At 53.5% G+C, this 57,671-nt stretch carries 42 protein-coding genes and 1 pseudogene (2 of these 43 cut by a window edge); 31 read left to right on the top strand and 12 right to left on the bottom strand.

Annotated features, from left to right (window positions below; all coding sequences use genetic code 11):
* On the bottom strand, window positions 1-1,242 hold the beginning of the coding sequence (locus MKY12_RS21585) for an ATP-binding protein (protein ID WP_339310704.1). Its footprint begins 1,881 nt before the window's first position; only the first 1,242 of its 3,123 coding nucleotides appear in the window; its start codon is at window positions 1,240-1,242; its stop codon lies beyond the left edge, outside the window.
* Between the two features lie 434 nt (window positions 1,243-1,676).
* Here MKY12_RS21585 and rfbH point away from each other — a divergent pair, with 434 nt between their 5' ends.
* The 5 genes from rfbH (at window position 1,677) to MKY12_RS21560 (ending at window position 6,544) form a co-directional block, all read left to right on the top strand.
* Entirely contained in the window at window positions 1,677-3,005 is a 1,329-nt protein-coding gene (gene rfbH, locus MKY12_RS21580; protein WP_339310703.1) for a lipopolysaccharide biosynthesis protein RfbH, read from the top strand.
* Window positions 3,002-3,778 (top strand): glucose-1-phosphate cytidylyltransferase, encoded by a 777-nt coding sequence (gene rfbF / locus MKY12_RS21575; RefSeq protein ID WP_339249945.1) that lies wholly within the window; start codon window positions 3,002-3,004, stop codon window positions 3,776-3,778. The genes rfbH and rfbF overlap by 4 nt, the downstream gene beginning before the upstream one ends.
* Window positions 3,760-4,860, top strand: coding sequence for a CDP-glucose 4,6-dehydratase (rfbG, locus tag MKY12_RS21570; RefSeq protein WP_339249943.1), 1,101 nt, complete (start codon window positions 3,760-3,762; stop codon window positions 4,858-4,860). Before rfbF ends, rfbG begins: the two co-directional genes overlap by 19 nt.
* Before the next feature lie 10 nt (window positions 4,861-4,870).
* Window positions 4,871-5,968: a glycosyltransferase family 2 protein gene (locus MKY12_RS21565; RefSeq protein ID WP_339249941.1), complete on the top strand. Its 1,098-nt coding sequence runs from the start codon at window positions 4,871-4,873 to the stop codon at window positions 5,966-5,968.
* Between the two features lie 177 nt (window positions 5,969-6,145).
* Window positions 6,146-6,544, top strand: a complete 399-nt coding sequence (locus MKY12_RS21560; RefSeq protein ID WP_339249939.1) for a MerR family transcriptional regulator — start codon at window positions 6,146-6,148, stop codon at window positions 6,542-6,544.
* A 91-nt stretch (window positions 6,545-6,635) separates the two neighbouring features.
* On the opposite strand, the gene MKY12_RS21555 is transcribed toward MKY12_RS21560, so the two are convergent.
* Window positions 6,636-6,992 carry a hypothetical protein gene (locus MKY12_RS21555; RefSeq protein ID WP_339249937.1) on the bottom strand — a complete coding sequence of 119 codons (357 nt, stop codon included), beginning with the start codon at window positions 6,990-6,992 and terminating at the stop codon, window positions 6,636-6,638.
* 208 nt (window positions 6,993-7,200) lie between these two features.
* Between MKY12_RS21555 and MKY12_RS21550 the strand changes: the two genes are divergently transcribed.
* Together MKY12_RS21550 and MKY12_RS21545 are read left to right on the top strand one after the other, a co-directional pair.
* The gene (locus MKY12_RS21550) at window positions 7,201-7,479 is read left to right on the top strand and encodes a hypothetical protein (protein WP_036724000.1); all 279 of its coding nucleotides are present in this window, start codon (window positions 7,201-7,203) and stop codon (window positions 7,477-7,479) included.
* Window positions 7,469-8,167: a hypothetical protein gene (locus tag MKY12_RS21545; protein ID WP_036723999.1), complete on the top strand. Its 699-nt coding sequence runs from the start codon at window positions 7,469-7,471 to the stop codon at window positions 8,165-8,167. The genes MKY12_RS21550 and MKY12_RS21545 overlap by 11 nt, the downstream gene beginning before the upstream one ends.
* 25 nt (window positions 8,168-8,192) lie before the next feature.
* Here MKY12_RS21545 and MKY12_RS21540 read toward each other — a convergent pair whose 3' ends face one another.
* From MKY12_RS21540 to MKY12_RS21530, 3 genes are all read right to left on the bottom strand, one after another.
* Window positions 8,193-8,753, bottom strand: a complete 561-nt coding sequence (locus MKY12_RS21540) for an acyltransferase (protein WP_339310700.1) — start codon at window positions 8,751-8,753, stop codon at window positions 8,193-8,195.
* A gap of 68 nt (window positions 8,754-8,821) precedes the next feature.
* Entirely contained in the window at window positions 8,822-10,969 is a 2,148-nt protein-coding gene (locus MKY12_RS21535) for a glycosyltransferase (RefSeq protein WP_339310698.1), read from the bottom strand.
* 158 nt (window positions 10,970-11,127) lie between these two features.
* Window positions 11,128-12,324, bottom strand: coding sequence for a glycosyltransferase (locus MKY12_RS21530; RefSeq protein WP_339310696.1), 1,197 nt, complete (start codon window positions 12,322-12,324; stop codon window positions 11,128-11,130).
* 178 nt (window positions 12,325-12,502) lie between these two features.
* Between MKY12_RS21530 and MKY12_RS21525 the strand changes: the two genes are divergently transcribed.
* From MKY12_RS21525 to MKY12_RS21500, 6 genes and pseudogenes are all read left to right on the top strand, one after another.
* The gene (locus MKY12_RS21525; RefSeq protein WP_200869524.1) at window positions 12,503-13,627 is read left to right on the top strand and encodes a glycosyltransferase family 2 protein; all 1,125 of its coding nucleotides are present in this window, start codon (window positions 12,503-12,505) and stop codon (window positions 13,625-13,627) included.
* Window positions 13,624-14,871 carry a glycosyltransferase family 2 protein gene (locus MKY12_RS21520; protein WP_051477914.1) on the top strand — a complete coding sequence of 416 codons (1,248 nt, stop codon included), beginning with the start codon at window positions 13,624-13,626 and terminating at the stop codon, window positions 14,869-14,871. The genes MKY12_RS21525 and MKY12_RS21520 overlap by 4 nt, the downstream gene beginning before the upstream one ends.
* Before the next feature lie 41 nt (window positions 14,872-14,912).
* A complete protein-coding gene (locus tag MKY12_RS21515) occupies window positions 14,913-15,686 on the top strand; it encodes a glycosyltransferase family 2 protein (protein ID WP_051477913.1) in 774 nt (257 codons plus the stop codon).
* A gap of 18 nt (window positions 15,687-15,704) precedes the next feature.
* Window positions 15,705-16,754, top strand: a complete 1,050-nt coding sequence (locus tag MKY12_RS21510) for a sugar phosphate nucleotidyltransferase (protein ID WP_051477912.1) — start codon at window positions 15,705-15,707, stop codon at window positions 16,752-16,754.
* Between the two features lie 218 nt (window positions 16,755-16,972).
* Window positions 16,973-18,700, top strand: a complete 1,728-nt coding sequence (locus MKY12_RS21505; protein ID WP_051477911.1) for a glycosyltransferase — start codon at window positions 16,973-16,975, stop codon at window positions 18,698-18,700.
* A gap of 22 nt (window positions 18,701-18,722) precedes the next feature.
* Window positions 18,723-19,303, top strand: a pseudogene (locus MKY12_RS21500) (hypothetical protein); the annotation flags it as partial.
* A gap of 664 nt (window positions 19,304-19,967) precedes the next feature.
* Here MKY12_RS21500 and MKY12_RS21495 read toward each other — a convergent pair.
* A complete protein-coding gene (locus MKY12_RS21495) occupies window positions 19,968-20,546 on the bottom strand; it encodes a DUF4573 domain-containing protein (RefSeq protein ID WP_339257572.1) in 579 nt (192 codons plus the stop codon).
* Window positions 20,547-25,145: 4,599 nt separating this feature from the next.
* Here MKY12_RS21495 and MKY12_RS21490 point away from each other — a divergent pair.
* From MKY12_RS21490 to MKY12_RS21435, 12 genes are all read left to right on the top strand, one after another.
* Complete coding sequence (locus MKY12_RS21490; RefSeq protein ID WP_339310693.1) at window positions 25,146-28,712, top strand: collagen-like protein; 3,567 nt, start codon at window positions 25,146-25,148, stop codon at window positions 28,710-28,712.
* Between the two features lie 189 nt (window positions 28,713-28,901).
* The gene (locus MKY12_RS21485) at window positions 28,902-30,089 is read left to right on the top strand and encodes a hypothetical protein (RefSeq protein ID WP_339249915.1); all 1,188 of its coding nucleotides are present in this window, start codon (window positions 28,902-28,904) and stop codon (window positions 30,087-30,089) included.
* A gap of 27 nt (window positions 30,090-30,116) precedes the next feature.
* Window positions 30,117-31,295, top strand: coding sequence for a collagen-like protein (locus tag MKY12_RS21480; RefSeq protein ID WP_051478527.1), 1,179 nt, complete (start codon window positions 30,117-30,119; stop codon window positions 31,293-31,295).
* Window positions 31,296-31,596: 301 nt separating this feature from the next.
* Window positions 31,597-32,829 carry a hypothetical protein gene (locus MKY12_RS21475; RefSeq protein WP_339249912.1) on the top strand — a complete coding sequence of 411 codons (1,233 nt, stop codon included), beginning with the start codon at window positions 31,597-31,599 and terminating at the stop codon, window positions 32,827-32,829.
* A gap of 23 nt (window positions 32,830-32,852) precedes the next feature.
* Window positions 32,853-34,058 (top strand): hypothetical protein, encoded by a 1,206-nt coding sequence (locus MKY12_RS21470; RefSeq protein ID WP_339249910.1) that lies wholly within the window; start codon window positions 32,853-32,855, stop codon window positions 34,056-34,058.
* A gap of 31 nt (window positions 34,059-34,089) precedes the next feature.
* On the top strand, window positions 34,090-36,417 hold the full coding sequence (locus MKY12_RS21465) for a hypothetical protein (protein ID WP_339249908.1): 2,328 nt from the start codon (window positions 34,090-34,092) through the stop codon (window positions 36,415-36,417).
* A gap of 130 nt (window positions 36,418-36,547) precedes the next feature.
* Window positions 36,548-37,780 carry a hypothetical protein gene (locus MKY12_RS21460; RefSeq protein WP_339249906.1) on the top strand — a complete coding sequence of 411 codons (1,233 nt, stop codon included), beginning with the start codon at window positions 36,548-36,550 and terminating at the stop codon, window positions 37,778-37,780.
* 61 nt (window positions 37,781-37,841) lie between these two features.
* A complete protein-coding gene (locus tag MKY12_RS21455; RefSeq protein ID WP_051478535.1) occupies window positions 37,842-39,050 on the top strand; it encodes a hypothetical protein in 1,209 nt (402 codons plus the stop codon).
* Window positions 39,051-39,081: 31 nt separating this feature from the next.
* The gene (locus MKY12_RS21450) at window positions 39,082-41,433 is read left to right on the top strand and encodes a hypothetical protein (protein WP_339310691.1); all 2,352 of its coding nucleotides are present in this window, start codon (window positions 39,082-39,084) and stop codon (window positions 41,431-41,433) included.
* A gap of 128 nt (window positions 41,434-41,561) precedes the next feature.
* Window positions 41,562-42,446: a glucose-1-phosphate thymidylyltransferase RfbA gene (gene rfbA / locus MKY12_RS21445; protein ID WP_339249902.1), complete on the top strand. Its 885-nt coding sequence runs from the start codon at window positions 41,562-41,564 to the stop codon at window positions 42,444-42,446.
* A gap of 274 nt (window positions 42,447-42,720) precedes the next feature.
* Window positions 42,721-44,037 carry a YVTN family beta-propeller repeat-containing protein gene (locus MKY12_RS21440; RefSeq protein ID WP_339249900.1) on the top strand — a complete coding sequence of 439 codons (1,317 nt, stop codon included), beginning with the start codon at window positions 42,721-42,723 and terminating at the stop codon, window positions 44,035-44,037.
* A gap of 108 nt (window positions 44,038-44,145) precedes the next feature.
* Window positions 44,146-45,279 carry a glycosyltransferase family 2 protein gene (locus MKY12_RS21435; protein WP_036731498.1) on the top strand — a complete coding sequence of 378 codons (1,134 nt, stop codon included), beginning with the start codon at window positions 44,146-44,148 and terminating at the stop codon, window positions 45,277-45,279.
* Between the two features lie 56 nt (window positions 45,280-45,335).
* Here the strand turns inward: MKY12_RS21435 and dmpG are convergent, their stop codons facing one another.
* From dmpG to MKY12_RS21420, 3 genes are read right to left on the bottom strand one after another with little or no spacing between them, the layout of a single operon-like run.
* The gene (gene dmpG / locus MKY12_RS21430) at window positions 45,336-46,343 is read right to left on the bottom strand and encodes a 4-hydroxy-2-oxovalerate aldolase (RefSeq protein WP_339310689.1); all 1,008 of its coding nucleotides are present in this window, start codon (window positions 46,341-46,343) and stop codon (window positions 45,336-45,338) included.
* Between the two features lie 2 nt (window positions 46,344-46,345).
* On the bottom strand, window positions 46,346-47,236 hold the full coding sequence (locus tag MKY12_RS21425; protein WP_339249897.1) for an acetaldehyde dehydrogenase (acetylating): 891 nt from the start codon (window positions 47,234-47,236) through the stop codon (window positions 46,346-46,348).
* 5 nt (window positions 47,237-47,241) lie between these two features.
* Window positions 47,242-49,011 carry a thiamine pyrophosphate-binding protein gene (locus MKY12_RS21420; protein WP_339310688.1) on the bottom strand — a complete coding sequence of 590 codons (1,770 nt, stop codon included), beginning with the start codon at window positions 49,009-49,011 and terminating at the stop codon, window positions 47,242-47,244.
* 217 nt (window positions 49,012-49,228) lie between these two features.
* On the opposite strand from MKY12_RS21420, the gene MKY12_RS21415 reads away from it, so the two are divergent.
* The 3 genes from MKY12_RS21415 (at window position 49,229) to MKY12_RS21405 (ending at window position 53,137) form a co-directional block, all read left to right on the top strand.
* A complete protein-coding gene (locus MKY12_RS21415; RefSeq protein ID WP_339310686.1) occupies window positions 49,229-50,674 on the top strand; it encodes a glycosyltransferase in 1,446 nt (481 codons plus the stop codon).
* On the top strand, window positions 50,671-51,615 hold the full coding sequence (locus tag MKY12_RS21410) for an NAD(P)-dependent oxidoreductase (protein WP_339310685.1): 945 nt from the start codon (window positions 50,671-50,673) through the stop codon (window positions 51,613-51,615). Before MKY12_RS21415 ends, MKY12_RS21410 begins: the two co-directional genes overlap by 4 nt.
* A 79-nt stretch (window positions 51,616-51,694) precedes the next feature.
* Window positions 51,695-53,137 (top strand): amino acid permease, encoded by a 1,443-nt coding sequence (locus MKY12_RS21405; protein WP_339310684.1) that lies wholly within the window; start codon window positions 51,695-51,697, stop codon window positions 53,135-53,137.
* Here MKY12_RS21405 and MKY12_RS21400 read toward each other — a convergent pair.
* Together MKY12_RS21400 and MKY12_RS21395 are read right to left on the bottom strand one after the other, a co-directional pair.
* Complete coding sequence (locus MKY12_RS21400; RefSeq protein ID WP_235192055.1) at window positions 53,134-53,745, bottom strand: LysE family transporter; 612 nt, start codon at window positions 53,743-53,745, stop codon at window positions 53,134-53,136. The genes MKY12_RS21405 and MKY12_RS21400 overlap by 4 nt on opposite strands.
* Before the next feature lie 143 nt (window positions 53,746-53,888).
* Entirely contained in the window at window positions 53,889-54,410 is a 522-nt protein-coding gene (locus tag MKY12_RS21395) for a DUF3231 family protein (protein WP_036731512.1), read from the bottom strand.
* 160 nt (window positions 54,411-54,570) lie between these two features.
* Here MKY12_RS21395 and MKY12_RS21390 point away from each other — a divergent pair, with 160 nt between their 5' ends.
* The 3 genes from MKY12_RS21390 (at window position 54,571) to MKY12_RS21380 (ending at window position 57,286) form a co-directional block, all read left to right on the top strand.
* Window positions 54,571-55,020: a CBO0543 family protein gene (locus MKY12_RS21390; RefSeq protein WP_036731514.1), complete on the top strand. Its 450-nt coding sequence runs from the start codon at window positions 54,571-54,573 to the stop codon at window positions 55,018-55,020.
* 58 nt (window positions 55,021-55,078) lie between these two features.
* The gene (locus MKY12_RS21385) at window positions 55,079-56,386 is read left to right on the top strand and encodes an MFS transporter (RefSeq protein ID WP_339310682.1); all 1,308 of its coding nucleotides are present in this window, start codon (window positions 55,079-55,081) and stop codon (window positions 56,384-56,386) included.
* Window positions 56,387-56,629: 243 nt separating this feature from the next.
* Window positions 56,630-57,286 carry a class I SAM-dependent methyltransferase gene (locus tag MKY12_RS21380; protein WP_339310681.1) on the top strand — a complete coding sequence of 219 codons (657 nt, stop codon included), beginning with the start codon at window positions 56,630-56,632 and terminating at the stop codon, window positions 57,284-57,286.
* 8 nt (window positions 57,287-57,294) lie between these two features.
* On the opposite strand, the gene MKY12_RS21375 is transcribed toward MKY12_RS21380, so the two are convergent.
* Window positions 57,295-57,671, bottom strand: the end of a protein-coding gene (locus tag MKY12_RS21375; protein WP_339249882.1) for an alpha/beta hydrolase. 646 nt of this gene lie beyond the right edge of the window; only the last 377 of its 1,023 coding nucleotides appear in the window; its start codon lies off the right edge, out of view — the gene reads right to left on this strand; the stop codon is at window positions 57,295-57,297.

The following is a 57,671-nucleotide window of genomic DNA, read 5'->3' as shown; positions in this document are numbered from 1 at the left end:
ATACTGTTTCAGGGCATAGGCAGAGAATCCAGCGATAGCAGCCAGAATATCTATGGAGTAGAACGGCAGATTCTTCCGGTAACTATTCACCGTGGTTCCCCAGATCACCCCGGATACAATCGAAGAGCCGATGAAGGTAAGGAACCCGACGTCTTTTTTTTGCTTATAGACCATAATTCCGAATAGCACAAACATCCAGCAGGGGGGGATCATATACAGGAGGCTGAAATAAATAGTGGCATTGGACAGAACGATATGAATCGGAAGGAAGCAAAGGCAAAGTGTATAGAGCAGAAGAAGCAAGCTGTACACCTTGAAGGCCCGGCTGACTGCCTGGGCACTGTAGAATTTGTAGGTAAGCAGCAGCATGAAAAAGACCATCCATACATAAGACAGCAGCTTGACCTTGATTCCCCAAGTATAGTTCAGCGGCAGCACAAGGAACAGCAGGACGTCATTATCCGCTGCGATGGAGACGGCTATGATGATCAGCATAAGCGCAAATAAGAGCAGAGACGGGTGTTCTTTGTCAAGCAGGTACAGAATACAGACATACAGCGCGTGCAGAAGAAGGATGATGATCGTAGCTAACTGAAAAGAGGTAGAGTACCAGCGCTCCTTCTGAACCATAGACTGGGCGCCGAAACGGATGGAATAGGAAATGCCTGCCTTCTCCCCATGCTCATAATTGGCAGTCTGGATCAGGACAAGCATGTCCTTCGTCCCTTCCGGGGGGAGGTAGTGAACGGCATAGGGAACGGCCATGGGATAGTACAGCTCCTTGCGCGCTGCGGATTGACCCATAGCCTGAAGGGGGCGGCCGTTAATCTCGATCCGGGAAGAAGCCTGGATCTGCTGGACCCAGAAGCTGTAGGGCTCATCCAGCGGCTGATCGACCAGAATATGCAGGGCATAGGTACCATAGCCCAGGGAGGAACCGGACATGGCCCCCTTCCAGTTGCCGGGTACCTGAACAGGGACAGCATCTCCGGCAGTGCCGGAGCGGATATCACTTTCGCTTACCAGACGGTTAGGATAGAAGTCCCATGTCCCGTCAAGGGCAAGCGAATGGGCATGCTTGAAGGTCCAGCCCCGTAAATCAAGTACGCCCGCCGCCGCGCCGGGCTGCTCCGGCAACGCAAAGATCTGCTGCCATGCCCGTTGCATACCCAATAGCAGAGTCATATATATCACGATTAATGTCAGATGCTTCATGTAATATTTGGAATTTTTATTCATCATTCAGTAAGAATTCGACAAACCAGAGTCAGAACCTCTAAAAAAATTAAATAAATTCTGTGACGATTCGAAGGGACTTCTGTGAATGATCCTGGCGGCTAGTGTCAGAATCAGACTCGTTCTTTTGTCCTGCTTTCCAGGCGGGCCAATAGTGCTGTTTGCACAGCCCTTTCGCATAGTGTCTTCTGTTGCAGTTGTCCATAGTGCATTTTCTTTCATTGATGGCTCTGAGTCTTCCCATGTATGCATCCCTCCATAACGGTTCGTTTCAAGTCAAGCCCCATTATAGTGAACCCCCATAGACAAGAACTGAACAAAAATGGAATTTAAATTCCATTGAATTCTTAATCGTATTTAACCTCCGGTCTGCATATAAATGATGTACCAAGTCCGACAAAACCACTAAATGAAAACCATTAGTTAAAGGAGGGGAGCTTTTGCCCACAGAAGCTGCAACCTTACGTGAGCAAATTCTGAAGCTGACAGGAGAATATTACGACATTCGTTGGCCCGGCCGGTCCTTCGTACCTGGACGCGATTACGTGCCGGTAAGCGGCAAGGTGTTCGATGGCGAAGAATTGATGAGTCTGGTGGATGCTTCACTTGATTTCCACCTGACAGCGGGCAGATATACTGGCGAGTTCGAGCGCAGGTTCTCCCAGATTATGGAGAGAAAGCATACCCTGCTGGTTAACTCGGGTTCGAGTGCGAATCTGCTTGCTGTCGCAGCACTTACCTCGCCGCTGCTCGGCGAACGCCGGCTGCGTCCGGGCGATGAGGTGATCACCGTTGCCGCCGGATTTCCGACCACGGTCAATCCGCTGATACAGCATGGACTTATTCCAGTATTCGTCGATGTGGAGCTGCCCACCTACAATATAAATACAGCTCAGCTGGACGCCGCGCTCAGCCCCCGTACCAAAGCGGTCATGCTGGCGCACACACTGGGCAATCCCTTCGATCTGGCCAGTGTTAAGGCATTCACGGACCGGCATGGACTGTGGCTGATTGAGGATACCTGCGATGCTGTCGGATCACTGTATGAAGGCCGGCCGGCAGGTTCCTTCGGCGATCTGGCCACGGTCAGCTTCTTCCCTGCCCATCATTTGACCATGGGCGAGGGCGGTGCGGTACTCACCTCCGGTGCCAGGCTCAAAAAAATTGTCGAATCGCTCCGTGACTGGGGCAGGGACTGCTGGTGCCAGCCGGGAACCGACAATACCTGCGGCAAGCGGTTTGACTGGACTAAGGGAGACCTGCCAGCCGGATACGACCACAAATATACGTATAGCCACATTGGCTACAATCTGAAGGCTACCGATATGCAGGCTGCCATCGGAGTCTCCCAACTGGAGAAGCTCGAAGGGTTCCATGCTGCACGCAGACGTAACTTTGACTATCTGAAGGCGGCGCTGGAGCCTGCGGAGGAATGGCTTATTCTTCCACAGGCGACGCCGCGCAGTGATCCGAGCTGGTTCGGATTCCCGCTGACCGTGAGGGAGGATGCGCCCCTCACGCGCAATGAAATCGTGCGCAGGCTGGAGAAGGCGCGGGTTGGCACCCGGCTCTTGTTCGCCGGGAATCTGCTCAAGCAGCCTGCCTACTCCGGTGTGGCGCACCGTGTCGCCGCGCCGCTCATTCAGACGGACAGGATCATGAACGATACGTTCTGGGTGGGAATCTATCCGGGACTTTCGACAGAGATGCTGGATTATACTGCCGAGGTATTGCTGGGCTTGCTGAAAGGTAAGGAGGTAACAAGATGAAGGTAGTCATTCTGGCCGGGGGCTACGGGACCCGGATCAGTGAAGAGACCGATGTGAAGCCCAAGCCGATGATTGAGATCGGCGACAAGCCGCTGCTGGTGCATATTATGGAGAATTATGCTGCTTACGGCTTCGATGATTTTGTCATTTGCCTGGGATATTTGGGGCATGTCATTAAACAATATTTCTCCGACTTCTATCTCCAGAGCTCGGATATTTCTTTCGATTTCGGTAATGGCAACCAGATCACCCGCCATAACCGTCAGCTGCGAAACTGGAAGGTAACGCTCGCGGACACAGGCAAAGAAGCGATGACTGGCGGAAGAATCCGGCAAGTCCAGAAATACATCGGAAATGAACCGTTCATGCTGACCTATGGGGATGGTGTTGCGGATATTAATATACAGCAGTTACTGGATTTCCATCGCTCTCACGGGAAGTTGGCGACTGTGACTGCTGTTCAGCCGTCGGGGCGTTTCGGTGCGCTGGACCTAGCAGAGGATACCAAGGTAACCGGATTCGTAGAGAAGCCCAAAGGGGACGAAGGCTGGGTGAACGGCGGCTTCTTCGTACTAGAGCCCGAGGTATTCTCTCTAATCGAAAGTGACAGCACCGTCTGGGAGCAGGAGCCGCTCCGGGAGCTGGCAGCGCGGGATGAGCTAAGGGCTTACAAGCATAATGGGTTCTGGCAGCCGATGGATACACTCCGCGACAAGCGTTATCTGGAGGAGCTGTGGCGGGAGGGAGGACTCCCGTGGATGAGAACGAACTGACAGCGGCGAGATTCTGGAAGGGGCGGCGTGTCTTCGTAACCGGACACACCGGCTTCAAGGGAAGCTGGCTCACCCGGTGGCTGACGATGCTGGGCGCAAGCGTCAGCGGTTATGCCTGGGACCGGGATGAGTATAAGCTCTTCCCGCTGATCGGAGCTGCGCCTGAGGTCCATACGGTCTGGGGGGATGTTCGGAACCGGCAGCGCCTGGATGCAGCGCTGCGGGAAGCGGCCCCGGAGGTGGTATTCCATCTGGCTGCCCAGCCGCTGGTCCGCACCTCTTACCAGTTCCCGGCCGATACCTTCGAGGTGAATGTGATGGGAACAGTGAATCTGCTGGAGGCGGTCGCAAGCTCGGTTGATTCCGGGATCCCTGTCAAAGCAGTCGTTAACGTTACGACGGATAAGTGCTATGACAACCGTGAATGGATCTGGGGTTACCGCGAGACCGATCCGCTGGGCGGCTATGACCCTTACTCTTCCAGCAAGGCGTGTTCCGAGCTGGTGACGCAGGCTTATCGCAACAGCTACTTCCAACCGGCGCGTTATGCCGAGCATGGCGTGGCTGTCGCTACCGCCAGGGCGGGGAATGTCATCGGGGGCGGCGATGATTCCCAGGACCGGCTGGTGCCGGACTGCCTGCGGTCATTCGCCGCTGGCTTGAGGCCGCTGTTGCGCAGCCCGGCGGCGACGCGACCCTGGCAGCATGTGCTTGAGCCGCTTAGCGGCTATTTGCTGCTGGCTGAGAAGCTGGTGCAGGAGGGGGCGGAGTATGCTGCCGCCTGGAATTTCGGCCCTGAGGAGCAGAGCGTTCACAGTGTCGAGAAGGTGGCCGTCCGGCTCGCAGCGCTCTGGGGAGAGGGAGCGGGTATTGATATCGCCGGTATCTCCGGGCTGCATGAGGCTGGTGAACTGCAGCTTGACAGCACCAAGGCCCGCCGCCTGCTGGGCTGGCGCTCCCGCTGGAGTGTTGAGCAGGCTCTGCAGAAGACGGTGGAATGGCAGAGAGCGCTGGATGCAGGGCAGGATATGCGGAACATCAGCGAGCAGCAGATTCGCGAATATATGACACAGAACCTATAGGAGGGCACTAATGATTACTATCAGTCTATGTATGATTGTGCGCGATGAAGAGAACGGCCTGGGCCGGTGCCTGGATGGTGTGAAGGATATTGCGGACGAAATCGTCATTGTCGACACAGGCTCCACGGACCGGACTAAGGAGATTGCTGCGGAATATGGTGCAGTGATTTATGATTTTGAATGGATTGACGATTTCGCGGCAGCACGCAACGAAGCCTTCAGCAAGGCGACTAAGGAATATATTCTGTGGCTGGATGCAGATGATACCATTGAGGAAATTGACCGGGTGCGCTTCAAAAAGCTGAAGGAGACATTATCTCCTCAGTACCAGTCTGTGACTATGCCCTACAATCTGGCCTTCGACAGCGAGGGCAAAGTAACCTCAAGCCTGAGACGCAACCGGCTGGTCCGCCGGGACTGCGGCTTCCAGTGGATCGGACCGGTGCATGAGTATTTGGCGGTTGCCGGCAATACCATAGATAGCGATGTCTGTATTACTCATAAGAAGGATAAGGTTCATACGGACCGCAACCTGCGAATCTACCGCGGGCGTCTGGCCAAGGGCGAGGAGTTCTCGCCGCGTGATCTCTACTACTTCGCGAACGAGCTCCGAGATCATGCGATCCATGAAGAAGCGCTGGAATATTACGAGAAGTTCCTGCAGACCGGCCAGGGCTGGGTTGAGGATAACTATCAGGCCTGCCTGAAGATGGCGGAATGCCACGGGCATCTGAACAACAAGTCCGGGAAAATGAGCGCGTTGTATCGTACCCTGAACTATGATATCCCCCGTTCCGAATTCTGCTGCCGCCTGGGAAGTGAATTCGTAGAAGCTGGAGAGTTCGGGCGGGCGATCTACTGGTTCGAACAGGCGATTACGCTGCCGCGAAGATCTACCCTGGGACTTCAGGATATGACCTCTACCACCTGGGTGCCACATCTGCAATTGTGCGTATGCTATGACCGCCTGGGTCAATACATGAAGGCTAATTATCATAATGAGACAGCACTATTCTATTATCCTACACACCCAAGTATGCTGCATAACCGGAAATATTATAAAGAACTCCTGGGTGATTCCTTCAGCGAATTATTTAAAGTCTCTTAAGCAGGTAATCTGCTGCTTCCAAGGCAGCATAATAGACAGGCAACGTTCTCCGGAGCGGGCCTGTCTATTTATTTTGCGGGACGATAATTAGATAAATAGGTATTTTTACACATTTATTGCGAGGCACATGAATACCATTAAAGTAAATAAGTCCACCTAAAATAAAGGAGTGAGGTTATGGTACGCCATTACACCCAACTGGAAATCATTAATTTATCGAAATTGCCTCCGACCACAGTGAAGAGATGGCTGGAATATTTCTCTTACTTCGTACCGGGGACCCGGCAAGGAGATCAGACACTCTATCCCTATGAAACTTTGAAACTGCTAAAAAGGATCAGTGAGCTGCGCATGGAACGCTACCATCTAAGCACCATTGTGCGCCTGCTGATCGAGGAGGGATTCCCGATGTACAGCAAAAGTGAACAAGAGCTTCCCGTACCAGAGCGAACGGAAAACCGTATGACCGAGGCCCCGGAGCCGGACAGACAGCAGCAGCTTGTGGCCTCGCTCTCCTCCCTGGCCAATGAGCTGATCCGGATTGCGGATCATCTCAATCACTGGAAGGTGCAATAGGCTGCACAAACTTGGGAGAATTCTGCGAGCGGCTCCTTTCATGATCAGGGCTTGTCCATTTCTAGCCGCGAGAAAGAATGACGGTTGCCCGCTATTCTTCATCTTCCTCAATTTCAGTAGTTAGTTCTTCTTCCAGCAATCGCTCCGACAAGGCACCAGAGTCACTCAGCAAACGCAGAATCCGGTCCATCTTGCTGAGACTAAGCCACTGGCCCTTGGTAATCTCTTCGAGCAATCTGGCGGTTGTATTATTCAACTGGATCATGTTGACAAAGTTCATATTTCCGGGATTAGACAGCACGAAGGCCTGCATCGCTTCTGCTTCTGCGTTGATAATGTGAGACAAAGACATCTCGTTGATTGCGATAGAGGTGAGCAGGAGAGAGATGCTTTCCTCCCGCGTAAGCGAGATATCGGGAGTTATATTGGGGATGTGGGGCATTGACATGCAGATCTCCTCCAAAACGTGAAAGGTTGCTTTGCGCTTAATTATCTAGTCATAGCTATGTATACTTCAGGCACAGATTGTCCTATTCCTGTTATTCTCTGAAATCCGCCAAATCCGATATACCTGGGACAAATGGTGATAGGGACAAGTCAAAAGCACATATATATAACAGTAACTAATCAAAGCAGGCAGCGGGGGGGATGAAGCGATGCTACAGCGGGAACGGTTGATCAAAGCGATTATTCTGGCTGCGGCGCTGGAGGAAGAAGCGGTCTCGGCTCTGATTGCAGTTGAAATCCGCAAGCTGGAATATATGTATGATGATGAATACGGCTGGGAAGAAGAATTAGAGATGGGGGGGCTTGACGCCCTGCAGGAGGCGGTGGCCAGAATCATCACGGCCCTGGCCCAGCATCAGGCCATGATCTGCCGGACGCTGGAAACCAGCAGACGGCTGGTGCGAGAGGTAAATGGGTATGAAGGCTGAAGCCCGGAAATCGGAGGATGAGCTATTGGTAGAGGCGATTCATAAAACAATGGGACAGATGGAGCAGCTGAAGCAGGCTTGTCTGCGGCTCTCGGTCAATGCGGATGACGAGCTGGCGCTGTTCATGCGCGAGACAGAACGGCTGCTTGAACGAGCTCAGTCCACAGGCCGGGAGGCTGAGAGGCAAGAACCGGAGCATCGGGAGCAGGTATCCACCGTTATCAAGCAGACAATCCGTCCTGCAGATGCCTATGTATCCGGGGGCAAATATCTCTATAATACGGGTAAGTCCGTCCGGTTCATCCAGCGGCGCTCCGCGCAGGCCACGCGCAAGCGGACGTCCCATAAGAAGCGAGGACGGACAGTAGGAGTGCGCGCAGCCAGCGAACGCAAGCGGCAGCAGCGGCAACAGCTGAAGCCTGCTATCCAGCCGCAGCAGCCAAAGAGGGTAGTGGAGCCGCAGCAGCCGAAGAAGGCAGCGGAGTGGCAGCAGCCAAAGAAGGCAGCGGAGTGGCAGCAGCCGAAGAAAGCGTCGGAGCGGCAGCAGCCGAAGAAGACGGCGGAACGGCAGCAGCCGAAGAAGTCGGTGGAACGGCAGCAGCCGAAGAGTACGCAATCTATGAATAGCCAGCCGTCCGTTGACTATCAGGGGATCAGAATCTCGTCCAACCTGAAGTACTCCCTATAAGGTGCTTTTTATTCTACGATCAACATCAGCCCTCGCCGGGCAGCTGCCATACTCCCGCTTCGGGATCATAGGCATTCACCACTCTGGCGGGATTGCCCGCCGCGATGCAGTAATCCGGCAAATCCCGGGTTACCACACTGTTAGGTGTAACCCGGCAGCCCTTGCCAATCGTTACGTTACCCACAACGACGCAGTGGGCACCAAGCTCGCTGCCTGCACCGATCCTCACCTGATGGCTGGCAGTGGTGATCCACTGGTCGCGAATGGGAATGCCGATCTGGCGGTACTGATGGTTAGTGTCGGCAATATAGACATCTGGCCCGACGATGACATTATCTTCCAGAGTCACGCTGTTCGCAGCGGTAATGATCAGATTGCGGCTGCAGCTGCAGCCGTCTCCGATCGAAATGGCCGGCGATTCTTCCTTACCGGGATGAACTACCGTGAACCAGCTATTCTCCTGAATAAGCACATTGCGACCGATAGCGACTTTCTCCGGACAGTTGATATCGGTCTTAAGCACAATCAGACTGCCGGGTCCGAAGGTACTGAAGCGTTGTTGAAATTCCGGGCTGATACCTTCCATGCACTGATGCCTCCTTATAATGGACCGGACAAGCCTGCTGCTGCGGCCTGCCCGGCGGCTATGTAGCCTCAGATATTTAGATGCTTAACCTGAATCTTGTGCAGCCGTTCATGCAGTTCTGGATAATAGGATTCATCCTGGTAAGCTGCAACAAAAATCTGCGGGAAATCTTCGGGCTGCAACTGCTGAAGATTCTTCTCCAGCATGTAGTTGTACCACCAGAGCAAGAAGGTATGGGAGATTTGCTTCTTCTCGGCTGCCAATACGGCTGCCTCCAATCCGTTATCCAGGAAGTAATGAAGAATCCCAAGGTATGATTGAATGAATGTCCGTGCGAAGCTGTAACCTCCTGCAATCTTGTCGCTGCTGGTCAGCAGCTTGCGGTGATACACACAATAATCTGGAGTAATCTCTAGAATAGAGAGCTCCAGATAGACCTGGATAAGATTCGAATCGATGAAAAGCTCAGGCGTGGCAATCTGTTCGAATTCCTTCCTGCGCATAATGATTCCCGACAGAAATGTACTATAGATCGAGACCTGCTCAACATACTTGCTGATCCCCGAGCCCCGGTTCATCACTCCGGTGTTACTAAGGATATCTAGAAAGAGCAGGCTACAGTTCCGGTTCTGTTCGATCAGGTTATACAAGGCTTCGACGGAGCCGGGGAGCCAGTAATCATCGCCGCCGTGAAGCTTGATGAATTCGCCCTTGGCATAGCCTGCACATTTCAGGGTATTGCGGTCAGTTCCTTCATTAAGTTCATTGCGGTAGTAGTGAAGGTTAGGATAGCTGGCCTGATACTTCCGCACCAGCTCTTCCGTGTGATCTGTGGAGCCATCATCTGATACGATGATTTCGAAATCTTCCTGTCTGGCATTCTGACTGTAAATACTCTTCAGGCAAAGGTCGAGCTCTTGTTCGCAGTTATAGGCAGGGATACAAATACTTATAAGCGGTTGCGGAACAGTCTCTATTGCGTGACGCTCAGCTTCCTCGCTGGGCAATCCGTTAGTCTTCAGCCACTTCCTGGAGTCGGGATCAAATTGCTTGATTACTCTGGCAGGTGTACCCGCAGCTACGCAGTAGTCAGGAATTACCGTGCCGGATACAACGACTGACCCCGCGCCTATGACACAGCCCTTACCGATGGATACCTCCCCGGCTATAACGGTGTTGGCGCCAATCCAGCTCCCAGCACCGATGGTTACGGTATGGCTCCAGGAAGTCACCCCCTGCTTCATGACGGGGAGATGAATATTCTCATAAGCAGGATTGTGATCGGATATATGCACATTAGGTGATATGGCGACCTGGGCGCCAATAATTAACCGGTTGACTGCCGACAGGCTGCACCGGCGTCCGATCTCGCTTCCTGCACCAATCTGGATACGCGGTTCGCTGACAATATTATTATAGGGGAGCGAAAGAGAACAATCTGCCTGCAGCTTGACTTCATTGCCCAGAGCAATTCCGGCCGTACCTGACAATTCGCAGGATGGATGAATGCTGCAGCCGCTGCCGAGCCGGTGGAACCGGTGCTGGCCATGGTGTTTGCCATAGCCGTAATATTCAAGGAAAATGTGCCGGGCCTTCTCCATAGCAGTGCTTCGGTCCGGGATACCGCAGTTATGCAGACACCAGGGCAGAAGCTGCTTGGGAACACCTACTTCATAGCCGCTGCTGATGAATTCCTGACTGTGTGAAGCGTCATAGAAGTGTGAGCCGGTGAACAAATCCTTGCGCCAGGGGAGGTCGTACTGTGTTGCCATCAGCAGTCCGCTGAGCGTCTCCACCGCTTCATATTCATCCACCGGCTGCATCAATTCAAGAGGCTGAAGTGCGCCTGTATAGCTATCAATCACTTTACCGAACTTCTGTGATGCGTCCTGCCATATACCGGAAGACGGAAGCGTCTTAGCGCCGACGGTTCCTAACATGCCGAGTGACGGATAACGGGAGAACAGCCGGACGATGTCTTCAAGAAATTGGGGATTCAGGATATGGACATCCTGATGAATATACACCTTATACTTGGCATCTGACTGGCGCATGGCCTGATCGTACCCCGCTGCCAGGCCGGAGGCATTCCTGACGATTTGCAGATCTACGGTGAATCCATCCGGTTTGAGTAATTGCTTAAGATTTTTCTGGCTGCGTTCCGCTAATTCCTCATTATTCACACACATGATAAAACAAATTTTACGTTCATCCATGTCGCTGACATCCTCTCCTTTGTCCTCAGTACCAGGCATCCCTGTCATTTACCGGACTTCATGGACCCGAAGTTTACGCCTTAAGATCTCTGCCTGTTCATTGTCTATATATATTCGGTTAATGGTCAAAGATCATTTTTTTTTGGCAATAGCCGTAATTACGGAGCTGATCCGATGTGCCGCCCGGCTTCGGTCATGGTATACCGGCACAGGCAGAACTGCGGATTCAATTGCAATAATGCATGTTGCCGGGATACCCATGGGTCCAGAAAATTTGTGGCTTGTACAGAATCGGCAGTACGCTCCCAATCCTTTCGGTTCAGAACAACAGGGAGAGGAGGGGACGAGGAGGACGCTGTAAGCCTGACAAATTCAGATAGTCCCTTCAGCTGTTCAGGCTGTGGAGTGCTGCGGATGAACACGGGCTGAATCAGGATGATCGCACAGTCAGGATGGGTATGCAGCACGTTCAGAAAAGGAAGAAGAGAGTTAGGCATGAAGGAGTCTCCCGGCTCATGCAGCATAATGAATTTCCCGTGCCCCCTATCCGCAGCCTGACTTGCAAGAGAACCTCCTGCTGCAAGATCTGGGTCGCTGTGATACCGGAAGCTGCGGTACAGTTGCCCATAGTGGTGCCCCACCTCTGCGGTCTCCTCGGACGAAGCGTCGTCCAGGACGCAGACCTCCATTAATCCATCATCATCCACCTGAGCATAAATTGACTCCAGACAGCGTCTTAGCTCTACAGCCTGTTTACGTACGGGTATGCAAATGGATAGCAGAGGTTCCCTGCTTCTGCGGTCCAATACCCTACGAGCCTCCGCCTCGCTATCTACCCTGATCCACTCTCCGCTAGACGGCTCATAGATGCGGCGGAATTCAGCAGGGTTGCCGGCAACAACACAGTAATCCGGCACATCCCGAAGAACTACGCTGCCTGCACCGACTACACAGCCTTTGCCAATCTTCACAGGGCCCAGAATAGAGGAGTGTGCTCCGATCCATGAGCCTTCACCGATTATTAACGTGTCAGAAGGGTTACCTCCCTTCTCCCAATCTTGCCTGGCGTCATTAATATACACATGCGGACCTGTGATCACATCGGCCTTCAATTCTACTCTACCTGTTGCCGTGATCGTCAGGAACCGGCTGCATTCACAACGGTCCCCGATCACGATACGGGGTGAGCCATTCTTGGCGGGAGAGGGGATATCCCAACGGTAACCCTCACGCACCAGCACACTAGTACCGATTGCCGTCTGTTCTGGTAACGATAACACACCGTCCGAGGCAATCCTGGAGCCTGTGCCGTAACGATATAAACGATAGTAGAGCGAGGGGGAAATCGTATGCATATGCTCCTCCTTCAATTGGGGTGAGAAGATCATTGCAGGGGTGTCTGTACTAGCTTATGAACCGGAATGGAATTCATGCAGGCAAATCCGGCCGAATGATCCGTCAGGGCCGGCATATACATATACGAGAAATCCGGTAAGTCCGGATATTCAGAATCTGCAAGAAGGAGGAGAAGACTTGCCGACGATCAGCTTGTGTATGATTGTACGCAATGAAGAGAAGAGCCTGGGACGATGCCTGTCATCGGTCGCGGATATTATGGATGAGATCGTCATCGTGGACACCGGCTCAACAGACCGTACCAAAGAGATTGCGGCCGTATATGGCGCCACAATCTATGATTTTGAGTGGATCGATGATTTCGCAGCCGCCCGCAATTATGCATTCGCCCAAGCGACCTGTGAGTATATCATGTGGCTGGATGCAGATGATGTCATTGAGGAGATCGACCGGGAGCGGTTCAAGACTCTGAAGGCTACAATGACTTCCGAATATCATGCGGTATCTATGTCTTATATTCTCATAACGGATGAACATGGGAAATCGCTCTACAGCTTCAGACGCAACCGTCTGATCAGACGCGATTGCGGGTTCAGGTGGACCGGGGCTGTTCATGAATATATTGAAGTCACCCCGCCTGTGCTTGAGAGCGACGTATGCGTTACGCATAAGAAAGACAAGGAATATACGCAGCGTAACCTTGATATCTTCCGCAAAATGATAGCCAAGGGCAAGCCGTTTACCGCCAGAGACCGGATCTATTACTCTAATGAGCTATACGATCATGGCTACTACCATGAGGCGCTGGAGAACTATGAGCGTTTCTTGTCAGAAGGTGAAGGCTGGGTCGAGGATAATATTCAGGCATGCTTGAGGTTGGCGGACAGCCATGCGGCGCTGGGGCAAAAACAGGAGCAACTGCTATCCATGTGCCGTACTTTCGACTATGATCTCCCGCGTCCGGAAACCTGCTGTAAGATAGGCTTTTATTTCATGGAATTACAACAATATGAACAGGCGGTGTACTGGTTCAAGATGGCAGCGTCCCTCCCTAAGGTCAGTGAACCGGGAACGGAGGCTTATTCCGCCGGTACATGGCTCCCGAATCTGCAGCTCTGTGTCTGCTACGATAAACTGGGAGACCACCAATACGCTGACTATTGCAATGAGGTTTCTTTCGCACACTATCCGTCAAATCCCAGTGCGATATACAACCGCGATTATTATACGAACCTGCTCGGAGGCAAGCATGTAGAGTTTAATTGCCCTGTACAAAAAGAACAAAAGGAGTTGTTCCAGTGAAGACGAGCATTATCATTCTTACCCTTAATCAGTTGTCTTTAACAGTTCAATGTCTGGAGAGCATCAAGCGAAATACTCCCGAAGAACATGAGATTATTATTGTTGACAATGGCTCAAGTGACGAAACCGTGCCATTCCTGAACAGTCATTATCCTGAACTGAAGCTGATTGAGAACAAGGAGAACCTGGGATTTGCCAAAGGCTGCAATCAAGGGGGAGAAGCGTCAGAAGGCGAAGCAGTTCTGTTCATTAACAATGATACTGTTGTTCCCCCAGGGTGGCTGGCTCCCATGCTCCATGCATTGAACAGTGACAGTGCGGTCGGCATGTCAGGACCTGTTACGAATTATATCAGCGGACATCAGCGTATTCCGGTGACTTACAGTGAACTTAAGGATATGGAGACATTCGCGGCAGAGTACTGTGAAGCAAAGCGTGGGCAGGTACAGGAGGTCCGCCGCCTGATCGGCTTCTGTCTGTTGGTCAAGCGCAGTGTTCTGGATGAGATTGGCTGGTTCGATGAACGATACGGTCTGGGGAATTACGAGGATGACGACCTGTGCCTGCGGGCGATCCAGCATGGGTATAAGCTCCTGATTGCGGAGGATTCATTCATCCACCATATCGGCCATGCCAGTATGGGGCAGACCTCTTCTTTCGATCTTCAAACGCTTTTGCAGCAGAACAAGAAGAAGGCTTTTCAGAAATGGGGTGCGGATATTCACAGCCTGATCTATAGTCCACCCGTGCGCGTATGCGTGGGAATTATTGCATCCGGCAATGAAGCCGCACTGGAAGAGACACTCGCTTCGTTTGCAGAGGTAACAGAACAAATAATTGTCGTGGACCCTTCCGGCAATGAACGCATCGCGCAAACCGCTGCCCGCTATACACGGCAGGTCTACACTGTGAAGGGGGAGCTGGACATGCGGATGTTGCGGGAATGGATCGTCCATATGGCAACGGAGCCTTACATTCTCTGGCTGCAGGAGGGTGATGTGCTCACTGCAGATGAGCGCCGGAGATTCATTGGTCTTAAGCTGTCCCTCTTTCACCAATATCAAGTGGTCTCCCTCCGCTGTGCGGAAGGTGCCCGGTATATGATCAGACAGGATAGCGGCAAGCTCTATCCAGAGGATATTGAGCAGCCAAGGCAGAGTCCATTCTTTGGTATCGTCAGCCATGCTACCATCAGCACCCGGTTAACTGCTGCAGACCGAGAGACTGCCGCGTCCAGGCAATAGAAATATAAGAAGGTGAAGAATATTTTAACAGGAGGGCAATCATGGAACAAGATCTGGTAACGGTTGCTATATTAGCTAAGGACAAGGCGCATGTACTGCCGCTCTATCTGGAACTTATAGAGCGGCAGACGTATCCTGCCTCAAGGATCAAACTGTACATTCGGACCAACAACAACAATGACCGGACTGAAGAGATCCTTAGAGAATGGGTCGAACGGGTGGGCGAGAGATACCATGAGGTGCATTTGGATACCAGTGATGTGGAAGAGCCTGTACAGGACTATGCTCCGCATGAATGGACTTATGAACGCTTAAGAGTAATCGGCAGGCTGCGCCAAGAGTCAATTGAATGGGCTAAATCGAGAAATACCCATTATTTTGTAGCAGATTGCGATAATTTCATTGCCCCGGATACGCTGGAGAGCCTGCTCTCTACGAATCTGCCGGTGGTCGGGCCACTGCTTACTGTGGCTGAGGCTCCGTTAAGTCTATATTCCAACTATCATAATATGGTGGATGAAGATGGTTACTTCAAGAGCAACGACTTGTATTTCTATTACTTATATCAGAACGTGAAAGGTCTTGTGCAGGTTGACGTCATCCATTGCACCTATGTGATGCGCCGTGACATTCTGGAGCATGTCCGGTACGGTGACGGCACCAACCGCTACGAATATGTCATTATGAGCGACGGTTTGAGAAAGGCGGGAATTCCCCAATACCTGGATAACCGCAAAAAGTACGGAATGCTGACCTTTTGGGATACCGAAGAGCAGTTCAGCGCAGTTAATCTGACTGCAGATGACTTCCAGTAGGGGAAGGAGGAATGAACCATGAAGCTAGTGCTTCTATCCGGTGGTTCCGGCACACGCTTATGGCCGCTCTCCAGCAGTATCCGGAGCAAGCAGTTCCTTCAGGTGCTGCCTGCTCCGGGAGGCGGGCGCGAGTCCATGCTTCAGCGGATCTGGCGGCAGTTGTCGGCTGCAGGCCTCGGCCATGAAGTCTATATTGCAACGTCAAGCGGACAAGAGACATTGATCCGCAAGCAACTTCGCACAGCTCCGAAGGTCATTATTGAACCGCGGCGCAGGGATACCTTTCCTGCAGTCAGTCTTGCCTCAGCCTATCTATACTCGGTGGAGAAGATATCACCCGAGGAGACGGTTATTGTGCTGCCGGTAGATGCTTACGTGAGCGACGAATTCTTCTTCAAGCTGACAGAACTGGATGAGGCGCTGCGCCACTCCGGTGCGGAAATTGCTTTGCTTGGTGCGAGGCCAGAAGGCCCGTCAGGGAAATATGGTTACATTGTTCCAGCCCTATCCGCTGTCTCTTCAGCAGGGAAGCAGGAGAATCCGGCCTATGTGCAGGTCGATTGCTTCGTGGAGAAGCCAGACAGGCAGGCGGCAGAGGCACTGCTAGAGCAGCAGGCGATGTGGAATTGCGGCATCTTCGCTTTCCGGTTATGCGATCAGCTCAACCGGCTGGAAGCAGCAGGCTTCCCAAGGGATTATGCAGAGCTGCAGAGGCAATACCACCTCCTTCCCAAGAGCAGCTTCGATGTTGAGGTGTTGGAAGGCAACAACCGTCTGATCTGTGTGCCCTATCACGACGGATGGAAGGACTTGGGGACCTGGAACACGCTCTCTGAAGAATTGGCCTCCTCCGTTCTGGGATGGGGCCACATCAGTGCGGACTCCTTGAATTGCCAGATTGTCAACGAGCTGGATATTCCGGTCATACTTGTCGGGCTGGATGATGTGATCGTAGCGGCGGGTCCCGGGGGTATTCTGGTTGCCCGTAAAGATGCAGCAGATCATCTGAAGCATTTGCTTCCAGCATCGGACCAGGAAAAACGGAAGGAATACATTCCCGGCGATTGATGCCGGTAACGCCCAAGGATTTCATATTTAGATTGTCCGACTTTATCCGACAATGTTCTATGCGGGCAGAAACCGTCATAAGGTTAAGAGGTGATGTCAATCAATGTGTATCACCTGACCGGATTCGTCCGCATAGTCCGGTAAATCCATTATGGAAGGAGGCAGTCCCGTTATGGCAGAACACAGCGAGGGCGACCGTCCCACTAATCTCCCTGTGCATGATCGTCAAGGATGAAGAGCCCTGGATTGCACGCTGTCTGTCAAGCGTACGCGCAGGGGTAGATGAGATCATTATTGTGGATACGGGCTCCCGTGACAGGACGATGGACATTGCCCGCGGCTTCGGCGCAACCATTCTTCAATTTCCCTGGAAGGAGAGCTTCGGGGAAGCCCGCAATTATAGCCTCATTCATGCAAGAGGGGAATGGATACTATGGATGGATGCCGACGAAGAGCTCGCTGTGAATGATGCGCTGAAGCTTCGAATGGTGAGCACTCTTCAGGAACACAAACTGGCCTCTGTGGAAACGATCCATTTCAATGGTCTGTTCCGGCCTCAGGCGCATGAAGCTTACCGGCTGGCTCAGTGCCGCTTGTTCCGTAACGGAGAGGGGGTTCATTTCACTGGAGGCATTCATGAACAATTGAGCTGGCCCGACACCTATACCCGGGAGGATACCAGCACTCCGTTCCAGCTTCCAGTCCGGCTATTTCATTATGGATATCTCCAGTCCGTGACTACTCTTAAATCGAAACATGAACGCAATTTGAAGCTGCTGCAGGAAGCTGTAACAGACAATCCGAACCCCGATCCGTGGAGTCTTTACCATATAGCAAGTGAGTATCAGCGGGTGGGGAAGTATGCACTTGCTTTCGAGCAGGTTAATCAGGCCATTGCCGCTTCGCTGGGGCAGAGAAGATTGCCGCCATCGCTTTTTTACAAGCTCAAGTATGGCTGTCTGTTGGCGATGGGCAGCTTCAGAGAAGGCTGGCCTGGCATTGAGAAGGCCATCAGTCTCTACCCGGATTATGTGGACCTGCATCTGTATAAGGGCTGCATTCTTATGCATACCGACCAGGTAGAGGCTGCGACTTCCGCTTTCGAGCATTGTCTGACGCTTGGAGAGAATGCTCTTCATTATATGGTTCTCAAGGGTGCGGGAACCTTTTACCCCTGTTATTATATCGGGAACTGTTATGAGCTAAGGGGTATGTCTGGTGAATCCAGAGTCTGGTACCGCAGAGCGCTGGAGTATTCCCCCTCATTCAAGGAAGCGGCGGAGAAGCTAGCTCATCTGGAAGATGATCTGCAAGCGGTGGAAGAGGTTCCTTCGGGTGTGCGCAGCTTCTCTGTACCTTCTCATCGGAAAAATTCCCTTCGTTGTAATACGACTCCTGCTAATGCCTGGTCAGTAATCGTAATGCTCTGCAAGGGAGATGGTCCGTTCTCTGCTCTGCGGGAATGGGCAGCCAAGTGGCAGCCGTTCGCCGATCAATGGATCGTGCTCGACGGTGGAATAGGCGCAGACGCTGATAAGCTTGCCAGTGTACTAAGTGCACATGTTCTTCCTCTCCCCTCCGAGGAAGAACAGTCACAGCTATGGGGAAGATTGGAAGGGCTCCTTACCTCTTCCCACGTACTATGGCTGAATCCCTACGAAGAAGTGAGGGAAGAGGAGAGGGAAGCACTATCTGCAATGAAGACTTCACAAGCCAGTCCGTATTCCATGTTCTCTCTTAATCTATGCTTGCAGGCTGGTGAAGTAGAACAGGAACACTGGGTGGTAGAGAGGAATCGTCTTGCGGTACGGGAGGCTGTTCTTGGCTGCAATCCGATCATTGGAGAGCTTATAGCATTACCTGGAGATGTCAGCCGGAGTAGTACTATTATACTTAAGAACAGACAGCCTTCAAGAAAGAACAGATATTTAAACCAAGAAATTTGAAAGGGGATTACAGATTATGCCTATAGGAGTTACAGGACCAACAGGACCAACAGGGACTACGGGGAAAGATGGTAAGGGTGGAATAAATGGAGGCCCTGGTTCAAAAGGTAGCGATGGAAGCACCGGAGTAACTGGAGTGACGGGTCATACCGGAGCAACGGGAGCAGGGAACACGGGGATGACCGGAGCAACGGGGGCAGGAAATACGGGATTAACGGGGATGACCGGAGCGACGGGGGCAGGAAATACGGGATTAACGGGGATGACCGGAGCAACAGGAGCAGGGAACTGACCGGAGCAACGGGAGCAGGGAACACGGGAATGACCGGAGCAACAGGAGCAGGGAACACGGGAATGACCGGAGCAACGGGAGCAGGGAACACGGGAATGACCGGAGCAACGGGAGCAGGGAACACGGGAATGACTGGAGCAACGGGAGCAGGGAACACGGGAATGACTGGAGCAACGGGAGCAGGAAACACGGGATTAACGGGATTAACCGGTTTTACTGGAGTTACGGGATTAACCGGGTTAACTGGAGTTACAGGACAAACGGGGATGACCGGGATTACAGGTTCAATCACTTCTATTTTTGGAACATATGTAGTTAATGGGTACACTGTTGCGAGTACCGCTAATACTCCCATTGGATTTTTTAATGCGTTAGTAACTGATCCTGCAGAATCAATCGGGTTACAGGGCGGCGATACTTTTGCATTGCCTGGAGGGCATATGTATCATGTCTCAATTCAAGCTTCTGTTCAATATACGAGTACTGTGTCACCTGGCATTGCGATTTCATTGGATGGCAGTATTGATTCATTTCATGTATTTTATTCAGGAGCTGAGGTTCCAGGAAGTAACAGACCCGTTACTCCGGTGTCTGCGGTGGTAATTATAGATGCTTTAGACGGACCTAAAAATATGCAGGTAGTACTCGTTGAAGCTGGTACAAGAATATCAACGGATATTATTAATTCTCCGAATGGTTTTGTAGCTGCTTCTGTGACTATTTTGGCCTTAATGTAATTGCGGAATGTACTTTCCTCTCAAGTAAATAAAATTTGAAACGGATACCATCCTTATCTAAGGGTGTGTACCCGTTTCTTACTATCTTGGGAGTTAGAAATAAGGTTAAGAGTATTTTATTATATCATTGGAAATTCATGACAGCGAGGAGTTGACAACTAATGGCTACAGGACCAACCGGAGTAACAGGACCAACCGGACCAACAGGCACCACAGGGCCTCTTGGCAGGAGCGGAAGTCAAGGTACAAGAGGTAGCGTTGGATCGACAGGCTTCACAGGGCAAACCGGTCGTACTGGACTCACAGGAGAGACTGGAGCGACAGGTCTTACGGGTGAGACTGGTTCAACAGGTCTTACAGGTGAGACCGGGGCGACGGGGCTGACGGGAGAGACTGGAGCGACGGGGCTGACGGGAGAGACCGGTGCGACAGGGCTGACTGGCGAGACCGGTGCGACAGGACTGACGGGAGAGACCGGAGCGACAGGACTGACGGGAGAGACCGGAGCGACAGGACTCACGGGAGAGACCGGAGCGACAGGACTCACGGGAGAGACCGGAGCAACGGGGCTGACGGGAGAGACCGGAGCGACAGGGCTGACGGGAGAGACCGGAGCAACGGGGCTCACGGGAGAGACTGGAGCAACGGGGCTGACGGGAGAAACGGGAGCAACGGGGCTGACTGGTGAGACTGGAGCGACGGGACTTACGGGAGAGACTGGAGCGACGGGGCTGACTGGTGAGACCGGAGCGACGGGGCTGACGGGAGAAACCGGAGCAACGGGTCTTACGGGAGAGACCGGGGCGACAGGGCTCACAGGTGAAACGGGTGCAACGGGGCTGACGGGAGAGACTGGAGCGACAGGGCTGACCGGAGAGACTGGAGCGACGGGGCTGACTGGCGAGACCGGAGCAACGGGGCTTACGGGAGAGACCGGAGCAACGGGGCTCACGGGAGAGACTGGTGCAACGGGGCTGACTGGCGAGACTGGAGCGACGGGGCTCACGGGAGAGACTGGAGCAACGGGGCTTACGGGAGAAACGGGAGCAACGGGGCTGACTGGTGAGACTGGAGCGACAGGGCTAACTGGTGAGACTGGTGCGACGGGGCTTACGGGAGAAACGGGAGCAACAGGGCTTACGGGAGAAACGGGAGCAACAGGGCTCACGGGCGAGACCGGAGCAACGGGGCTGACTGGCGAGACTGGTGCAACAGGGCTCACAGGAGAAACGGGAGCGACAGGACTCACGGGAGAGACCGGAGCAACGGGGCTGACGGGAGAGACCGGGGCGACAGGGCTGACTGGTGAGACTGGTGCGACAGGGCTGACGGGAGAGACCGGAGCAACGGGGCTTACAGGTGAGACTGGAGCGACTGGGCTCACGGGTGAGACTGGAGCGACGGGGCTTACCGGAGAAACGGGAGCGACAGGGCTCACAGGAGAGACTGGGGCGACAGGGCTGACGGGAGAGACCGGAGCGACGGGGCTGACTGGCGAGACTGGTGCGACAGGGCTGACGGGAGAGACCGGAGCAACGGGGCTTACAGGTGAGACTGGAGCGACGGGGCTGACCGGAGAAACGGGAGCGACGGGGCTCACGGGTGAGACTGGAGCGACGGGGCTGACCGGAGAAACGGGAGCGACGGGGCTCACGGGTGAGACTGGAGCAACGGGGCTCACGGGAGAGACTGGAGCAACAGGGCTGACAGGAGAAACGGGAGCGACGGGGCTCACGGGCGAGACCGGAGCAACGGGGCTGACTGGCGAGACTGGTGCAACAGGGCTCACAGGAGAAACGGGAGCGACAGGACTCACGGGAGAGACTGGAGCAACGGGGCTGACGGGAGAGACCGGAGCGACGGGGCTGACGGGAGAGACTGGAGCAACAGGGCTCACGGGTGAGACTGGAGCAACCGGGCTCACGGGAGAGACTGGAGCAACAGGGCTGACCGGAGAAACGGGAGCGACGGGGCTTACGGGTGAGACTGGAGCAACGGGGCTTACGGGAGAAACGGGAGCGACAGGGCTGACTGGAGAGACCGGAGCGACAGGGCTAACTGGTGAGACTGGTGCGACGGGGCTTACGGGAGAAACGGGAGCGACAGGACTCACGGGCGAGACTGGAGCAACGGGGCTGACGGGAGAGACCGGGGCGACAGGGCTGACTGGTGAGACTGGTGCGACAGGGCTCACGGGTGAGACTGGTGCGACGGGGCTTACCGGAGAAACGGGAGCGACAGGGCTCACAGGAGAGACTGGTGCGACGGGGCTTACGGGTGAGACTGGAGCAACGGGGCTTACGGGAGAAACGGGAGCAACAGGGCTGACGGGAGAGACCGGGGCGACAGGGCTGACCGGAGAGACTGGTGCAACAGGGCTCACAGGAGAGACCGGAGCAACGGGGCTTACAGGTGAGACTGGAGCGACGGGGCTTACGGGAGAGACTGGAGCAACGGGGCTTACGGGAGAAACGGGAGCAACAGGGCTGACTGGTGAGACTGGAGCAACGGGGCTGACTGGTGAGACTGGTGCAACAGGGCTCACAGGTGAAACGGGAGCAACAGGGCTCACAGGTGAAACGGGAGCAACAGGACTGACTGGAGCGACAGGGCTTACCGGAGAAACGGGAGCAACAGGGCTGACTGGTGAGACTGGTGCAACGGGGCTGACTGGTGAGACTGGTGCAACAGGGCTCACAGGTGAAACGGGAGCAACAGGACTGACTGGAGCGACAGGGCTGACGGGAGAGACCGGGGCGACAGGGCTCACAGGAGAGACTGGTGCGACGGGGCTGACCGGAGAGACTGGAGCGACAGGGCTCACAGGAGAAACGGGAGCGACAGGACTCACGGGAGAGACCGGAGCAACGGGGCTGACGGGAGAGACCGGGGCGACGGGGCTGACTGGTGAGACTGGTGCAACGGGGCTCACGGGAGAAACCGGGGCGACGGGGCTCACGGGAGAGACTGGAGCAACGGGGCTTACGGGAGAAACGGGAGCAACAGGGCTGACTGGTGAGACTGGTGCAACGGGGCTGACTGGTGAGACTGGTGCAACAGGGCTCACAGGTGAAACGGGAGCAACAGGACTGACTGGAGCGACAGGGCTTACGGGAGAAACGGGAGCGACGGGGCTCACGGGAGAGACCGGAGCAACGGGGCTGACTGGCGAGACTGGAGCGACGGGGCTTACGGGAGAGACTGGAGCAACGGGGCTTACGGGAGAAACGGGAGCAACAGGGCTCACAGGTGAAACGGGAGCAACAGGGCTCACAGGTGAAACGGGAGCAACAGGACTGACTGGAGCGACAGGGCTTACCGGAGAAACGGGAGCAACGGGGCTTACAGGTGAGACTGGTGCAACAGGGCTGACTGGTGAGACTGGAGCAACGGGGCTTACAGGTGAGACTGGTGCGACAGGGCTCACGGGTGAGACTGGTGCGACGGGGCTTACCGGAGAAACGGGAGCGACAGGGCTCACAGGAGAGACTGGTGCGACGGGGCTTACGGGTGAGACTGGAGCAACGGGGCTTACGGGAGAAACGGGAGCAACAGGGCTGACGGGAGAGACCGGAGCGACAGGGCTTACCGGAGAAACGGGAGCGACAGGACTCACGGGCGAGACTGGAGCGACGGGGCTTACGGGAGAGACTGGAGCAACGGGGCTTACGGGAGAAACGGGAGCAACAGGGCTGACTGGTGAGACTGGTGCAACGGGGCTGACTGGTGAGACTGGTGCAACAGGGCTCACAGGTGAAACGGGAGCAACAGGACTGACTGGAGCGACGGGGCTTACGGGAGAAACGGGAGCAACAGGGCTCACAGGTGAAACGGGAGCAACAGGACTGACTGGAGCGACAGGGCTTACCGGAGAAACGGGAGCGACGGGGCTCACGGGAGAGACTGGAGCAACGGGGCTTACGGGAGAAACCGGAGCAACAGGGCTTACAGGTGAGACTGGTGCAACGGGGCTGACTGGTGAGACTGGTGCAACAGGGCTTACGGGAGAGACCGGAGCGACGGGGCTCACGGGAGAGACTGGAGCAACGGGGCTTACGGGAGAAACCGAACAGGGCTTACAGGTGAGACTGGTGCAACGGGGCTGACTGGTGAGACTGGTGCAACAGGGCTTACGGGAGAGACCGGAGCGACGGGGCTCACGGGAGAGACTGGAGCGACGGGGCTCACGGGAGAGACTGGAGCAACGGGGCTTACGGGAGAAACGGGAGCAACAGGGCTGACTGGTGAGACTGGTGCAACGGGGCTGACTGGTGAGACTGGTGCAACAGGGCTCACAGGTGAAACGGGAGCAACAGGACTGACTGGAGCGACAGGGCTGACGGGAGAGACCGGGGCGACAGGGCTGACTGGTGAGACTGGTGCGACGGGGCTGACCGGAGAGACTGGAGCGACAGGGCTCACAGGAGAAACGGGAGCGACAGGACTCACGGGAGAGACCGGAGCAACGGGGCTGACGGGAGAGACCGGGGCGACGGGGCTGACTGGTGAGACTGGTGCAACGGGGCTCACGGGAGAAACCGGGGCGACGGGGCTCACGGGAGAGACTGGAGCAACGGGGCTTACGGGAGAAACGGGAGCAACAGGGCTGACTGGTGAGACTGGTGCAACGGGGCTGACTGGTGAGACTGGTGCAACAGGGCTCACAGGTGAAACGGGAGCAACAGGACTGACTGGAGCGACAGGGCTTACGGGAGAAACGGGAGCGACGGGGCTCACGGGAGAGACCGGAGCAACGGGGCTGACTGGCGAGACTGGAGCGACGGGGCTTACGGGAGAGACTGGAGCAACGGGGCTTACGGGAGAAACGGGAGCAACAGGGCTCACAGGTGAAACGGGAGCAACAGGGCTCACAGGTGAAACGGGAGCAACAGGACTGACTGGAGCGACAGGGCTTACCGGAGAAACGGGAGCAACGGGGCTTACAGGTGAGACTGGTGCAACAGGGCTGACTGGTGAGACTGGAGCAACGGGGCTTACAGGTGAGACTGGTGCGACAGGACTGACTGGAGCGACAGGGCTTACCGGAGAAACGGGAGCGACAGGGCTCACAGGAGAGACTGGAGCAACGGGGCTGACCGGAGAGACTGGAGCGACAGGACTCACGGGAGAGACTGGTGCAACAGGGCTCACAGGAGAAACGGGAGCGACAGGACTCACGGGAGAGACCGGAGCAACGGGGCTGACGGGAGAGACCGGGGCGACAGGGCTCACAGGAGAAACGGGAGCGACAGGACTCACGGGAGAAACCGGAGCAACGGGGCTGACGGGAGAGACCGGAGCGACGGGGCTGACTGGAGAGACCGGAGCGACAGGACTCACGGGAGAAACCGGAGCAACGGGGCTGACGGGAGAGACCGGGGCGACAGGGCTGACTGGCGAGACTGGTGCGACAGGGTTGACGGGAGAGACCGGAGCAACTGGGCTTACAGGAGAGACTGGTGCAACGGGGCTTACAGGAGAGACTGGTGCAACAGGGCTTACAGGAGAGACCGGAGCAACTGGGCTTACAGGTGAGACTGGAGCGACAGGGCTGACCGGAGAAACGGGAGCGACAGGGCTTACAGGTGAGACTGGGGCGACAGGGCTGACGGGAGAAACGGGAGCGACGGGGCTTACAGGAGAGACTGGAGCGACAGGGCTGACGGGAGAGACCGGAGCAACGGGGCTGACTGGTGAGACCGGAGCGACGGGGCTGACTGGAGAAACCGGAGCAACGGGTCTTACGGGAGAGACTGGTGCAACAGGGCTTACAGGAGAGACCGGAGCAACAGGGCTTACAGGAGAGACTGGTGCAACAGGGCTTACGGGAGAGACTGGAGCGACGGGGCTCACCGGAGAGACTGGTGCGACGGGGCTGACTGGCGAGACTGGAGCGACGGGGCTTACGGGTGAGACTGGAGCGACGGGGCTTACGGGTGAGACTGGAGCGACGGGGCTTACGGGTGAGACTGGAGCAACGGGGCTTACGGGAGAGACTGGAGCGACGGGGCTTACGGGAGAAACCGGAGCAACAGGGCTCACAGGTGAAACGGGAGCAACAGGGCTGACCGGAGAGACTGGAGCGACTGGGCTCACGGGTGAGACCGGAGCAACGGGGCTGATGGGAGAGACCGGAGCAACAGGGCTGACTGGCGAGACTGGAGCGACGGGGCTTACGGGTGAGACTGGAGCAACGGGGCTTACGGGAGAAACGGGAGCAACAGGGCTCACAGGTGAAACGGGAGCAACAGGGCTCACAGGTGAAACGGGAGCAACAGGACTGACTGGAGCGACAGGGCTTACCGGAGAAACGGGAGCAACGGGGCTTACAGGTGAGACTGGTGCGACAGGACTGACTGGAGCGACGGGGCTGACGGGAGAAACCGGAGCAACGGGTCTTACGGGAGAGACCGGGGCGACAGGGCTGACGGGAGAGACCGGAGCAACTGGGCTTACAGGTGAGACTGGTGCAACAGGGCTTACGGGAGAAACCGGAGCAACGGGTCTTACGGGAGAGACCGGGGCGACAGGGCTGACGGGAGAGACCGGAGCAACGGGGCTGACTGGCGAGACTGGTGCGACAGGGCTGACGGGAGAGACCGGAGCGACGGGGCTGACTGGCGAGACTGGTGCGACAGGGCTGACGGGAGAAACCGGAGCAACGGGTCTTACGGGAGAGACCGGGGCGACAGGGCTGACGGGAGAGACCGGAGCAACTGGGCTTACAGGTGAGACTGGTGCAACAGGGCTTACGGGAGAAACCGGAGCAACGGGTCTTACGGGAGAGACCGGGGCGACAGGGCTGACGGGAGAGACCGGAGCAACGGGGCTGACTGGCGAGACTGGTGCGACAGGGCTGACGGGAGAGACCGGAGCGACGGGGCTGACTGGTGCGACGGGGCTGACTGGCGAGACTGGTGCGACAGGGCTGACGGGAGAGACCGGAGCAACGGGGCTCACGGGAGAGACCGGGGCGACAGGGCTGACTGGTGAGACTGGTGCGACGGGGCTGACCGGAGAGACTGGAGCGACAGGGCTCACAGGAGAAACGGGAGCGACAGGACTCACGGGCGAGACCGGAGCAACGGGGCTGACTGGCGAGACTGGTGCGACAGGGCTGACCGGAGAGACTGGAGCGACAGGGCTTACCGGAGAAACCGGGGCGACAGGGCTGACTGGTGAGACTGGGCTTACAGGAGAGACTGGAGCGACAGGGCTCACAGGTGAGACTGGAGCGACTGGGCTGACCGGAGCAACGGGAGCGACAGGGCTGACCGGAGAGACTGGAGCGACAGGGCTCACAGGTGAGACTGGTGCAACTGGGCTGACGGGAGAGACCGGAGCAACGGGGCTTACAGGAGAGACAGGAGCAACAGGGCTCACAGGTGAAACGGGTGCAACAGGTCTTACGGGAGAGACTGGAGCAACAGGGCTTACAGGAGAAACCGGGGCGACGGGGCTCACAGGAGAGACTGGGGCGACAGGACTGACTGGTGAGACTGGAGCGACGGGGCTGACCGGAGAGACTGGAGCGACGGGGCTGACCGGAGAGACTGGAGCGACGGGGCTGACGGGAGAGACTGGAGCGACAGGACTGACTGGTGAGACTGGAGCGACGGGGCTGACCGGAGAGACTGGAGCGACGGGGCTGACGGGAGAGACTGGAGCGACAGGGCTTACAGGAGAAACGGGGGCGACAGGGCTCACGGGAGAAACGGGAGCAACGGGGCTGACCGGAGAAACGGGAGCAACGGGGCTCACGGGAGAAACGGGAGCAACGGGGCTTACGGGAGAAACGGGAGCAACGGGGCTTACCGGGGAAACAGGAGCAACGGGGCTGACTGGTGCGACAGGGCTGACCGGAGAGACCGGAGCAACGGGGCTTACAGGTGAGACCGGAGCGACAGGGCTGACCGGAGAGACTGGAGCGACAGGGCTCACAGGTGAGACTGGTGCAACTGGGCTGACGGGAGAGACCGGAGCAACGGGGCTTACAGGAGTGACTGGAGCGACTGGGCTTACCGGAGAAACGGGAGCGACAGGGTTTACTGGTGAAACTGGAGCCACTGGAGTTACAGGTGTGACTGGTCCAACAGGAGTTACTGGATTAAGTGTTGTTGAAACAGGTGCGACGGGTCAAACAGGTCTGACTGGTCCAACAGGTCCAACAGGTATGACGGGAGTGACGGGCACAACAGGGAAAGCAGGTAAAGACGGAATAAATGGAGGCCCAGGTTCAAAAGGTGAGGATGGTAACACTGGTTTAACAGGGATTACAGGATTAACAGGGGCAACGGGAGCAACAGGACTCACTGGAGATACCGGAGCAACGGGTCTCACAGGGGTAACAGGATCGACTGGCGTCACTGGGTTAACGGGAGCAACAGGAACAACAGGCCTGACGGGAGAAACTGGTGCAACGGGTCTTACGGGTGAGACAGGAGCAACAGGTCTCACAGGGGCAACAGGAGCGACTGGCGTCACTGGATTAACGGGAGCGACTGGACCAACGGGTATTGGTCTTGTAGGTCCGACTGGTGCTCTGTCCCAGAATTACGCCCAGTTTGTTCTCACAGAGGGAAATACGGTGGCAACAAGTGATCATTTCCCTATTCCACACTTTAGTATCGTTTATACATCCAGCAATGGTACTTCTATAGGGCCAGGAATTACTGATACTAATGAGTTTGTAGTAGAAGCCGGAAATTATTTGATCATGTATCAAGCCATCATCCTATCTTCTGATACAAGACCAGCAGGTCTGGAATTGATTAATAATGGTTCACCAGAATCTACATCAATAGTTACCGCTCCAATAAACACTCTGCCTTCTAATCTTAATGGAACCTATATTTTAGAAGCGGATGAACCAGTAACAATTCAACTTGCGCTTGTATATGAAGGGACTGCTTTAACTGTTGATATGGATGGAGTTTATTATGGCTTCTTCCCTGCCAAGGTCACTATAATTCAGTTGAGCTGAATTTTCCTTGATTGTAATTATTAAATTTGTTTCTCATGAAGACCAGCCTGATTTGGGCTGGTCTTTTCTCACATAATAAGAACTGTAACACATATCAGTTTTTTCTTACATAGCCTGGACGAATTGCCGAACCAATCGTACAGAGCGGCATATGATGGACTATTCTAAACCAGAAAGGAGAGGATTAATTTGTCTCAAGCTAATCTGCCTAACATTACACCAACCATTACACTCACCCGGAGCGATGCCATCAACATGATGATGGCAGCCATCGCCATGGAAGAGTTAGGACTTAGCCATGTAATTAATGCAGAAGGGGAGAAGATGCAGTACGCGCTCGGCACTCTTCCTGGAGTTACTGCCCCGGTGGTGAACATCTCCAATCTTCAGGACATCACTGATAGTATCCGTAGTATGCTGGGGGAAACGGTGAAAAGCGCCTGGCTGCAGACCAGCCAGTTAGAGAGTCTGCTTGCAGCACCGGTTGATTATGGCGGGATCGGAGCCACAGGCGTAACAGGACCAGACGAGGGTCCGATCGGTCCAAGAGGTCTGCAAGGCGAAATAGGAGAGACTGGAGACGATGGCCCGAGCGGTACCACGGGAGTTAGCGGCTTCCCAGGCATAGAGGGACCTTCAGGGGCAACAGGGGCTACAGGTATAACTGGGGCCACTGGATTGACCGCATTGACCGGGGCAACTGGCCTCACTGGGGAGTCCGGGGCTATCGGGTTAACGGGTCTGACAGGAGAAACAGGCGAGACTGGCGTAACAGGGCAAAGCGGAGAGACGGGAGCTACCGGACTCACGGGACTAACAGGAGTAACGGGAGTAACTGGCGTTACGGGGCTAACGGGAGAGACGGGGGCTACTGGCCTAACGGGTCTAACAGGAGTTACAGGAGTAACCGGCTTGACCGGAGTAACCGGAGGAACAGGTGAGCCGCCTATTGACCGGTGGTTGTCCACCCTTACTTCAGGAGGTCCAATAGGTCCAAGAGGTCCAATAGTCTTTGATGCCGATGCTTATTCCACTGGTTCCAATATCAGCCGTAGTATAGGTGGTTTCAATCTGCAAAATAACGATGTTCTAGGCGTTTTGGAACCGGCAACCTACTACGTTCATTATTCAGCTAATGCTTCTACTCCGACAGGGGAGAATTTTAGCGTTGCCCTTACGCTCAATGGGGCTACCCTTCCAGCTAGCGAAGCAATATCGTATCATACAGCTGTCGCTGCCACTTCTAATCTTATAGTGGGCGGGAGTATTTTCCCCACCGTTACTGGTGAAGCAGTGAATACATTAGTTATGATTAATAGCGGCGCCGGTACAATTACAGATGTTAATGCCTCGATATCTATTCTTAAATTGTTCTAAGCCCACTAACCTAGAGGAGTTGATCATATGTCTCAGGCGAATCTGCCTAACATCACCCCAACCATAAGCATTGCTAGGGATGATGCCGTTAACCTGCTGCTGTCCTCCATTGCGATGGAAGAATTGGGACTCAGCCACATTATCAATGCCGAAGGAGAGAAGCTGCAATATATCCTGGGTACCTTACCCGGAGTTACAGCTCCTGAAGCGACCATTGGCGATGTGCTGGCTATGAACGACAGTGTAAGAAATATGATGCGGGATATTGTGAAGAAGGAATTCATTCTTACCAACAAGCTGGAGACGGTGCTGAACGCTTCAATAATGGTAGGGCCTACGGGTGCAACGGGGGCTACGGGGAATCCGGGCGGGCCTCCAGGACCTCAAGGAGAGCAGGGCATTCAGGGTATCCAAGGTCCCGCAGGAATAACTGGTCAAACGGGAGAGACAGGAGCCACGGGGCTGACGGGATTGACCGGAGTGACTGGCTTAACGGGGCCGACAGGAGAGACTGGACTAACCGGAGCTACGGGGTTAACCGGGCTAACCGGAGTAACCGGCTTAACGGGGCTAACCGGGGAGACGGGGGCCACAGGCTTAACCGGGCTGACTGGACTGACAGGCTTAACCGGAGAGACTGGCGTAACCGGTATAACGGGTGCCACCGGCATAACGGGTGCTACAGGGCTAACCGGCTTAACAGGTGAAACTGGGCTGACCGGTGTAACCGGCTTAACCGGGCTGACTGGCATGACCGGGATGACCGGCTTAACGGGTCTTGCCTTCTTCGCAGATTTCTTCTCTGCGATCTCTACTGAGTTTCAAGTTGGGTTTGATGAAATGGTGACCTGGAGCGTAACCGGACCGGAAAGCGGTGCTATTACTATAAATGATACAAATCAGTTTTTTACTTTGCCTGCTGATTCTACAGTCCTGGTCCAATACTATGTCAATGCTCAGAATAATAGCCTGGACACCATGGAATTTCAATTGTGGACCGTAGATCTGACGTCTGGAGCTCTAATAGAAGGTGTTACTGGTTCTATAGCATCCTCAACACTAAACAATACGGCAATTGCAACCGTAGCGGGAGCCGGTATCATAGGGACAACAGCCGAACAAGGTGTGGCGTTAGTTAATAATACTAATGACGTTATAGGTGAGGGCACTTTCTATGCCAACATCCAATTGATCAGGATTAATTAAATGATCTTTTTATAGCGAGATGCGCCAGAATTGAATTCTGGCGCTTTTCTGCGTGTGGATATTAATAATTGACTAATGAATCCGCCTTTTTAGAGCTGGTGGCCGAATAATCCAGACCCCATGGCTTCAGCGGCATAGAATACTATGTGCTGCCGGACCAGAGAGGTCCATGAATATTCTGCATAGCATGGACTTGGACAATCTATAGGCAGCATAAACTGGTATTGGGGGTGTTGATTGAATAGTTCTGCCGTTCGCAAATGGCAAGCAAATATGAAAGTGAAAGAAGGGTTGTGTCTACATGTCATCATTAATTCCGGTGCAACTGGGAAGTCCGGGACCGGCAATCAGGCTGTCAAGTCCGGTATTGCTGGAAGAGAGTCATCCCTACTTCCAAATTGATTTCAGTGTGCCTCTGTCGTTCAAGCCGGAAGTGTCCGGCAATTATCACCTGATCATCGGGTTATCTGTTCTGAAAGACGGAAATATCATCCATAGCCTTACTGAACCCTATATCGGCAACAGCAACGCCGGAGAAGCGCTGGTTGCTGATCTGAATGCAAGTATTAAGGGGAGCTTCGGGCAAGGCGTGCAGTCCTTTGAACTGGAGCTGCGTATTCTGTCTTCACAGAATATTGCGGCGAATCCGCTGGTTGGTCTTCCAGCAGTCTCAGTACAAGGATCCGCGGCTGATGCTGATGAATTCGGTCCGACGGGACCAACCGGTTCACAAGGTCCCTATGGTACGAAAGGTACGAAAGGTCCAACGGGCACCACCGGTCCGATCGGGATAACCGGCCCTGGCATCATGGGAACGAAGGGACCAAAGGGACCCACAGGGGCTACGGGTGTAGTGGTGGCAACGGGAGAGGGGAGCGGAACCGGAGCTACAGGCGCAACAGGTCTTGCCGGGATAGGAGTAACCGGGCCAACGGGAGCGACAGGAATTGGAGCCACCGGTATGACCGGATATGGGGTGCCTGGACCGGCAGGAATGACCGGACGCACTGGCATGACCGGGAATCCGGGGCCCGGATCCAGTATTACTGGAGACACGGGGACGACAGGACCCACAGGTGTAACCGGACCAGGCCGGGCGTTACCACTCGTTGTGAGCAATATTCTGCTGTCGAGCAGTCCCATCGAAAGTGAAATTGTGGGGCAACTTTCGGCGGTACAGATCAATTCGACAGATCAATGTGTAGTCATATCGGGTACTCTTCAGATAATGTACGGGAATCCCTCTAATCACCATTACAATAACAATCTTCTATATGAAGTGCGTCGAGATGGTCAGGAACTTGATACTAACGGTTTCTTTTTTTGGTCAAAAATATTCAATTATTCAATTAATCCGGCATCTAATTACGATCCTTCTGAAGAATTACTGTCCTTCTATGCGATTGATGAGAATCCGCCCCCGGGTCTTCACAACTATACGTTGCGCGTTCATATCTATGATGTGTCTGACAATACAACAATCAGCTATAGATCCTTCAATGCATCTGCAAAGGTATTCCAAAGAGGCAACTGAGACATAAAGGAGTTGAAACATGCATGAACATCTATTCGTCGCTTCCCCTTGGAGCCGGCAATGTGCTGGTGCTCACGGATATCCGTGCAGACTTGGAGCAGCCGTATGCATCTGCGGAATTACAGTTGTCGATTCCATTGCTGCTGGATATTCTGTCCCCCGGTTATTATCATCTGCACCTAAATGTTGAACTATGGAGGGCTAACGCTCTTGTTGAGATACGTGATGTATTCATAGAATCCACAGCACTGTCTGCCGGACTGGTTCAGACAGAATCAACGGTCAGATTCAATGATGTACTGCCCGCAGGCATTCATCAATACGAGCTAAGAATGAAGCTGCTCCATTATCAGAATATCGCTTCGGATATCCGGGTGGGCTCCCCCCGGTTACAGACCGGTCCGGGACCCGTCATATTCAACGGTCCTATAGGTCCCCAAGGTCCAACAGGACCCACTGGTCTAACCGGACGTACCGGTCTATCTGGGGGCGCCGGGAGAATGGGAGAGGATGGCGTCTCGCTTACAGGCCCGACCGGGCTAACCGGAGCAACGGGTCCATCAGGGACAACCGGCTATGTAGGAAACTTTGCCGGACCCACCGGTGTAACCGGAGCAACCGGAACAGGGGTTACAGGGGCAACCGGACCTACGGGTGTGGGAAGTGCCGGAGCAACGGGTACAGCAATTACTGGCGATACCGGACCAGATGGTCCGACAGGACTCACAGGCTTCAACGGTCCGCCCGGATCAGGTAACGAAACGGGGGGAACTGGACCCCAAGGTGCCAGGGGACATACAGGAACCTTAGCGGATGGAGCATCTATTCCAATATTGACTTACAAAGTTTCACCAGGGGATGTAGGGTATATTAATAAGCCCGAACTGCTTGCATCTCTCCAGGTGGATCCTGGAAGTGGACGATGCCAAATAGAGGGGATTGTAGGCTTATGGTTTTGGAAACCATCTCCTCGATTAAATTCTGGCATACGGTTAACCATCACACTTACTGATTCTGTTGGAAATACATTGTATCAGTATACTGATTATTGGCAGAAACAAGGTCCTGAATATGTTGAATTCGCTCAGACATTTCCATTTACCGTTATGTATGACGGGCCACCGACTACATTGACGCTAACTGAAGTAATTACCGGTGATGATCAAGAACGATTAATTATCGTGATTCTTCCAGCTGTCTTAACTTCCACGGTAATTCCGAATAACTAGCATTACGTAATATATCTAAGGCGGTGAAATTATGTCGAATCTAACAACTCTCCCTTTGGGAGCGCCGGGCCCGGCTATTCACCTGGCAGAGACGCTCGAAATCACTGCAGTTCAGCCTCAGGCGCATGTGACCTTTCATATCCCTGTTATCTTCCAGAGCAGCTCTCCAGGCGAATCCCTGCTGCGGATTGAACTGGAGACGATGCTCTCCGGCAGTGTGCTGCAGACTCAATTAGTCACGCTGTCCAATAATGGAACTGAGGAGACTGCAAGAACAATACAAGTTACAGTCAACCACCCGGCTTATCCGGGAACGTATGCCTACACTATACGAGCTCGGGTAGTCAGTTATATTAACATCAAGGCCGATCCTTATATAGGCAGAGCTGTTGCAGGGATAGCTTCTGTTCAGGCAATTCGGGCTGCTACAGGAATTACCGGTCCGACCGGCCCTACTGGAACGACCGGCACCCAAGGCCAAAGGGGAGACGGCGGCGGTTACGGTAACAAGGGCGTGACAGGAGCTACAGGATATGGAGCGACCGGTCCGACAGGAGATACAGGTGAACCAGGCCCTCCCGCAAGCGTCACTGGCGGAATCGGCACTGGGCCCACTGGTCCAACAGGGGCGACGGGCTTGACCGTAGTAGGTCCGACAGGTGCAACCGGTAATGCGGTGACAGGTGCGACAGGTACGAGTGTGAAGGGGACGCAGGGTGCACCAGGGAAGGAAGGTCTGCAAGGAGCGCCGGGACCAACAGGGACGATGGGTCCAGGCCCAAGAGGGCCAGCCGGCGCTACTGGTGCAACCGGCTCAACCGGCGAACCGCTGTCTCCTGCCCAATATCAATATCGTACTGATCCGATGGTGTTGACTGATTCTCCGCGAGTTTTTCTAACCTCGAACGTGCAGACTATGGCCGGACAACGCGTTCTATTACAGGGTAATGTCCGAATCACGTATCTCCCGCTCTCAGTAGCTACAAGAATTTCTGTTACTATTGGCTTTGCATATAACTTTTCTATCAATTCCTTCTTCCACTCGTTTAACTTTCAGACAATAGTCCAGGGCTATGGGAGCGATATGCCTGATCCCGGACAACGGGCCAGCGTACAGATTCCTTTTAGCCTGACGCATGCCCCCGAACCCGGTACAGGAACATATACTGTATTTTTGTCGCAGAACTCTAATCCACAGGATAATGTGACGCTGACGGCGGAGAACCGGTATCTTGTGGCAGAGGCAGTCGATGTCGGCACCATCTCCTCCCCGAACAGTTACGCTTATTTCCTGGCTGCGGGCGGGGTGCAAACCATCAATGCATTGGTTGGTCCCACCCAATCGGTTCCGATGGATCCCAATATCCAGTTCAACGCGAATGCAGCTTATGCCGCTTCAACAGGTGATGACATTTACTATGCGGTACAAGACAGGTTATACCAGTTCGACACAAAGGCCCAAGTGGTGAACTGGGGAATCGATCTGAATCAGGATATGCAGGCAACAGATCTGCTGCTTACGCCTGACCAGAGATATCTGTTCATCTCGGATGAAGCCAGTCCCCAGGTGCAGGTGTATGATCTGGTGAACAGTGTTACCGTCCGAACGCTGACGCTGGAATCGAATGTTCTCTTCTCCGCCGCTTCTCCAGACAGCCGCTATGCCTTCTTCTATATCTATACGGGTGAGGTTCATGCCTACAACATTGCCCTGGGAACACTGGAGCGGAATATCTTCAATGGATTGTATCCTATTCAGCCTCAGTTATATCCAGGCTACTCCAACCCGCTGGTAGTATCACCTGACAGTACCGAGGTGAGGTTTACTCCAGGTCTGGCACAAGTCTTTTATGCTCACGCGGAGGTTGGTAACTTCAATAACAAGGGTCTCAGAACTACATCCGGTAACGGGTCATGGGGCATTGTGCAGTTAAATAACGGAAATTGTATAACCATAGATAACGGGGTAGATCCAAATAATTCGGTGCAGTATGCTAATGTCAACCTTCTTAGACCCAGTGGAGATTATTTGTTGGTACAATTTGGAGTTCCATTATACTCGCTGGTTCTATCACCGGATCAGCAGTTTGTTTGCATCCAAAGCGCATATGGTCTCTCTGTACTTGATTCTAATACTTTAGCAGGAAGTTCATTCCCCGCAATAACGGATCAAACCTTCCGGGGAGGAGTCAACTTCACAAGAGACAGTAGTTTTCTAGTTGTTATAGGGACTCAAAATATTTACACGATAAGCTTAGAGGATCGTTCAATCCGAACCTTTGGCCTTCCGCCAGAACCAGCTAATCGGCCGCTGAACTACACCCTCTCCAGCGGAGCTTACAAAACGCAGAGTAAATAAAGCGAGGTTACGCGCGCTGCACAAGTTATGCTTAGGTCAATCCCTGTGGTTTCTGAAACTACGGGGATTAATCTGTTTTCACATCAAGCGGACAAGGCGAATTATAAAGTGACAGAAGGGTTGTGTTCACATGTCATCATTAATTCCGGTGCAACTGGGAAGTCCGGGACCGGCAATCCGGCTGGCAAGTCCGGTATTGCTGGAAGAGAGTCATCCCTCGTTCCAAATTGATTTCAGTGTGCCTCTGTCGTTCAAGCCGGCGGAGACCGGGAATTATCACCTAATCGTCGGGCTGTCTGTTCTGAAAGATGGAACGATGCTTCAGACTCTGACCGAGCCTTATATCGGCAGCGGCAACGCAGGGGAAGCGCTAATTGCGGATGTGAATGCAAGTATTACAGGGAGCTTTGGTCAATGGGAGCAATCCTTTGAAGTGGAGCTGAGGGTTCTGTCTTCACAGAATATTGCGGCGAATCCGCTGGCCGGCCTCCCTACAGTCTCTGTACAAGGAGTCGCGGCTGACGAGGATGACATCGGTCCGACCGGACCAACGGGTACGCAAGGTCCACGTGGTACACGTGGGCCTAACGGTCCGACCGGGAGCACCGGTCCGACCGGTACAACCGGCCCTGGGATCAAGGGAACGAAGGGACCTAAGGGACCCACTGGAGCTACGGGCGTGGTTGTGGCAACCGGATCGGGAAGCGTAACCGGACCAACGGGCCCTACGGGAACTACCGGGGTGGGACCTGCCGGTCCAACCGGAATGACAGGAATCGGAGCCACGGGTATGACCGGGTATGGACTGCAGGGCCCGACAGGAACGACCGGAGCAAGGGGGGAGACCGGGTACACAGGTCCAGGTTCAGGATTTACCGGTAATACAGGGACAACTGGCCCCACAGGTGTAACCGGACCCAGCCGTGCATTGCCGGTAGTTGTGAGTGATGCTCTGCTGTCGAGCAGTCCAGAAGAGAGTGAGCTTGTAGGCCAACTTCCGCCAGTACTGGTTACCTCGACTGATCAATGTGTAGTTGTAGCTGGCACTCTACAGATCAGCTACGGGAATCCCCCGGATTACGAATACAGCAATAATATTGTTTATGTGATACAACGTGATGGAGTCAACCTTCCTGAAGGCGCTTTGTTTAATTGGATGTTGTTCTATAATTATTCGAATGATCCATCATCTAATTCCATTCCTTCCGAACAATCGCTGTTCTTCTATGCCATTGATGATCATCCGCCATTAGGTCTTCACAGCTACACATTGTCGGCTACAGCTAGTACGATAACTCCAAACACAACTATCAGCTATGAATCCTTTAATGCAACTGCGAAGGTATTCCTAAGAGGGAACTGAACTATCTGTTCAAGAATCGTACAGAAGAACAGCATCTGAGTAATAAAGGAGTTGAATATACATGGACATCTATTCGTCGCTTCCTCTTGAGAGCGGCAATGAGCTTGTGCTTACGGATATCCGGACGGATGTGGAACAGCCGTATGCATCTGCGCAAGTGCAGTTGTCGATTCCAATGCTTCTGGATATACGGTCCCCTGGTTATTATCATTTGCATTTAAATGTTGAACTATGGAGAGCTAATGCACTTGCTGAAACTCGGGGTGTATCGATAGAATCAACAGCCTTGGCCGCTGGCCTTGTTCAGACTGAAGCCACCGTCAGATTCACCGATGAACTGTCTGCAGGTATTCACCAATACGAACTGAGAATGAAACTGCTGCATGTTCAGAACATCGCCTCGGATATTCGGGTCGGCTCCCCTCTAGTCCAGACGGGACCAGGGCCTGTTATATTCAACGGTCCGATAGGTCCTCCAGGCCCAACAGGACCCACTGGTCTAACCGGACGTACCGGTCTATCTGGTGGCGAGGGGAGAATGGGCGAGGATGGCGTCTCGCTTACAGGCCCGACCGGCCTGACAGGTCCTACAGGACCCACAGGGGCAACAACCTATATGGGAGCACTCAATGGACCTACCGGAGCCACCGGTGCCACCGGAATAGGAGTCACAGGAGCAACAGGAGTTACAGGGATGGGGGCTGTCGGAGCCACCGGTCCTGGAATAACAGGTGACACTGGGCCAGACGGTGGAACTGGGCCTACAGGCTTCACGGGTCCGCCCGGGGCAGGCAGTGAGCAGGGAGATCCTGGGCCAGAAGGTGCCAGAGGGCCTACAGGAGCGGGAGCGAATGAAGTTTTTATTCCAACATTAACTTACACAAGAAGCAGTCCCTCCATCACAGTGAATTATAATGAGCCTTTCTTGATTGCATCTCTCCCGGTGAATCCTGGAAGCAGCCGTTGCCAAATAGAGGGGATGGTAGAAATCGAATATTGGAGTAACTCAATTATAGAGAATAATGGATTGGAAATGACAATTACACTTACGGATACTGCCCAGAACACATTGTATATGTATACAGATTATTGGCAGAAACAAACGGATTTATTTCGAACTGCACAGGTTTTACCATTTTACGTTATGTATGATGGCCCGGCAACGACCCTGTCGTTATCCATATTGGTTGTTGGTGAGGAACAAGATCAAAGGGATGTCTATATTAATCAATGCACCTTATCTTCAACGGTAATACCTGACAGCATCTGATGTTGCAGAGAATATCAAAGGCGGTGAAGTGATGTCGAATCTAACCACTCTCCCTCTGGGAACACCGGGACCGGCTATTCACCTGGCAGAGACACTTGACATTGTTGCAGCGCAGCCTAAGGCGCATGTAACGTTCCAGATTCCTGTTATCTTCCAGGCAGTGACTTCCGGTCCATCCTTGCTGCGGATTGAGCTGGAAACGATGCTCTCCGGCAGTGTACTGCAGACTCAACTGGTCACGCTGTCCCATACCGGAACGGGAGAGACTACCAGAACCTTACAAGTTACGGTCAACCATTCGGCGAATCCGGGAACGTATGCGTACACTATACGAGCCCGGGTCGTCAGCTATATTAACGTCAAGGCAGATCCTTCTATAGGCAGAGCCGTTGCAGGGATAGCTTCTGTTCATGCCGTTAGAGCCGCCACGGGGCATACCGGTCCGACCGGCCCGACTGGAACGACTGGCACCCAAGGTACGAGGGGCGGCGGCGGTGATTACGGCAATAAGGGCGTGACAGGGGCAACAGGGTACGGAGTGACCGGTCCGACAGGAGATACAGGCGAACCTGGGCTTCCCGCAAGCTTCACAGGCACAGCAGGTTACGGTCCGACTGGTCTGACCGGGATGACAGGGCTCACAGGAATTGGTCCTACCGGTGCAACCGGAATAGCCGTAACAGGGACTACAGGGTATAGTGTCAAAGGACCGCAAGGCTCACAAGGGGTGGAAGGTCTGCGGGGCGCACTTGGACCGACAGGTACCGGCAGCAAAGGCCCGACGGGACCGGCAGGTTCTTCCGGTGCAACCGGAGCGACAGGCGAATCCGTGCCCTCTCCCTTATATCAATATCGTGCTGATTCACAGGTATTGACCTCTGAGCTACAAACGGTTCTCACCCTGGATACATTGCAGACGAAGGCCGGACAACGCGTACAACTACAAGGGGATCTCCGCGTCTCCTATCTCCCGCTGGCAGAAGCTGTTCGAATTCCTCTTTCAATCAATGTTCTCTACAATAATGCAGTGATCCGCTCATTTGAATTCAGGTCCATCGTCCAAGGCTATGGCAGCGGTGAAGCTGATCCCGGCAAAAGAGCCAGTGTGCAATTCCCGTTCAGCCTGACGCATATCCCCGAAGCCGGACCGGGAGTCTATTCTGTTCAAGTGCAAATTGACTTAAATATTCCGAGTGCGCTCTCTCTGATTATGGAGAACCGGTATCTGGCGGCAGAGGTAATGGGCAGCGGGACACCTTACGTCGTCAGCGAGGCAACGGCTTATTTTCTGAAGGATGGTGGGGTTGGAATCCTGGATGCCCGGTCGGCTACCATTCAAATAATCCCTGTGGATCCTAGTATCAACTTTCTCTTAGGGCAAGTAGCTTATGCCGCCTCAGGAGACGACAAGTACATTTACTATGCGGTTGTAGATAAATTGTACCGGTTCAATATTCAATCCCGCGCCCTCGATTGGACAGTGGATTTAAACCTGGGTGCGCAAGTATTAGATCTGCTATTAACCCCTGATCAGCGCCATCTTTTTATATCGACTGGAATATCGACTGGAAATGTGCAGACGATTGTCTTTGATCTGGCCAATGGAAGTATTATTGATACCTTCTCCACGACATCCGTTGTACAATACTCTGCGGTGTCTCCTGACAGCCGTTATGCTTTTTTCTTACTCGTTGGGGGTCAGTATAATCCGGCGGTTCATGCGTATGAGATTGCAACGGGAACGCTTACCGAGAATATTTTTGGAGCTTATTCGGTCGCATTGGAAAGAACGGCTTACTCCAATCCACTCGTGGTTACGCCTGACAGTATGGAAGTGCGGCTGACACCGTCCATGAAGAACACTTTATACGTCTACGCAGAGATTGGAAATTTCAGTAACACCGGCTTAAAGCCTGCAGCTGGTCATAACAGCACGTGGGGGATTCGTCAGTTAAAATCCGGCGAAGCCTATATCATGGACAATGGGGAAACTCCTGACAACCATATCCCATTGAATGTTAGCCGTATCGACATTAATGGTAACTTATTAAACAGTTTGCGGGGGCCTATCAATCAGTATACGATCATTCTGTCACCGGATGAACGATGGGTGTGTGTACAGGGAACCCAGGAGCTCAAGCTGATATCAACCAGCAATCAGACGACACAGACTATTCCAATGACAGATATCTTCAAACTCGGTGCACTGAATTTCACTGGCGATAGCCAATATCTAGTTAATATCGGGTGGGAGAACATTTATATAATTAGCATGGCGGATTTCTCAATTCGGACCATTAATTATAATCCGGACAGTGATCCTTCTCTCGTACCGCTATATTACAGTTTCTCTAGCGGACATTACAAGACACAGAGCAAATAGAAGTGTAGTCCAAATTCAATAACATAAATGAAGATCAACCCATACGGTTCCGGAAACCAAGGTGTTGATCTTCACTCCATAACAAGGGGACAAGGGGAGAAATGTTAAGAATTGGGGAGCGTGGATAGATGAAAGGAATTATTCTGGCGGGCGGCTCGGGGACGAGGCTGCATCCGTTAACGAAGTCGATCTCCAAGCAGATCCTTCCGGTGTACGACAAACCTATGATTTACTATCCGCTATCTGTCTTGATGCTGGCAGGCATCCGGGAGATTCTGATCATCTCGACCGGAAGAGATGTCCGATTATTCCAGGACCTTCTGGGCACCGGCGAACAGCTCGGACTATCCTTTCAATATGCGGTGCAGGAACAGCCGCGGGGGCTTGCAGAGGCATTCCTGATCGGGGAGGAATTCATTGGTGCGGATCATGTGTGTATGATTCTGGGGGATAACATTTTCTATGGACAGAGCTTCAGCTCTATTCTGGAGAGAACCGTCCGGCGGCGGGAAGGTGCCACGATCTTCGGCTGCCATGTGCAGGATCCTTCCGCCTACGGCGTTGTGGAATTTGATAACATGGGTCGAGTGGTTGCACTGGAAGAGAAGCCGCTGTATCCCCGTTCTCATTATGCAGTGCCGGGCTTGTACTTCTATGACCGGCAGGTCGTGGAGATTGCAAGACACATTAAGCCTTCGCGGCGCGGTGAAATCGAGATTACGGATGTTAACCAGGAATATTTAAACAGAGGGCAACTCAATGTGGAGGTGTTCGGCCGGGGGATGGCTTGGCTGGATACCGGAACGCCGGATTCGCTGCTGGAGGCCGCTAATCTGGTCGAGACCGTCCAGAAGCGGCAAGGGCTCTACGTGGCCTGCATCGAAGAGATTGCCTTCAATAAAGGCTACATCACCAGAGAGCAACTGCTGGAGCTAGCCCGGCCGCTGCGTAAGCTGACCTACGGACAATACTTGTCCAGCATAGCAGAAGAATCTCTTGTTGAGGGTAGCTGAGATTCATGAACAGCGAAGAAGAGAATGTTCCAGCTTGACTGACGGACACATTCTGGACTTGGAGCATATATTGGTATTCACAGAGCAGAGGAGAATTGGTGGATGGTGATGAAGCCCATTCTGATGAGTTCATCCACTAAGTCCACACCAAACCTGTACACTTGAATACTACTATATTAATCATTAAGTATGCTGCTGACCGGGGTTGTCCGTTGAGCATTATTCCCTGCGCATACTGGAATGAAATCCAAATCTGTAAGGATGTGACCATGTAATGGCTTTTTTATCAACAGGACCTATTGAGAATAATCCTGTGAACGGAGTGAGACCTACTCAGCAGGTTACAGTCAAAATTGATAACCGCAGCGAGGCTTCTGCGTACTCATTAACCATTCAGGGTTATCAATTGACCGGCGGAACGAGAGTGATGTACGTAAGCGAATTACTCAATGTTGCAGCGAACCAGGTAATCACGAAGAATTACTATGCCGACGTCAATGCTTATGAATTCACATTTATTACATCACCGAATTCATCGGAGGAAGTTGAGCCGGTGCAGATCTCGCTATGGGGCAAGAACGCAGCGGGTCAATTGGTAACGGCACACCGTTTAGTATCGGAAGAATTGTTAGGGGCAGACAGAGGTGGTAGTGGCGGCGGAGCCACAGGTCCGGCGGGAGCAACAGGCCCGGCAGGAGAGAGAGGCCCGGCAGGATTACCAGGGGCGCCAGGAGAAGCTGGACCAGCAGGACCTACAGGACCTACCGGGCAAGGGGGAGGAGAATCAGGAGCCACAGGAGCCACAGGAGCCTCAGGACCTACAGGAACAACAGGAGAACCTGGACCTACAGGAACTACAGGATTCCAAGGCCCCCAAGGAACCACAGGGCCCGGAGGAGGAGCTCGGGGAGACACAGGTCTTACAGGAGCTACCGGAGTCACGGGTCTTACTGGGGAAACGGGAGCCACAGGAGCTACCGGAGTCACGGGTCTTACCGGGGAAACGGGAGCCACAGGAGCCACCGGAGTCACGGGTCTTACCGGGGAAACGGGAGCTACAGGGCTTACAGGAATGACAGGAGTCACAGGAACGACTGGTCCTGTATTAGCAGGTGAAGGCTTCTCGGTATTTCTGCCAACCTTGGTGACAGGCACCACGGCCACGTTTGTTGGCTGGGAAGAAACGTCGCCGTATTACGGCAATGCGGCATTCGATGCAGTTTTGGGTGAATACACCGTTCCAGAAGCAGGTAGGTACTCTATTGAAGCTACAATTAACTTTGCTTTTGATGCTGCGGTCACCACAGCGTTAGGTGCAGATGTGAATCCGTCATTAGTGGTCCAAAAAACTACGCCAGCTCCAGCTATAGATCTGGTCACCGGATTATTACCGGTACTGGATGTGGCTGTCGCCGGAACTTTAACCCTTAGAACACTTCTTAGAAGCGGTACTGTTACCTTAGCAGGTGAAGTGGAGCTTGCGGCAAATGATGTGATCAGCCTCATCTATCAGCCAGATGGATTGGCGCTTAATTTGGATTTAGGTGCTACAGATCCAGGTGTTGTATGGTCTGTTCACAGATTAACCTGATCCTGAAAGGAACCTGCTTTATTTTGCAGCGAGCTTAAGGGCCATCCTTTGCGGGATGGTTTCTTTTTTATATTTTTGTATATCGAATCATTCTCAGGAGGCGGGGAGATGGAAGCAGAACAGGAAGGTCTGTTCAGTCTGTGTATGATTGTGAAGAACGAAGAAGCTGTGTTAGGACGTTGTCTGGACTCGGTCAGAGACCTGATGGATGAGATCATTATTGTGGATACGGGATCGACGGACAGGACTGTCACTGTGGCAGGCTGGTATACAGAGAAGGTGTTCACTTATCCGTGGGATGAGGATTTCGCAGCGGCCCGCAACTATTCCTTTGAACAGGCGACGATGCCTTACGTGTTCTGGATGGATGCCGATGAGCTTCTGGCCGCACCTGAAGCGGAGAAACTGGCCCGCTTGAAACGGCAACTGAAGGAGGAACAAGCCGGTGTAGAGGTGATCTTGATGGGAAGCCGGCTATTTCCACAGCCCTCCCAAGCGGGTTCCGCTTTAGTAGTGGTCCATTCGGAATATCGTCCCCGGATTGTCAGAAGCGGGCAGCATTTCCAGTGGCATGGGCGTGTCCACGAGGAGCTGGATATTGGAGCAGGCGCTTCCATGAACACGGATATTTACATGGACCATCGTCCATCCGCTGTTCATACGGAACGCAACCTGCAGATTCTGAAGCGCTGGATCGCTGAGGAAGGCAAGGCTGAAGGAAGGCTGCTCTTTCACTATGCGAATGAATGCTTCGAGACACGGGACTATCAAGCTGCGGCGACTTCCTATGAAGAGTTGCTGAAGGAACCAAACGGCTGCAAAGATGAACGGATTACAGCTTGTCTGCGGCTGTCCGAATGTTACCGGGAGCTGGGGGAAGCGGGGCTCAGGCTGAATAGCCTCTTCCGCTCCTTCAGCTACGGGCTACCCCAGGCGGATGTCTGCTGCGGTGTCGCCGGATTCTTCGAGGAGCGCAGAGAGTGGGAGAGTGCAATCTACTGGTATCTCCAGGCGATCGCCCGGCAGACAGCAGGACCGGGGAACCGTCCTGTCTCCCAAGCTTATTATACCTGGCTACCTCATGTCTTGGTCAGCCGCTGCTGCGCCGCTGCAAGAGAATGGAAGCAGGCCTGGCAGCATAATGAGCAGGCCTTGGCTTACCTGCCGGGTAATCAGGTCTTGCTTGGCCAAAGAAGCGAATTGCAGAAGGTGCTGGAAGAAAGACGGGGCAGGTCAGAGTAATGCAGAAGCAGGCAGCCGTGGGTTACAACTGCCTGCTTTATTGTATTTATTGAAGCTCAAGGGAAGTCATGTCGCGCTAAGGTCAGCGCTGCCTCAAGAATCAGATCCTCCTGACCGGCCACGACCTTCCGGCGTCCAAGCTCGACCATGACCGCCTTGGGATCAACATTGTACTCCTTGGCAATCCGTTCCACCGGCTTCACGAAGCCGGAGAACACACCGGCCATACCGCTTACGATACTCATGCTGCCGAGTTTGGGCGCTTTGGCGAAGGCACTCTCTGCTTGCTCTGCCAGCTCAAGCAGCGCATAGAGCTCAATTCCTGTGTCCCAGCCGGATTGATGAAGCGCTCCAACCAGCACCTCCAGCTGCGCATTGCCGGCCCCGGCGCCGAAACCGCGTGCTGTGCCGTCAAGGATGGAGGCTCCCGCCTCGGCGGCAGCCAGTGAGTTGCCGATTGCCAGGCCCAGATTGTTATGAGCATGGAAGCCCACAGGGATGTCAAGGATGCTGCGCAAATACTGAATCTTTCCGGTGACATCCTTGGGCAGATAAGCACCTGCCGAATCCATCAGAATGACGGCTTGTGCTCCGTAGCTCTGTATCTTAAGAGCTTCGATGCCCAGCACCTCAGCGGGAGCCATATGAGACATCATAAGAACACCGTAAGCGGTCCGGTTCTGCCCGCGCACATATTCGATATGGCGTTTTGTCAGATCTGCCTCTGTGCAATGGGAGGCGACACGCACGATATCGACTCCCAGATCCAGGGCAGCCCGCAGATCGCGGTTAATTGTAGCGAACCCTGGAATGACATGGATCGATAACAGCGTGTGCCGGAGATTGCTTCTGCAGATGGACAGCATCTCTTCATCAGACAGCAGACTTTCACCAAGCTGAAGAGAGGAGGCACCGAGGCCGTTGCCATGTCCGACCTCCAGCACTGCTAGCCCTGCCTTCTCTGCCATCCGGGAATAAAGATCCAGATTCTCCCGGGTCAACTGATGCTTCACAGCATGGGAGCCGTCCCTAAGCGTAGGGTCGCTAATGATAAGTGGGAGCATGATCATTCTCCTTTGCACACAATAAGCGAGCGTCTGGCATATTCTTCTGCCAGGGCGATCGCCGCGCAATTGATAATATCCAGATTTCCGGCATAGGTGGGAAGGAAGTCGCCAAGTCCCTGGACCTTGACCATCATGGCGATTCTGCCGTTCTCAATGACCGGAGGTACAATAATCTGATAGCCTGGGACATAGTGTTGAATTCGGGTGACCATTTCCTCTACTGCCTTGCTAAGACTATCCATATCAGGTTCAGGAACAACGGCGAAGAGTGTAGTCTGCATATCTATACTGGGAATGGCAGGGTTCAGATTAAGGATGGCCTTGGCCCGCCTGCAGCCGGTATAGCTGCGAAGAGCATCCTCAGTAGCTCCAATATATTCATCCAGGTTAATTCTTGTGGCAGGTCCTGCGCTCAGAGAGGCGATGCTTGATACAACCTCTATATACGATAACTCCTTTTGGGACTGGGCAATAGCATAGGCTAGCGGCACGGAAGCCTGGCCGCCGCAGGTGATCATATTTACATCGTTACTGTCCAGACATTCCTGCAGATTCACAGCCGGGATACACGTTGTCCCTAGCTGCGAGGGTGTCATATCGATCACGAACTTGCCCAGTTCCTTCAGCAAGGGATAATGACGGATGTGGGCGGCGGCAGAGGTAGCATCGATAACAATGTCGCAGCATCCGGGATTGTCCAGAATGGCATTGATGCCTCTGTCGGATACCTGTACGCCAAGCTCCCTGGCAAGCTGAAGTCCTCTGGAATCCGGGTTTCTCCCTGAGAAGAGGGAACATGTCAAGGACTCGGAGCGCAGAACTTTGATAAGCAGGTCTGTCCCGATATTGCCGCTTCCCAGGATGGCAACGTTCAGCTGATTCGTGCGCATGGCAGTCACTCCAAGCAATTAGATTGGTATTCATCCCTCGGCAGAAAAGGGAACATATCATCGTAAGCTGTAGATATCATCGTTCCATCCTCCAGCTGACGGGAGGATACACGCGGAATGAGCAGTTGATCGGTTGGTGTCATAATCTCACAGATCATCGGCCCCGGGTGGCGGAACAGCTCGTTAAGCTGATCATCCAGTTGGTCAAGCTGTGAGATTCTCAGATAGCCTAAGTCAAACGTCTCGGCAAGCCGCTCGAATGGAACGAAGCTTACCCCGGAATCCGGTCCTTCCCCCAGATAACGCCCGCCCATGAAGTTGGACTGGGTATGGCGGATCAGCAGATAACCGCCATTATTGATCAGAATGAACTTCACAGGCAGCCGATGATGACGGATGGTCTGCAATTCCTGCAGATTCATCTGAAACGATCCGTCACCTGTAATACAGAAGACCTCTCTTCGGCCAGCGGCTACCGATGCACCTATGGCACCGGGCGTATAACCCATAGTGGATAATCCGCCTGTGATGATATGCCGTTGCCCGGCTTTGACTTTGAAGGCCTGGGCATGGACATGGAAGCAGGAGCCGGTGTCAACTACGAAGAGGGCATCCTCTGGTGCGAGCTCTGAGAACCGGGTCATGAAGCGGTAGGAATTGATGCCGCTGCTGTCATCGTCATATTCAGGCAAGTCAACAGGGTAACGCTGCTTCCAGTATTGTGTCTGCTGGACCCACCCGGTATAAGAGGCTTCTCCGTCCCATAACGCAGTGAGCCTTATGAAGAAATTGCGGGCTTCTCCCTGCACCGGAATGTCAGGAATAACCGAGGGCTTATTCAATTCCCTGGCATCAATATCCACATGGATTTTGAAGGCATTCTTGGCAAAGTCGGCAAAATCATAACCGACCAGCCCGATCCCAAGCCGGCAGCCCACGGTTAGCAGAAGATCACAATTCTGTACCGTAAAATTCGCTGGCCGGTCACCGTATGTACCGGGACGGCCGACAAACAGGGGATGATCATGATCCATCAGGTCCATTCCCAGACGGGAGGTCAGTACGGGAATGCCGGTAGCTTCCGCGAATGCATGCAGCGCTTCTACCGCATCTCCATGCCGGACGCCTGCACCTGCCAGCAGACAAGGCCGCTTGCTGCGCTTCAGCGCAGCAAGAACCTGATCAAGCTCAGCATCTGTGATCTCGTGTACCTTGGCTATTGGTTCTGTGAATCCCGGGAAGTCATCCGGGTCAAAGGCTGCGCCTTGCAGATCCACCGGCACCTCCAGATAGACCGGACCTACCCGGCCGTTCTTGGCGAGATAGATGCATTTCTCCACTTCATAACGGACTTGTGAGAGGTCCTCCAGCCTGACAGCATATTTGGTAATCTGGCGAAAAATATCCAGAGAATCGAAGCCTTGCAGAGCGAATTGCCGCGGTCCTTTCACCTGGGCAAGCGCAACCTTGGAATTCCCACCAACTACAATCATTGGGGAAGAATCGACATAAGCTCCGGTTATGCCTGTAATGGTATTCAGCGCTCCAGGCCCTGCGGTAACGTAAGCGACGCCAAGCTTGCCGGTCATCCTTCCGTAAGCCTCAGCGGCCATTGCGGCAGCCTGCTCGTGGTGACAGCAGACATATTCCTGCTTGCCATGCTGGTAGAGCGCATCGGTCAGATGCATAATCATTCCCCCGGTGACCAGGAATACGGTCTCCCCGCCTTCATCATATAAAGAGTGCGTGATATAATCCGCAACCCTCATTCTCATTTATGCTTCCTCCTTCCTGAAACACAGCCATACCCATAGCATGCCGGCTTCACTTGACTTGATAAGCCTATTTATATGCGGATTTTGCGGGAATAGGTCCATAAGATTCACTTCATCCGGATTTTCTCCTGGACCTGACGGTTCAGATGGACTCATAACTTGTGCAGTTAGTGAATAACGTATATGTAAATGTCTTAATGAAAAAGGGGCTATTCTCTTGAACAATCCACCATCACTTCTGAAGGAGACGGGTTACATATCGAATCCATCCAGCGTTTCAATAGGTAGAAATGTCACGGTGCAAGGCGGGTATTACTGGAACATTCATGAACCGGCTTCGGGCAATACTCCCCAACTTACAATCAGGGATGGGAGCCGGTTAGAGACAGGTTTGCATGTGCAGTGCAGCCATAAAGTCCATATAGGCCGGAATGTGATGATTGGGCCTTATGTCAGCTTGACGGACTCTGTAGCGGCTTCAGTCAGACCAGGTTATCCAGGCTGGGCACAAGCGACAGATGTTCTTAAAACCAGCGGGGAACTGATAGTGGGCGATGGAAGCGTAATCGGTGCACACGCTGTAATTGACGGACCGGTCAAGATCGGGAAATTCAGTATTATTGAGCCTAACAGTGTTGTTGTGGATCATGTTCCAAGCTTTTGCAGAGTCTCGGGTAATCCGGCTGTTGTTACACAAGTATTCGTTCCTGAGTTACTGGAGTGGGTTAAAGTGAACAGTGATACGGAGAGAGAGTCCGCACTTGCCCGCCGCACAGAACATCCACTGCTGTCGATCGTGATTCCGACCTACAATCGCGTACATCATCTTGGCAATAATCTGCAATCCATCTATAATCAGGTCTCCGATGAGGATCTAGTTGAAGTAGTGGTGTCAGATAATGCATCGCCAGATAATACACAGGAGGTAGGCCGTGTATACACTAACCTATTCTCCAGTTTTCGTTACAGCCGCAATGAACAGAATATCGGTGGCGACTTGAACATCGCTTATGTCAGTACGCTGGCTAATGGCAGCTTCATTAAACTACAGGGAGACGATGATTACTGGCTGGATGGAGCGCTGATTGATTTCATCGGAATTCTTCTGGAGCATTTGGATTGTGCGCTGATTCATACGATGCCATTTCATCCTGATAACCGGGTTTATACTTTAGAGGGCGGTGACTTATTCCTGGCTCATACGAGTAATAATGCAATGCAGATTTCCATGAATACTATGAAAAAATCCGTGTGGGATCAAATTGAGGATAAAAGCAAATATGCTTATACAAGTATTAATCAAATCTACTGGTTCTATGAAATTCTAATTCTTGATCCTAAGTTTTGCATTATCAATCGTAATTTTTATCTTTACGCAGGAATAACTCCGGAGGGATACAACGTAGGTGAGGTATGTATTAAACATTTCCTGGATGCATTACACCATTATGAAGGCCGTACCTTGAAGAGTGAGACCATTCAAGAGGAAAAAAAGAAACGCTTCTACAATGTGATTCTACCGTTGTACGGAACAATTGTTAGAAATAGATTTGCCAGTGATGTGTCTAACCTTGAGCAGTATTACACGGACTATTATGCGAATGAAGATTATTATGAGGATGGCCTGCTGAAGCTGCGGGAGATCTCGGTGATGCGGCCATGATAAACAATAAGCGTAAGACTATTGCCATTCTAGGAGCCACGGGTCATATCGCCAAGAACCTGATTCTCGGTCTTGCAGCGACGCAGGAATATGAATTGTATTTATTCTCACGGTCCAGGGAGAGAATGGTCCTTTTCCTGACGGAGAACCAGCTTCAGGAGCGTGTTAAGCTCTGTGAATACAATGAATTTGCACGAACGGCGGACTATGATGTCATTATTAACGGGGTGGGAATTGGAGATCCGCAGAACCTGGTTCAACATCCGTTCCAGGTCTTTCAGATTACTGAGCAATACGACAATCTGATTCTGGACTATCTGCACAAGAATCCGGCTGCTATATACATCAATCTGAGCAGTGGGGCGGTATACGGGTCTGAATTTGATCAGCCTGCTACGGACGGGAAATGGCTTAAGCTTGATCCCAACCATCTGTCCGCTCAGGAATTTTATGGGATTACCAAGCTGAACATGGAGGCCAAACACAGAAGTCTGAGCCAGCACCGCATTGTGGACTTAAGGGTCTTCGGTATTTTTAGCGCGTTCATTGATTTGAACTCCCGTTATTTGCTGACGGATATTATTCACCACCTTAGAAAGGGAGAGATACTGCACACCTCACCGGACAACATCGTTAGGGACTATGTGCATCCCGAGGATTTGATCCAGCTTATCAAGCTGTGTATGAGGGAAGAGGCAGGAAATGAGGTATATGATGTGTTTTCACTGAAGCCTGCGGCGAAGTTTGAGATTCTGGATTACTTTGCAGATCACTACGGGCTTAGGTATGAAATAGAAGATAACTCTTCCTATAACTCGATAACCGGCTCCAAGAATAACTATTATTCACTTAACCATAGTGCCACCCAAATAGGCTACCTGCCCCGTTACACCTCACTTCAGAGCATACAGACCGGTTACAGGCATCTGTCCCGAAATTAAATTCATGAATTCCCGCCCTTAGGGAATTATAGAATTCTTAGAGACCTCTCCAATTCTGAACACGATAAGGACGGAATTCATGAAGCAGACTTCTGAATCAACGGGCAATGAGAAGAAACTGAAGTGGTGGCAGCTCAGCCTGCTCGGTATTGCGGGGACGATTGGCACGGGGTACTTCCTCGGTTCGGGGCTGGCGATATCTATGGGCGGGCCGGCGGTGCTGCTGGCTTATCTGCTTGCGGCGGCGGGAACGTATGCCGTCTTCGATGCGCTGGCGCGGATGACGGCGGCACAGCCGGAGCAAGGCTCCTTCCGCTCCTATGCCAAGCAGGCCTTCGGCAACTGGGCGGGGTTCGGCAGCGGCTGGTTATACTGGTTCTCGGAGCTGCTGATTATGGGCAGCCAGCTTACGGCGCTGTCGATCTTCTCGCGGTTCTGGTTCGCAGGCGTGCCGATGTGGATATTTGCAGCCGGGTATGCGGTGGTCGCGCTGGGGATTGTATTCTTCGGCAACAAAGGCTTCGACCGGGTGGAGAACGTGCTGGCCGTCATCAAGGTGGCGGCTATTCTTATGTTCCTGGTGATTGCGGCCCTGCTTCTGGCAGGCTGGATTGGCGGTGGCAAGTTCACTCCGGAGGTGCCAATGAGCTATAAGGCATTGTTCCCGTCAGGGGGCATCGGGTTATGGTCCGCCTTCATCTTCGCCTTCTATGCCTATGGCGGGATCGAGGTGCTGGGAATTATGTCTTACCGGCTCCAGAAGCCGGAGGAAGCGCCGAAGGCGGGGAAGGTGATGCTGCTGGGGCTGGGAACGGTATACATCTTGTCCATTGGACTGGCGGTGATTATGGTGCCGCTTAGTGCTTTTAACCCGAAGGAGAGTCCGTTTGTGCTGGCCCTGCGCAGCGACCATCTGGCCTTCGTGCCCCATCTGTTCAACGGCGTGCTGATCATTGCAGGGTTCTCTACGATGACTGCGTCGCTGTATGCGATTACCTCGATGATGCTTACGCTGGCCCAGGAGGGGGATGCGCCCAAGGTGTTCTCCAGGAAGTGGAAGGACAAGTATCCGCTGCTGGCGCTGTGCCTGATCGCGGGCGGTCTGACGGGGGCTGTAATTATGGCACTGCTGCTGCCGGGAAAAGTGTACGAATACATCACCACCGCCGCCGGGCTGATGATTCTCTATAACTGGGCCTTCATCCTGCTCTCCTCGGCCAAGTTGCTGAAGCCAAGTACGCTAAGTGGGGTGAAGCGCTGGAGCGGGCTGGTACTGATTCTGGCTGCGGTCAGCGGAACGCTGTTCCATAAGCTCAGCCGTCCGGGCTTCTATATCAGTCTGCTGATCGTAGCCTTAATTGCGCTAAGCGACTGGATACTCCAGCATTACCGCAATAAGCACAAGCAAGAGGGAGCAGGGGATGAACAGCGCCCAGAAGCGCATACGGGAAGCTTCCATTCCTTGCCGGGAGGACCCGGCTTCCGGATTAAGGGCATCCGGCTGCGGAAGAACAAGATCTAATGAGAGAACAGCAGCCGGGCCGCCTGAATCCCGAAATAGAAGCCGAAGCCGACCAGCGACAGGCCGGACAAGACAGAGATCGCCTTCAGTACCCGCCGGGTCAGGAAGGTGCGGAACAGGCTGGAGGCTGCCGCCATCGTCACATCCCAGAGCACAATGCCGAGGACAATGGCCCCGCTGTAGACCAATAACTGCTGCATCGGATACGCATTGACGGCCTTGGCTAAGATAGAGCCATAGATTCCCAGCCAGAACAGGATGGAGAGGGGATTAAACAGCGACATGAGGAATCCCGACACGAAGGATCTGGACAGCGAAGCTCCGCTTCCGCGCACCTCTGCTGCTGAGAGTTCGCCCGAATGCATGATGCTCTCCACGCCGCTGTAGACCAGCACGAAGAAGCCGAACAGCCACAGGAAGGCCTTGACGAACGGGGCATCCAGCAGATGAATTATGCCGAAATAAACAAGCAACATGTAGATAATATCGGCGCTGATGGCCCCAAGACCCACCACCCATGCCGGCAGGAAGCCTCCGCGCAGCCCCTTGTCCAATTGGGCGGCGTTAATAGGCCCGATGGGGGCTGACAGGGATAACCCGAGAACCATATAACCTATGAATATGTTAATGTTGTCCTCCTCCTTTTTATAATTAGCATATTCCGCAGAAGGCAATAATAGGACAACCAGACCTGAAGAAGGCCCGCGAAGAATCGCGGGCCTCTTGCTGTACAGATACCGGAGCTGCTGCGTTACGCGTGGACCGTTTCAGGTCTCTTCACGAGCAGCGGCGGGGGCACCAGCCAGCCTTTTTTCTTCAGCAAATGCAGGTTCTTCAGGCCGATGGCCGCCTTGGTGAGATGATACTTGGCGAACAATGCGCCGATATCCTCACGGATGGACTGCCCCATAGCCTGGCTGCACGCTACCATCCCAACCGCCAGACTGGCTGCAACCATGGCCGCAATCTCTGGGTCTGTGAACCGTGCGCCCACCGGAATATCCTCCAGTCTCGCTTCAGGCCGATTCGGGAGTGCCGGAGCAGCAGCAATGCCCTGCTCCGCCAGCAGCGAGTCGCATTCGCTGATCTCCAGCTCCGCCTGGTCGATCATGGCGGCCAGAATTTTTTTCAGGTCGCTGTCCCCGGCGTGATACATATGAGCTCTGTAGCCGGATAAAGCACCCTTTGCTGCCATTGAGGTCTCCCACAGGGTGAAGATCTCTCCATAATGCATCGGTTCTTCCTTGGGGTTGCCGCCTAGAATTCCTGTCATAGGTAAGCTCCTTTAAGGTTGGATTTGAACATGGAGTAGCATGTCCCGCAAGAAACGGAGATATTACAGTGCGAAGTTGTGAACTTGTTTACACGGATAAAAGGCTGACTGTCATGCCATAATAAGCAGATGTGAAGTCAGGGTGGAGGAATAGAAGCTTATGCTTATTAATGTGATCATCGGCTGGATCATTCCCTGGTGTATCGGCAGTTATTTTCTCAGAAAAGACAGCGCAGTCATCCTTCATATCGCACCGATTGCCAGTGTAATCGCCTTTGCATTCGATGAGATCGGGTACCATATGAAGTGGTGGAGTATCACCCCGACCGGACCTGGAGTTATTTCGTATCTTCCATATAATCTGGGGGTATTTCCGGTGATCTCCTGTCTGCTCATCTATACGGTGAGGAGGACATCCCTGAATCCGCTGCTGCTGATCCTGCTCTTTACGTGCGGCAAAACCTTGTTTGAGTTCTGTTTGGTCATTAGCGGCAAAGTGAGGTATGATCACGGCTGGAACCTGGGCTGGACGTCCATATCGTATGTACTGGCCTGTTCGTTGTGCTACGGCTGGTATCTGATGATTAAAGGCAGGTCCCAAGGGGTATAAATACAGCCGTTAGACCGACAATAAGCAGGATGCGAATATAAAAGAAGGTGGTTCGTCCATGAAGGGGTCAAAAGAATCCCAAGGGGAAAAGGGTTCAAAAGGGGCGCTAATCGCGCTCGCCTCCATCCCGCTGATTATGACACTGGGCAATTCGATGCTGTTGCCGATTCTGCCCCAGATCTCGAAGGAGCTGGGGGTGAGCGCTTTTGGGGTCAGTATGATTATCACGGTCTATGGCCTGATCGCCATCCTGATGATCCCGGTCGCCGGCTATTTATCGGACCGCTTCGGGCGCAAAAAAGTGATTCTGCCCAGCCTGATCCTGGCCGCCCTGGGCGGTGCCGGATGTGTAGCCGCTGCCTGGTTCTTCACAGGAGTGACGGCTTACTGGATCATTCTTGCCGGACGTTTCGTCCAAGGGATCGGTGCCGCAGGCGCTTTTCCCATCGTCATTCCCTTCGTGGGTGATCTGTTCAAGGATGAGAAGGAGGTGAGCAAAGGGCTCGGAATTATTGAGACCTCCAATACCTTCGGAAAAGTGGTAAGCCCGATCCTGGGTGCTTATCTGGGGACGCTGCTATGGTATGCGCCGTTTATCGCCATTCCTGTGCTGTGTCTGATCTCTTGTATTCTTGTGATCTTCCTTGTTAAGAAGCCCAAGGCGGAGGAGGAAGCGGAGAAGACCAGCCTTAAGGAATTCCTGGGCGGCATTAAGAGCGTATTGCATGAGAAGGGCCGCTGGCTGTACGCCATCTTCGCCATCGGAGGCATCTGCATGTTCGCCACCTTCGGGGTGTTGTTCTATTTATCAGAGATCCTCGAATCGAGATATAACCTGCACGGTGCCTACAAAGGCTTCGTTCTGGCCATTCCGCTTGCTTTGCTATGTCTGGCCTCTTACGGAAGCGGCAAGATCATTGGCAAAAACAAGCTGCTCATGAAATGGCTCGGCTTCGGAGGCATGGCTTTACTGACCGCTGCCACGCTGATTACCGGCTTCAATGAGAACATCTATTACATGGTCGGGTTCCTGAGTCTAAGCGGAATCGGGATCGGGGTGGTCCTGCCCTGCATGGATGCGCTGATTACCGAAGGTATCGAGAAGGAGAACCGGGGCACGATTACTTCCCTCTACAGCAGTATGAGATTCATCGGGGTCGCGCTGGGCCCGCCGGTGGTGTCCCTCTTGATGAACCGGGGACATTGGACTCTGTTCTTCACCATGGCGGGCGTCGGGGCCGTCGGCGGGCTGTTGAGCTTCTTCGCGGTAAGACCCAGCAAGGAGGATTCCGAAGGGGAAGGCCGAACAGAGCGGAATTCGTTCAAGCCGAAGAAGGGAAGTCCGCTACGGCAGCGTGCGCGGTAGGAAAGTTATACAGCAAATAAGGGGCGTCCCAAGCGGGAGGCACCTTATTTGCTCTTTTACATACGAATGCCGGCTATCCCGCAATCCTGTGAAAATAATACACTTTTGCTCCGGCCGGAAAGCGAGCGGAATTCACGGATTTTGCGGATCAGCTTTAATCAAATCCGTATCTCTCTGAATAGACTAACTTATATAAGAAATTATCATAGCAAGAGCCGACAGAGATTTTAGGAGGGCACCTATGTGAATGGATGGAACAGCAGCAGACCTGTGTTTGAGACGGATGAGCGGGGGATACATCTGAATACCGCTTGGGAAGGGCATCGCAGATTCGGCTACGACTTGGTCTGTCATATGCAGCCGAACCGGGTGGTGGAGTTAGGAACTTATTATGGAGCTTCTCACTTCGCCTTCTGCCAGGCCGTCAAGGATCATGGGCTTGCAACGGAATGTTATGCAGTCGATACGTGGCTAGGCGACCAGCATTCTGGATTGTACGATGAATCCTGTTATCAATCTGTGCTATCCTCGTCGGCCACCTATTACCCCGGGATCTCCCATCTGCTGCGCATGACCTTCGACGAGGCATTGCTTCAATTTGCAGACCGAAGCATTGACCTTTTGCATATTGACGGTCTTCATACTTATGAGGCGGTCAAGCATGATTATGAGTCATGGCTGCCGAAGCTGGCGGATAACGGCGTTATTCTGTTCCATGATATTGCGGTTATGCAAGACGATTTCGGCGTATACCGCTACTGGGAAGATCTGCAGATGCAGTACTATGCAGTACAATTCGAGCATAGCTATGGACTTGGCGTTCTGATGCCCAAGGGCTGCTCCCCGGTAACCTTGCACATGCACGCTAACTGGAATGTAATCAAGCCGCTGTATCCTTAACCCCGCTGCTAATCTGTAAGCATCTCCAGAATCGTCTGCACAACCAGCTCCGGCTGATCGTGAATGACCATATGTCCGCTCTTCTGCGCCACTATAAGCTCACTATTGGAAGATAGGCTCAGCATACTGCGCTGGCCCGCCTGCCAGATCGCTTCCAGTCGCCGGCCTGCATCAATGGATACTCCGAAGGAGACGTAGTCTTGGGGCAAGCCCCGGGCGATCACCTTGACCGGAAGCGAGCCGAAGCTCTGTCCACGGATTGCATCCTCGGTTGAGCTGGCCAGGGCGGCTTCCTGCTCCTTGGCAGCAAAATAGCTTGGCGTGGATATGACGTTAATGAATTCCCCGCGGTCTTGCTCGGCAACCAGGCCTTCCAGGAGCTGAT

It is taken from the genome of Paenibacillus sp. FSL M7-0896 (assembly GCF_037975415.1).
GTDB classification, from domain to species: domain Bacteria; phylum Bacillota; class Bacilli; order Paenibacillales; family Paenibacillaceae; genus Paenibacillus_AQ; species Paenibacillus_AQ silagei.
This window is presented reverse-complemented; position numbering and strand designations above follow the sequence as displayed.

Bases quoted from the DNA above. Each gene is read 5' to 3' on its own strand.
- rfbF (WP_339249945.1), top strand. From the start codon at position 3,002: ATGAAGGTAGTCATTCTGGCCGGGGGCTACGGGACCCGGATCAGTGAA.
- MKY12_RS21565 (WP_339249941.1), top strand. From the start codon at position 4,871: ATGATTACTATCAGTCTATGTATGATTGTGCGCGATGAAGAGAACGGC.
- MKY12_RS21560 (WP_339249939.1), top strand. From the start codon at position 6,146: ATGGTACGCCATTACACCCAACTGGAAATCATTAATTTATCGAAATTG.
- MKY12_RS21555 (WP_339249937.1), bottom strand. From the start codon at position 6,992: ATGTCAATGCCCCACATCCCCAATATAACTCCCGATATCTCGCTTACG.
- MKY12_RS21550 (WP_036724000.1), top strand. From the start codon at position 7,201: ATGCTACAGCGGGAACGGTTGATCAAAGCGATTATTCTGGCTGCGGCG.
- MKY12_RS21545 (WP_036723999.1), top strand. From the start codon at position 7,469: ATGAAGGCTGAAGCCCGGAAATCGGAGGATGAGCTATTGGTAGAGGCG.
- MKY12_RS21540 (WP_339310700.1), bottom strand. From the start codon at position 8,753: ATGGAAGGTATCAGCCCGGAATTTCAACAACGCTTCAGTACCTTCGGA.
- MKY12_RS21535 (WP_339310698.1), bottom strand. From the start codon at position 10,969: ATGGATGAACGTAAAATTTGTTTTATCATGTGTGTGAATAATGAGGAA.
- MKY12_RS21530 (WP_339310696.1), bottom strand. From the start codon at position 12,324: ATGCATACGATTTCCCCCTCGCTCTACTATCGTTTATATCGTTACGGC.
- MKY12_RS21515 (WP_051477913.1), top strand. From the start codon at position 14,913: ATGGAACAAGATCTGGTAACGGTTGCTATATTAGCTAAGGACAAGGCG.
- MKY12_RS21510 (WP_051477912.1), top strand. From the start codon at position 15,705: ATGAAGCTAGTGCTTCTATCCGGTGGTTCCGGCACACGCTTATGGCCG.
- MKY12_RS21505 (WP_051477911.1), top strand. From the start codon at position 16,973: ATGATCGTCAAGGATGAAGAGCCCTGGATTGCACGCTGTCTGTCAAGC.
- MKY12_RS21480 (WP_051478527.1), top strand. From the start codon at position 30,117: ATGTCTCAGGCGAATCTGCCTAACATCACCCCAACCATAAGCATTGCT.
- MKY12_RS21475 (WP_339249912.1), top strand. From the start codon at position 31,597: ATGTCATCATTAATTCCGGTGCAACTGGGAAGTCCGGGACCGGCAATC.
- MKY12_RS21470 (WP_339249910.1), top strand. From the start codon at position 32,853: ATGAACATCTATTCGTCGCTTCCCCTTGGAGCCGGCAATGTGCTGGTG.
- MKY12_RS21465 (WP_339249908.1), top strand. From the start codon at position 34,090: ATGTCGAATCTAACAACTCTCCCTTTGGGAGCGCCGGGCCCGGCTATT.
- MKY12_RS21460 (WP_339249906.1), top strand. From the start codon at position 36,548: ATGTCATCATTAATTCCGGTGCAACTGGGAAGTCCGGGACCGGCAATC.
- MKY12_RS21455 (WP_051478535.1), top strand. From the start codon at position 37,842: ATGGACATCTATTCGTCGCTTCCTCTTGAGAGCGGCAATGAGCTTGTG.
- MKY12_RS21450 (WP_339310691.1), top strand. From the start codon at position 39,082: ATGTCGAATCTAACCACTCTCCCTCTGGGAACACCGGGACCGGCTATT.
- rfbA (WP_339249902.1), top strand. From the start codon at position 41,562: ATGAAAGGAATTATTCTGGCGGGCGGCTCGGGGACGAGGCTGCATCCG.
- MKY12_RS21440 (WP_339249900.1), top strand. From the start codon at position 42,721: ATGGCTTTTTTATCAACAGGACCTATTGAGAATAATCCTGTGAACGGA.
- MKY12_RS21435 (WP_036731498.1), top strand. From the start codon at position 44,146: ATGGAAGCAGAACAGGAAGGTCTGTTCAGTCTGTGTATGATTGTGAAG.
- dmpG (WP_339310689.1), bottom strand. From the start codon at position 46,343: ATGCTCCCACTTATCATTAGCGACCCTACGCTTAGGGACGGCTCCCAT.
- MKY12_RS21425 (WP_339249897.1), bottom strand. From the start codon at position 47,236: ATGCGCACGAATCAGCTGAACGTTGCCATCCTGGGAAGCGGCAATATC.
- MKY12_RS21420 (WP_339310688.1), bottom strand. From the start codon at position 49,011: ATGAGAATGAGGGTTGCGGATTATATCACGCACTCTTTATATGATGAA.
- MKY12_RS21410 (WP_339310685.1), top strand. From the start codon at position 50,671: ATGATAAACAATAAGCGTAAGACTATTGCCATTCTAGGAGCCACGGGT.
- MKY12_RS21405 (WP_339310684.1), top strand. From the start codon at position 51,695: ATGAAGCAGACTTCTGAATCAACGGGCAATGAGAAGAAACTGAAGTGG.
- MKY12_RS21400 (WP_235192055.1), bottom strand. From the start codon at position 53,745: ATGGTTCTCGGGTTATCCCTGTCAGCCCCCATCGGGCCTATTAACGCC.
- MKY12_RS21395 (WP_036731512.1), bottom strand. From the start codon at position 54,410: ATGACAGGAATTCTAGGCGGCAACCCCAAGGAAGAACCGATGCATTAT.
- MKY12_RS21390 (WP_036731514.1), top strand. From the start codon at position 54,571: ATGCTTATTAATGTGATCATCGGCTGGATCATTCCCTGGTGTATCGGC.
- MKY12_RS21385 (WP_339310682.1), top strand. From the start codon at position 55,079: ATGAAGGGGTCAAAAGAATCCCAAGGGGAAAAGGGTTCAAAAGGGGCG.